We start from the raw sequence: 41,542 nt of genomic DNA, 5'->3' as shown, positions 1-41,542 counted from the left end.
GCTACGATGCTTGATGGGTGTAGCCGATCAGATCGTATCTTTTTGATTTAGTTCCATCGATTTAAGCAACAAAGCCTGTTCGCATTATAAATTGATTGGATTATATTGGATAAAGTAGGTATATATTCTTAAAATGATGGTGGCCTATTGATATATCTACCTTTCTTTTGGTATGTAATCATAGATATCAGTCGTTTCTAATATCAAAGAAGCTTAACGTGACAATTTTTCAGATAAAAATGGAAATGCTCATTGAAGGTGGTTCAATAAGGCGTCTTCTAATTGTTGGTTTGCTTTGATTTCCCGTATTACCCCATTTACTTGAGCATCAATGTCTACGAGCGTGCTAAGTCCAATAATACTGTTATCTTTCGTGTTTTGAATAATATTGATAATACTTGAATTTATAAAGTCTGAACTTATTATATTAGGATTTTGAGACGAAGGCATTTTGGGTGAATCTATAGAATCATCTCCAATAATATTGCCTTCACCAAATTGTATGATGTTAACAATACCCTGGTTGAAAACATCTCCACTTTGATTTTCACTATTTGCGCTAATGTTTTTTAAATTACCATTTTCAATTACTAAGTTGGCAATGTTTGTGTTCAAAATATCATCGCCATTTATAGTCGTAGTAATGCTTAATCCAATATTAATAATATACTCGTCCGTAATTTGGAAACCACCTCGATATTCTTCTAAAGATGAATTTGAAAGAGGAGTAAGTTCTTGCAGGCCAACATCTTTAGCATTCACATTAAAATGAGGTATTAGCATACAAAGCACTAACAAAAATTTATTGTAGTTCATAATGCAGGCCTTTCAGGTTGTTTAGTTCTTAAAGTTATTTAAAACAATGTTATATTAATTTTCACCGGAAACTGGGAGAGTAATGCTAAATACCCCTAAGGAATCTCTAGACACTCCTGTTTTTAATGGTGATCTTTGATATACGGTGAAATTATCATTGGTTATAAAGCTAGACCTTCCCATTTCCGCTTCGTTACGGACCAGTAACACAATTCCTTGGTAATATTTTTCAAACTCATCTAGTTTCATTATCATGGTTCCTCTAGAAGGGTCTCCTAGAATAACTGAGTGATTGTTTATACCTCTGATGACAACAAAATGCATATACCCATCGAAATTAACGAGAGTAATCCCAGGGACGCCGACTTCTTTAATTTTCTCCAATCCTACTTGAAAGCCGTCAGAACGTAACCCTATGGAATCCAAGTAAAACTTCATATCCAACAAAGAAAAACCTTTCTCTTTGATTTTTTCTTTATCACCTTTTTCAAACATGCTTTTGAAGATATCTTGTTCAGATGACTCTGTTGCATAATGAAAAGTGAGAAGAGAAGCCAGGGCGGCAGAGCCACAGCTGAAGTCATACTGTTGGCGAAAAACATCACCGAACACTATTTCTTTGTAGCTTTTAACAGGAACAGAGTAATGTGCTCGGTAAGGTAGCAGTTCTAATGAAATGGCTGATGCTGAATAAACGAGCATCAGCCAAATTACGTTATTTAATACTTTCATATTGTTTACTTGAGTGTCAGGTTAACGACGGTAGAGTTCTGGATTAAAACGTTGTTTCCGCTGTTCTGAATTACGTTGGATATACCCGAACTGTCTGCGAACGCTCCACTTGATAGTATATTGTTACCACTCACGGTGTTTGACGCGACATTATCTGACGAAATACCATTGATATCTGATTCTGCATAAACCAAGTCGAGTTCAACATTTTGTCCACCTCTTGATTCATTCATGATATCCAAGCTAACTTCTCCGCCAGATAATGCAATGTCATCAGCGAGTGCAGTGCAGGCAACTATCATACTCAAAGTACAGATTGCCAAACGCATCGCTTTCTCCTACTAGTCGGTTACTCACCCCCAGTAAACACACTTGCATTAGTTGTAACAGATTGTTGTACAAGTGAATTTGAACCAGCATTCTGACCAACGGTAGTAATACCAGCCGCACCACCAAGACCACCAAGGGTGTTCATGTTTTCAACTCGAACTCGAGTATCATCCGCGTTAGTTGCATAAATAACTGATGCACCTGTAACACCACCCATTAGGCTTGAGCTCGCAACAACCATATCTGTATCCATATGGACTTGATTGAAGCTATCAACATTTGTTGAGCTCGAGTCACTTTGATAGTTACTATTGTCGTTAAAGCTGTTCGAGTTTGTTGTGCTTGAATCAGCGTAGCTACGGTTATCACTCTGGTTACGGTTGTCGCTTTGATTACGATTATCGCTGTTATCGTTAAAGCTACTGTTGATACTAGAGTCACTGTTGTCGTTGTTGCTACGTCTTACAGTAGTACTAGAGTCGCTGTTGTCGTTGTGGCTTCTATTTGTGTTAGTACTTGAATCACTACTATCACTATTTAGGCTCACATCAAGATCAGCACTGGTACTGTTGTCGTTAGCGTTAGACGTACTATTGTCGTTGTGGCTTTGAGCTGTGTTAGTGCTCGAGTTTGAGTTGTCGCTGTTGTTATTAAAGCTGTCATCAACACCAAGAGTTGCACTGTTGTCAGTGTCGCTGTTGTCGTTGAAGCTATGACCAATACCTAGTGACGCACTATTATCGCTGTTGTCGTTGAAGCTATCACCAACACCGAGAGATGCGCTATTGTCACTGTTATCATTGAAGCTGCCAGATAAACCGATATCGGTATTAGCGCTGTCAGTCCATTGCATGTTGTCGTCTCCATCATCGATCTCATTCGCGATTAGAGAGCCACTAAATAAAATTGCTGACATTGCTAAAGCAAGCCCTGTTTTGTTTAGAGTCATAACGATTACTCCATTTCCTGTTATTCCTGATTAAAAATGACTGCACTTAACTTCTTGCTGCTTCCTTCAAATGTTGTGGGAAGCGATGAAATTATAAGAAAGGATCAGTGAAAGCTGTTCTCATTATTGAGAATGATTCAGGCTGGAAGGGAGTATTTAGGTGCGTCTCTTTAAGGTGTTAAAGAAAAAAATAACATAATCATAATGTTATTTTTTGTATTTACTTTAAGTACTCATCAAGTATGAAATGAAGCCAATATAAAGAAGTAATTCGTTCTATTGCACTGAGCGGAGCAGTCATCCATTTTTTATAAATGGTATTTTATCCAATTATTATCTTTATTATTTAATATTATAAATCATATCCTTATGCTAACACAGGTTGAAAAGTATGGATAAAAATATAACATGTTCATACTTTTTAAGTCTTTTTCGGTGCTGAAAAGCAATGCGATATCATTCTGAAGTGCTATATTTTCTACTTAAAATGAAGATAAATTCTCTTTGCTATCCCCAATTAATTTTCTAACGGGGGTTGGTGAAACAGGTAAGTTAATGTGGTGGGACTATGGAAAAGAAGCACTTGATACTGCTAGCTGAGAGTAATTTACAAAGTAACTTAATAAAAAAACAGCTGTCTTCCATTCATGATGTCGATGTAAAGATAATGCAACCAGATGAAGTGGTGTTCAGAAGTCACTCACTCAGTATCGATTTGATGTTTATTGATTACGATTTTATGCGTCAGCTTGAAGTACAAGGAAAGTTACCAGATTTTGATCTATTTGGGTGGTCCTTTATGCTTCACAACGTCCCTTGTGAAAAAGTACAAACGGACTTACTGCATTGGAAGTTGTTAAAAGGAATTTTGCTCCGAAGTGCATCAGTGACACATATATGTGATGGCGCGGAATACGTACTGAAAGGTGGGTTGTGGCTACCAAGAATGTACCTAGAGAAGTTAGTCCTCAATTATCGGCATGCAAATTTGTCCGAAGAACAGCAGCATGATGAGTTAACATGCAGAGAAAAACAGATTCTAGAGCTACTTGTGTACGGCATTTCAAATCAACAAATTGCTTCAAGACTTTTTTTATCTGAAAGTACAGTGAAAAGCCATATATACAAGTTGTACAAAAAACTCGATGTCCATTCTCGTCATGATGCAGTTAAGTTGGTAAGAATGAACAATGGCTTAACCGAGAGAAGTTAAGTCATAATTTGTGATGCTCTTTTTATCGGGGTCTGTTCCGTTTTCACTATCTAATCTAAGCAAGGGCACTCGTATTTGAGTGCCCGTGGTTTATCTAGATTCAATAGTTGGCGTATCAGCAGGCTACATCATGCCCGTGACAAGGCCTGCTGCCACAAAAAACACGATCATCCATAGCACCGATAGGTTGATCTTTTTGTGTAGATAAAAACCTGCAACCACTAACGCCATGTCGATGGGAGCAACAACTGCGCTGCTAAATACTGGCTGGTAAAGTGCCGCGAGTAGTAACCCTACTACCGAGGCATTTACACCGTTGATGGCGCCGGAGACCAGCGGTTTTCCTGCCAGTGCTTGCCAGTTCTTAAGAACGCCAAGTAGTAAAAGAAACCCTGGGAGGAATACGCCAAGCGTTGCGAGCAGCGCACCTAAAATTGGCGTATCCGAAAGCTCATAACCGATAAAAGTCGCAAAGGTGAACATTGGCCCTGGTACAGCTTGTGCAGCGGCGTAGCCTGTTAAAAATGCATCTTGGCTGAGCTGGTCGCCAACAATGTTTTGCAGAAGCGGCAGAACCACATGACCGCCACCAAACACTAAGCTACCAGCTTGGAAAAAATCACTAAACAGCCCAAGTAAAGGTAACGTATGAGCCACTAACGGTAAGCCGAGTAAAAGCATCGCAAATAGAGCCAATGGCGCGATAGACGGTTTAAACGGCTCGGCTGATGGCGCGGAGTCTTTCTTCAGATATCGCATTCCGACAAAACCTGCTGCGATCAACACGAACATTTGCGTCATGATGCTTGGTGCCACCAGCAACGCAATCGCAGTCGCGATGCACAAACCCGCGGTCAGTTTACTTTGGCAGAAGTTTTTGTACATGCCCCAAGTCGCATCCGCCACGACGACGACTGCGAGCAGTTTTAGGCCGTGAACGATGTTTTGGAACACTGCGGTGTCGGTGATTTGGCTGCTCACCATCGCCAGCGCCAACATGATGGCCACTGAAGGAAGCGTGAATCCGACAAATGCTGCGCATGCGCCACCTAAACCGCCACGTTTATAGCCTAAAGCAAAGCCAACTTGGCTTGAGCCCGGTCCCGGCAAAAACTGACTGAGCGCGACAATTTGCGCGTACTCGCTGTCATCAAGCCATTTCAGTTTCTCAACAAAGGTTTGGCGAAAATAACCAATATGAGCCGCAGGGCCGCCGAAGCTGAACCAACCCAGCCAGAAAAAAGTTTTGAATATGGTGAACATGTCGAGCCTGTTTATCTAAAAAGCATTGTTGCTAATTTATCGAATGCTCTAAAATGACTCAAATTGATGATTTTAATTTCATCTATGAATGAAATGGGATGAGGATGTTGGAGTGAAAGAGGACATTCAGTGGCGCAACATTGACTTGAACTTATTGGTGACGTTTTCCTACTTGTATCGCTATCGAAGCGTTAGCGTCGCGGCAGAGAAAAGTTACGTTAGCCAGTCGGCGATGAGTCATAGTTTGTCTCGTTTAAGGTTGTTGTTTGACGACCCGCTTTTTGAGCGAAAAGGGCACAAGATGGAGCCCACCGAGCACGCTCACCACATCGCGCCAACTGTGCATCACTTATTGGATTCTATCGCCAAAGACTTGCTCACTAAGTCTGCCTTCCAACCTGAAAATTACGCGGGTGTATGTCGCATCGGGTTAACGGATTATGCCGAGTTTATCTTTGCTCCTCGGCTTTATGACGAAATACGCCAGCGCGCCCCAGAGGCGCAGATCAGTTTTATTAACGTCAATCGTAGCAACTACGTGGCATTAACTGAGCATGAAAAGCTCGATGTCATTATTGGCAGCATGCCGGTGTTGGATGACAACTTTGAGAGCTTGTACTTGTACACCGAAAAGCACGTGTGCATGTGTGATAAACAGGTATTGCAAGGGGAAACACAGCTGTCTCTGGAAGCGTTCGCGAACATAGAGCAAGCTCTGGTAAGTCCCGATGGGAGCTTAAAGACACAAGTAGACCAAAAGCTCGCAGAACATGGCTTGAGCCGCAAAGTCACCGTGGCGTCGCGCAACTTTCTCACTATTCGGCATCTGTTGAAAAAGCGCGATCTCATTGCCATCGTGCCAGAAAAAATGGCGTTGGCGGAGGGCTTTTCGGACGATCTCATTACTGTTAAGCCGCCGATCGCCGTTGCGGATTTTGATATTGCTATGCTGTGGCATTCCAGCCGAAACAATGAAGACAAAGGCATTTGGCTACGCGAGTTGGTTTCTTCGACCATCACCTCTAAATGATAAACATTTGGGGCATTCATGGTGCTTAGAGTTATTTGTTGTTGAACTTCTTACTACCCGCTGAGTTATCGGCGTTATACCGAAACAGTACTGATTGAGCAAAATGAGTGTCTTTGGTTGGGGGGGGGGGGATGTTCCAGATTTAATTCATAAAAGAGATTAATGGAAAAGGTATCATTGAGTTGTACCACGTAGTTTAAGCTCTGTTTGCACGTATACATGAAGAGGTTGTAAGCGTCCATCTCGGTATTTTTCCACCAGTAAGTTCACTCCCTGAGTTCCCATCAACTCAGAGTGAATACGAATTGTAGACAACGGCGGAAAGGTAAAGCGAGCAGTAGGAATATCATTCATACTAATCAACGTAATATCCTCTGGTATCTTTAAGCCAAATTCATGGATTGCACGTACTATGCCAATCGCGATGGAGTCTGAATCAATGAATACTGCTTTCGGGAAGTCACCTTTGGCTAGCATCTCTTTCGCTAAGTTATAACCGGACAAACTAGAGCAGGCACAATAGTGTATATCTTGTTCTGCGACCACGCCTTTTAGATAGCCATAGTCCAAAAACACATTTTCACGAGTGTCAGCTGCGTCGTGCTTGTCTTGACCGCCAATATAACCGATGCGGCGGTGGCCTCGTTGTACAAAGAAATCAACTACTTGCCTACTGATTCGAATAAGGTCGACATCAACGCAATCATAAGGGCAGGTTGGATCTGAAAAGTTTATGTAGCAAATGCTATCGGCTAGACGTTTAGGTAATTTATCTACTACCTTTTGGTCGACATTTCCGACTAAAAGGACACCTGTTATCTTTTTCGTTTCAACATCAATTTCACTGTTATAGCAATTGGTTAGCGTAATACCTAATTTGTCGCATTGCGTTTCAATCCCATGACGAATTGATAAGTAGTAAGGGTCATTCACCTCTGTTTCTTGTTTGTAGTTATATAAGGCTAAAAAGTGATGTTTTTGCTTAGCTTCTTTGATGCCTTTCTTCGAGCTACTGGTGCGGTACTCCAGTTTTTCTGCAATTTCCAAAATGCGGTATTTGGTTTCTTCTTTAACGCTCAACGTTGGGTCGTTGTTCAAAACCCGCGATACGGTTGCAAGTGAGACGCCTGCTTCAATGGCGATATCTTTTAGCTTTGCCATGTAAATTTCCCGTTGGCACTGCCCAAGTGTGAGCTCAATAATCTGACTATTTTAAACAGCTACTTAGATATGCACAAACCTTTAGTAAGACAGTCCTAAACACTTTAAATCATCATATCAAGCCAAATTGTTTTCATGAAATAGACTCTATTGAGTAATAAATAAAGCCGTAAACGTAAGGATTATATTGCTGTAAAAATACTGAAAAACGCGACTGGTTTGGAAACTTGCTACTTGTGGTAACTCTAGTACTTAATAGGACTCGAGCTGTTTAGAGTTTAATCAAGCAAACGTTTTATTGTTCATGTTTATGTTTTGTGTCTCATTTTATAAACAAATCAATAGGAAAGTATTCAACTCTATTTATAATCTCCGCGCTTTTAAAAGCTGTCTAACAGTATGAAAAATTAGGAAATTATAATGAAAAAAGTATTGCCATTATTGGCTTTAGGTGCAGTGGTTGCTTCAGCATCAGTTCAAGCAAAAGGTAACTGGTATGTTGGTGCTGATTTGGTAAATTCAGATCTTAAAGTTAAAAGCTTGTCAAAAGATCTTTCTGCGACAGGTCTTAGCCTTGCTGTAGGTAAAGAGCTTCAATATTCAGAAAACTTCAAACTAGCTTTTGAAGGTGAGTACATATACTTTGGCGACTTTGAAGAAACATTTTCTTACATGGGGTGGCCGGTTAAATTTAGTGTTGATGCTTCTGCGTTCAATTTCAATGCGAAGCCTAAATACCAATTTGCAGGTACAGGCTTCTATGTTGGTGCGATTGCTGGCCTTGGTGTAATGAGTGTTTCTTATGAAGTGAAATCATCTAGCACTGTTACCGATGATGGTCGTGATGTAGGCTTTAACTACGGTGTTGAGGCTGGTTATGAGTTCGCTTCAGGTTTGGTTGTATCTGGTGGCTACCGTGCTTCTTCGGTAAGTATTGATGCCGAAAACGGTGGCAGCGAAGATTTTGATTTTGACAGCCTGTACGTTGGTGTTGATTACAAGTTTTAAGCTCGCGTAAGCAAAACATAGATACTAAAAAGGAGCCGTTAGGCTCCTTTTTTTATTAGATTATCAATCAACTCATAATGGTGATCTTGTACGCCTGCAAGGTTGCCATATTTGGGTTGGTGGCGGTCATTTTCTTTCGCGTGTTGCCAGCCAATGGTGTGACGCACAAAATGCTCTGCAAACGCGTGGGAAACTTCCAAGCAACCTGCCAGTACGGTATCAACATAACTTTGCATGATTGGGCTCTTTTCGCATGGTGGTAGTGGCTCGTCTTTTACGTAAACCCAAATGTCATGTTCTTGGTTAAAACTCGCATCTGTTTCGATTTGATCTGGCTGAAGTTGAATACGATGATAACCTCGCTCACGGCGGTCGAATTCTGCGAGCGCTTCTTCATTTACTTCGAGTAAAACGCCATTAACCTGTCCATCGCCTTGGTTCACCACTAATGGAGAGAGGCTGTAGCTGTCGTCAATCTTCCCCCAGTAGCGAACCAACCCATGTGCTATGACGGGAATGGCTTCTCCCGTTTGTCCGGTTAACTTACGCGACGCAGAATTAATCAAACTGCCATAGCCAAATATGTACATTGTCGTTGCATCCCTTAACTGATAGTTGTGCCTCTCATGTTTATACCTAACCCGCATCTGAAGCACAACTTTACCTCTTAAGTATAATCTTAATTATAAACATGTATTTTTTATACATGTTTATGGTAGCATCAATATGTAGTTGAGTTAACCAGCATCGAGAGACGCTTGAGGGCAAGATAATGCTGAATATCACCGATAAAAAAGTAGAAGAAAAAATCCCCGCATGGCTGCGATTAGGCTTTCGGCCGTTTTTTCTGTTTGGGTCGATTTACGCCATTGTTGCGATTGCGTTGTGGGTGTGGATGTTCCAAGGCGGACAGCCAAACGCATTAGCCGTGCCTGCATTGTGGTGGCACGTACATGAAATGTTGTTCGGTTTTTCGATGGCCATTGTAGTTGGCTTTGTACTGACCGCGGTACAAAACTGGACTGGCATTAATGGTACCAAGCATTACATGCTTCTGGCTTTATTTGGCTTGTGGTTAGTGCCCCGCATATTGCTTTGGACACCAGCACCGTTATGGTTAACCAGCAGTATCGAAGCGGTATTTTTACTGTTTGTCGCCTATGAGGTGGGCATTCGTGTGTATCGAGCCAAAGGTTGGCGTAATTTGTTTTTCGTTCCACTGTTTCTTTTAGCCATCTTTGCGAACTTTGCAAGCTACGCAACGATAAAAGGTATGCCGCCCTTTAGCTCTTCAGCGGTGTGGCAAGCAATGCTGTGGTGGTTTACCTTGCTGTTGTCAGTGATGGGCGGACGTGTGATTCCATTTTTTACTGCGCGTCGATTTAATTTCGAAAAAGCGCAACCATTGGCTTGGTTAGAGTGGTTCGCGAACTTGCCATTGGTAATGCTATTTGTGCTGAGCTTTTTCCCTGTGACGTTTGCAGAACTAGGTAGTCCTTTGATGCTATTTACAGGTGTTGCTCAGTTGGTGCGTTTTGTTCGCTGGAAACCTTGGTTAACCCTGAGCGAGCCTTTAGTGTGGTCGCTGCATGCTGCGTATTTGTGTTTACCACTAAGCTTAATTTTGCGAGGCGTCTGGGGAGATGCATTTGCCAGCCATAGCCTCATTCACCTGTTTGCGATAGGTGCGTTAGGCGGTTTGATTTTAGCGATGATTACACGGGTGACGATGGGACATACTGGTCGCATGATCTACAAAGGGCCAAACATGAGCCTTGCGTTTGCAGCAATTACCGCGGCAGCTTTGGTTCGCAGTTTCGCCGTGATCTTTGACCCAGTGAACATGATGCTGTGGATTGATATCAGCGGTGGATTATGGATTGTTGCGTTTGGGCTATTTGTGTGGCGCTTTGGTGTGATGCTTGTGACCCCTCGTGTGGATGGTCACCCCGGATAAGATTCTAATGTGAGTAGAGAAAAGAGGAGCCGCGTGCTCCTCTTTTGGTTTTTGTTCTTTATAGGTTTAGTGTTTATTCGTCTTCGTCGTCCGCTTTATTCGTGAGCCCCAAGCGTTTAAATAGCCACCACTCTAGACCAAAAATGACAATTAAGGCGATGCAGAACCAGGTGAATGCCATGGTGGAATCCACGCCTGGCATTCCACCAACATTGATACCGAGTAAACCTGTTAAGAAGCTGGTTGGTAGAAAAATCGTTGCTACCAAAGTAAACAGGTAACTGTTTTTATTGGTTTTCTCATCACGATGATGTTTGATCTCTTCTTGGAAAAGCGCCACTTCTCCAAGATAAAACTCAAGTGTTTCATTTATGCGCGTAATATTATTGTGTGCGAAGCGATATTGATGAGGTCTCAAAGCAATCAATTCTGATTCTGACTCCACAAGATCACGGATAGCGTACTGCTGAGGGCGAATAAAACGCTTGATAGAAATCAGTGCTTTTTGAGTCGCCATATGTTTGTACGTCGACTCATCATTCACGTCGAACTGGTTTAGTGTTTCTTCAATCGTATCAAGGTAAATGTCTATTTTACTGTTTAATCCTTCAATGATCTGATGAAGTAAACTGGCAAGACTTTTTGGGCCTTTGTGTTCCGCTAATGCTTGGCGAATCTCCATGATCGCGCGTGATGGAATTTTACGAGTTGAAATGAGTGCGCCTTGAAAGTAGAGAATTCGAATACTAAGCATATCTTCTGGTGATGCATTGCCGTTCATATTGACGCCTCGTAAAATCAACATGAAGTTCTCGTCATCCAAAGGATGGAAAGATGGTCGACTTTCGTCGGCTAATAGATGATCAACCGTAGCTCGAGGTACTTGGTTTTGCTCCAGCCAACCAAGAATATTAGGATGCAGCCGTTCGCAATGGTACCAATGCTTAGCTTGAATTTGCTCTGCCGTGGTGGATTGTTGAGTTGCTTCTGGGGTTGAGAAGTCCCAATGTTCAATCATAAAACCCATTTTCTTTTCCTTGTTTGAGCCGATACCAAAATAACCTCAAGATACTTCTTTCGCGAGAATTGCATTGCCATACAGAGGCAATGCTCTGAGTACGGTACTCTGAAGTCATTGATGCATTATTTTTCAAATGAGTATGATTGTATTTAATGCCAAATGTCTATGAATAGTTGTTCTTATTTGCAATCGAGTGGAGCGCACCAAGGTGTTGTGCTTAAACAACAAAACAAAAAGCCTGCAACTAAGCAGGCTTTATTGTGGGGGGAGGGAGGGGAGCTGTTAGCCAACTTGAGAAAGATTAACCACTTTCTGTTGTAGCTTTTTCTTTAAATAGTCCGTTAAGGCCTGTTTTTCTTCCTCGTTCATGTAAAGACCAAGCTTAGTACGGCGCCATAAAATGTCTTCATCGGTCATTGCCATTTCATGGTTCATTAAGTAATCGATCTCACGTTGGTAAACACCACCGGCTTGTGTCGAGAACGTTTGTCCTAAGTCAGCTTCACTTGTTGTACCTTCCATTAAGTTCCACGTTTGGGTACCAAACTGAGTGACATAACGAAGAATCAATGCTTCTGGCGCCCAAGTGTATTTAGCATGAATTTGTTTCGCTAATTGTTCACGACTACAGCTGAAGTTACCACCAGGAAGGGTTTGGTTGGCCGTCCAGTCTTTACCCATTTCAGGTAGGAACGGAGCAAGTTTCTTCATTGCTGCTTCACCTAACTTACGGTAGGTCGTTAACTTACCACCAAAAACAGAAAGCAGAGGTGCATGGTCGTATTCCGCATCGAGCTCTAGCGTGTAGTCTCGTGTGATTGCTTGCGGAGAGTCAGATTCATCGTCACATAAAGGACGAACACCGCTGTATGTCCAAACTACATCTTCGCGAGTCAACTGGTGGACAAAGTGTTGGTTTACGATATCAATGAGGTAATCGACTTCGTCATCTGAGATCGACACTTCACGTGGGTCACCTTTGTATTCCACATCTGTTGTACCAATGATTGAGAACTTATCTAAGTAAGGAATCATAAATACGATGCGATTGTCTTTGTTTTGAAGAATGTAGGCTTGCGGTTCGTTGTGGATACGAGGAACAACGATGTGCGAGCCTTTGATTAAGCGAATGTTACGAGGAGAGGCTTGCTCTAATCCATCATCAAAGAACTGTTTTACCCAAGGCCCCGCAGCATTGACTAACGCTTTCGCTTTACGTTCGAAACGTTGGTCTGTCATCACATCGTGAATAGTAACATGCCAGATACCACCTTCACGGTGTGCTTTTTCCACGCGGCAGTAGTTACGCACTTCAGCATGGTTTTCGCGAGCCGCAAGAACGTTCAGTAATACTAAACGTGCATCATCAACCCAACAGTCAGAGTATTCGAAACCCGTTTTCATCTCTGGTTTTAGCAAGCCAGATTTCGCAAGGTTGACGGTTTTACTGCCTTGCAGCGTCGTACGTTTACCCAAGTTATCGTAAAGGAAAAGGCCACAACGAATCATCCAAGCTGGGCGTAGGAATGGGCGATGCGGTAAACGGAAACGCATTGGTAATGCGACGTGTGGTGCTTTACGAAGAATAACCTCACGCTCTGCGAGCGCTTCCGAAACTAAACGAAACTCGTAGTGTTCAAGGTAGCGTAAACCGCCGTGTATCAGTTTAGAACTTGCTGAAGAAGTCGCAGATGCGAAGTCATGTGCTTCATATAAGCCAACACTCAAACCTCGGCCAGCTGCGTCTGCTGCAATACCAGCTCCGTTAATGCCGCCACCGATTACGATCAAGTCTAAGGTAGTGGATGAGCTAGTAGTGGAAGCATTATTTTGTATACTCATAAATTTGACCTCTTGGTGAGCGAACGAGCATTTTAGAACATAATGTAATCCTAGCTCAGGTTTCGTTTGTGATCATCTATTATTTTCGTTTGTGAGCGTTTTGTGTGATTTAGACACAAAAAAAACCTCTGTCTAATTAAGACAGAGGTCATTTGAGGGGGAGTTATACGATTGACGTTACTCGTTTTCGGAGTTTGATTCGTTAGCTTCAACCACTTCAAGTGGGATAGAAGCTTCCTTCAAAATTGACAAGATTTCTTCTGGTGGCTGCTTATTGGTAAAGATCATGTTGAGCTGTGCAATATTGCCTAGTTTCACCATAGCATTGCGCCCGAACTTGGTGTGGTCTACGGCAAGAAATACACTACGGCTATTGTCAATGATCGCTTGTTTGACCCGGACTTCGTGGTAATCAAAGTCTAATAGCGAGCCATCGAAGTCGATACCGCTAATGCCGAGAATACCAAAGTCGAGACGGAACTGTTTAACGAAATCGAGGGTAGCCTCGCCAACAATACCGCCGTCTCTGCTGCGGACTTCTCCACCCGCTAAGATAACTTTGATTTCAGGGTTAGGGAAAAGAATGGTCGCAACATTGATGTTGTTGGTGACAACACGCAACTGTTTATGGTTTTTATTGAGCGCTCGCGCAACTGCTTCTGGTGTGGTGCCGATATCGATGAATAGTGTGGCACCATCTGGAATGTGTTTGACTACCTCGTCTGCAATGACATCTTTTTCATTGAAGTTGAGCGCTTTACGCGTGTTGTAAGATGTGTTTTCAGAACTGAGAGGAATAGTGGCTCCACCGTGATAACGACGAATTTTGTTGTCATCGGCGAGTTCATTGAGATCGCGTCGGATGGTTTGTGGGCTGACATTGAATCTTTCTACTAACTCATCCGTGCTGACATAGCCTTGTTTTTTCACCAGCTCAACAATCTGCTGGTGTCGAGGTATTTGCTTCACTTACCACTCCCTTGTGCATTGGTAACGGCCAATGCTTCAAATTCGAAGCTCTATTGTGCTCGAATTTGCTCGTTGTGAGAAGTAAGCGAGTTCAGGAATCGGGGATAAAGCGCAAAAAGAGCGCACAAATGGCGCTCTTTTTTTCTTATGGAGATGAGATTAATCTTCTTCGTCGTGAAGTTCAGACCAGGTTTGTGCACATTTCACTGCACGTTTCCAACCCTTGTAACGACGATTGCGTTTTTCTTCATCATCGTGTGGCTCAAAGGTGCGATCAAGTACCGCTTTATTCTGCAACTCATCAATGCTATCCCAGTAACCAACTGCAAGGCCGGCAAGGTAGGCTGCACCAAGAGCGGTAACCTCAGTTACTTGAGGGCGGTGTACTTCTGTGTTCAATACATCGGATTGGAATTGCATGAGGAAGTTGTTCGCTACTGCACCACCATCGACGCGAAGGTTCGCAAGCTTAATACCTGAGTCAGCTTGCATCGCATCCAGTACGTCACGAGTTTGATAAGCGATGCCTTCCAATGTTGCACGGATGATATGGTTTGAATTCACACCGCGAGTAAGGCCGACAATCGTGCCACGTGCGTAGGCATCCCAGTATGGTGCACCTAAACCAGTAAATGCAGGCACGACATAAACGCCGTTTGATGTATCCACTTTTGTCGCGAAGTATTCAGAGTCTTCTGCACCGTTTAGGATTTTCAATTCATCGCGTAGCCATTGGATAGAAGCCCCACCCATGAATACGGCACCTTCAAGTGCATAAGCTGGTTCGCCTGCAGGACCACAAGCCAAAGTTGTTAGAAGACCATGTGTCGAAGTGACTTTTTCTTGGCCCGTATTCATTAGCAAGAAACAACCCGTACCGTAAGTGTTTTTCGCTTGACCCGCTTCAACACACATTTGGCCGTAAAGCGCCGCTTGTTGGTCACCTGCTATTCCAGAAATAGGAATACGAGTACCGCCTTTACCACCGATGTTGGTTTTACCGTAAATTTCCGATGAGCGCTTCACTTCTGGCATCATAGATGCTGGGATGCCAAGCTCATCTAACATTTTTTGATCCCAACATAGATCGTTGATGTTAAACAGCATGGTACGCGATGCGTTAGTGTAGTCGGTTACGTGAACGCGACCTTGAGTCATCTTCCAAACTAACCAAGTATCGACAGTACCAAACAAAAGCTTGCCTGCTTCTGCGTCTTCTCGTGCACCTTCAACATTGTCCAGAATCCATTTAACTTTGGTACCTGAGAAGTAAGGGTCAAGCACCAAACCAGTGTTGTCACGTACATAGTTTTCGAGACCGCGTGCTTTTAAATCTTCACAGATATCAGCAGTACGGCGACATTGCCATACGATCGCATTGTAAACGGGTTTACCTGTTTCTTTATTCCAGACGATGGTCGTTTCACGCTGGTTAGTAATACCGATAGCCGCTAATTGGTCGCTACGGATGCCAGACTTAGCTAGAGCTTCTACTAAGGTAGAGCTTTGTGTTGCCCAGATCTCCATTGGATCATGTTCAACCCAACCAGCTTCTGGATAAATCTGAGTAAATTCGCGTTGCGCGACGCTTACGATGTTCGCATCGTGATCAAGAATCACTGCGCGAGAGCTTGTTGTACCTTGGTCTAGGGCAACAATGTATTTTTGCTCAGTCATGGTAAGAATCCTTTTGTTTCGTTATTTATATTTTAGTAAATGTTCGAGTTACGTCAGTTTTAAGCTCTAGCTTCTTCTGTTTCTTCTTCCGTCTCACATTGGTTTGGAATCGTGCAACCGTGGCCTTGTTGTGGAAGGTAAGCTGCAATCGCTTTTGGATACAACCAACCACCAAAACACGCACCTGCAATCGGAGCAAGTAAAGGCACGATAAAGTAAGGAATGTCTTTTGCACCTGTCAGAGCGTAATCCCAACCTGCGAAGTAAGCGAACAGCTTCGGTCCAAAGTCACGAGCAGGGTTCATCGCAAAGCCTGTTAGTGGACCAAGTGAACCACCGATGACGGCAATCAAAATACCGATCAATAGAGGGTTCATTGCGCCACGTGCCGCGCCATTATTTTCATCGCCCAGAGCCAGAATCGCAAACATCAGCACAGCAGTGATAACGAATTCCACAGCAAAAGCACCAAAGAAAGAGAGGGAGGCATGCGGATAGGTTGAGAAGATACCAGCAGTTGCTAGTGCATCTTGGCTGCTGCGAACGAAGTTATGAGCGATTTCGTAGTCGGTGAAAAGGTTACTGTATAAGCTGTATACCAATGCAGCAGAACAGAATGCCCCAAGCATTTGAGCGATAATGTATGGCACCACTTTCGCCTTATCAAAACCATGGAACATAGCAAGTGCGATGGTAACGGCAGGGTTGATGTGTGCACCAGAGACGCCAGCCGTACAGTAAATAGCGATGGCGACACCGAAGCCCCATACAATACTGATTTCCCATTGTCCAAATGATGCGCCTGTTAGAACCAAGGCTGCAACACAGCCTACGCCGAAGAAAATAAGTAGTCCTGTACCGATAAACTCGGCCAAACATTCTCCGAGCAGAGAGGGGTGTTTGTTCGTTGTCATGTTAAAAGTCCTTTGATCATTTTTGCCTGTCTAGCACGATACTATTGTGCATATATAAACGTTTGCGAAAACAAACGAGCGTTAAAAATGAGCGTTTGAGCATAAATTTGTTAATCAAAGTCTTCGTTTTTGTTAAATGGCGCATCTTTTAACCGGAAAAGAACACAACGAAAATAATTTATTTGTCACGAGGCCAGTGATGAGAGCGCTCAAATTACCGATGTGAAAAAGAATGCACAACTGGTAAGAGGAGTTTTGTGAAGCTGCTACGTGCTTGGAGACTTATTGCACAGAACTTGTGTAGCAATTAACCCTAAAGGAGTAGCGGAATGTCAAATGTATCAAGGGATAGCAGTGATATAAAAAATACGCTGTCATGTTTGGACTTTTAGAAAAAATCGTCATCCCATTGGTACCAATAGGATGAGTTGATAAGAGAATAAACGCTGTTAATGTCTTGTGTTTGTGAATCATTGCTTCGGCTTGTATTCAAATAAAAATTGTTTTTTTTATTTCGTTTGATGCTAAACGTGATCGTTTTTCAGCTTTTTAGTTATTAGTTGGTTCGGAGCGAGTAGGGCAGGCGTAAATCGCCCTTTTTACGGTTAGTTTATGTTCTAATTCGAGCCTTTGTTTCAAAGGTTTCGAATTGGAATGCTCAAGTGAGAGGTTTGAACATCAGTTTCATATTAACGAATCTTGAGTAAAGTTGAACGATGATCTAATTAATGCTCATATAATTTACTGTATTTACTTATATTTAATCCATGTGCAACATTTGTCACAGAAATAAAATCCTAACTCCATACAATTCATGAACTTTCGAACGAAGATTTATTTTGTTTCGTTCGCTCCTTTTGTGTTTTTACCATCGCATACAAAATAATGAGGTTCCTATGTTTGGAATATTCAAACCTAAGGCGCACATTGATCGTCTGTCCCCTGGCAGCATCGATAGCACCTACTCTCGCCTCCGTTGGCAACTCTTTATCGGTATCTTTGTTGGCTACGCCGGTTACTATCTAGTTCGTAAAAACTTCAGTTTGGCGATGCCTTATCTTATCGAGCAAGGCTTTAGCCGCGGAGACTTAGGTGTCGCCTTGGCAGCTGTTTCCATTGCATATGGTCTCTCTAAGTTTCTAATGGGCAGCGTTTCAGACCGCTCCAACCCTCGCTATTTCCTTAGTGGCGGCCTATTGATGTCTGCATTAGTGATGTTTTGCTTTGGCTTTATGCCATGGGCGACTGGTAGCGTCACTGCGATGTTCATTTTGCTTTTCTTAAACGGTTGGTTCCAAGGGATGGGGTGGCCTGCTTGTGGCCGAACCATGGTGCACTGGTGGTCACGTAAAGAGCGTGGTGAGATCGTTTCGGTTTGGAACGTGGCGCACAACGTGGGTGGTGGCTTGATTGGTCCACTATTTATTCTTGGCCTATGGGCATTTAACGATGATTGGCGCACTGCATTTTATGTTCCTGCATTTTTCGCCACGTTGGTTGCTGTGTTTGTTTGGATGACGGTTCGCGATACCCCTCAGTCTTGTGGTCTGCCTCCGATTGAAGAGTACAAAGACGATTACCCAGATGACTATGACAAGTCCCATGAACAAGAAATGACAGCGAAGGAAATCTTCTTCAAATACGTCTTCAACAACAAACTTCTTTGGTCGATTGCAATTGCAAACGCATTTGTTTACCTAATTCGTTACGGCGTACTGGACTGGGCACCTGTTTACCTAAAAGAAGCGAAGGATTTCTCGGTAGATAAATCGTCATGGGCTTATTTCTTATACGAATGGGCTGGCATTCCAGGAACACTATTGTGTGGTTGGATCTCTGACAAATTGTTCAAAGGTCGTCGTGCACCTGCTGGTATCTTATTTATGGTTCTAGTGACAGTTGCAGTGATGGTTTATTGGTTTAACCCTGCGGGCAACCCAACAGTAGATATGATGGCGCTTATTGCAATTGGCTTCCTAATCTATGGTCCGGTTATGCTGATCGGTTTGTACGCACTTGAACTCGCTCCGAAGAAAGCCGCAGGTACTGCCGCTGGTCTTACTGGTTTGTTTGGATACCTGGGTGGGGCAGTTGCCGCAAACGCGATTTTGGGCTACACCGTAGACCACTTTGGCTGGGATGGTGGCTTTATCATCTTAGTGGGTTCTTGTATTACTTCTATCGTGTGTTTGATGTACGCCTTCTTAGGTGAACGTGCGCACCACGAGCAAAAAGAGCGCGAGAAGGAAGCGCTAGCGTAATATTTATTTAAAGAGGCAGTGGAATACTGCCTCTTCGCTTTATCAAGGAAATAACAATGAAAACAAAGTCAGTATGTCTTACTTTTTTAGCACTTAGCCTCTCTGCTGGTGCGATTGCGAAGCCGCTTGTCATTGCGCACCGTGGCGCATCGGGCTACTTGCCTGAGCACACGCTAGAAGCCAAAGCACTTGCTTACGCAATGAAACCTGACTACATAGAGCAAGATGTGGTAATGACGAAAGACGACCAGTTGGTCGTGTTGCATGACCATTATCTCGATCGCGTAACGGATGTTGCGGAGCGTTTTCCTGATCGTGCACGTAAAGATGGTCGTTATTACGCGATTGATTTCACTCTGGCGGAAATCAAATCCTTGCGAGTTACCGAAGGGTTCAACATCGATGAGAAAGGCAACAAAGTAGCGGGCTATCCAACCCGATTCCCTATGTGGAAATCTGACTTCACCGTGCCGACGTTTGCTGAAGAGATTGAGCTGATCCAAGGCTTAAACAAAACGCTGGGTTATGACATCGGTATTTACCCAGAAATTAAAGCGCCTTGGTTCCATCGTCATGAAGGTAAGGACATTTCTAAAGCAGTACTTAAAGTCTTGAAGCAGTACGGTTACGGCTCTCAAGACGACAAAGTCTACCTTCAGTGTTTTGATGCGAATGAACTTCAACGCATCAACAGTGAACTCATGCCTGCAATGGACATGGACTTAAAGCTCGTTCAGCTTATGGCTTACACTGACTGGAACGAAACTATGGTGTACAAAGGCGACAAGGCAACACCATACAGTTATGACTGGATGTTCGAAGCCGACGGAATGAAGAAAGTAGCGAGTTACGCGGAAGGAATTGGACCTTGGAAGCCGATGCTGGTGGATGATAAGTCAACCAAAGACAATATCATCATCAAGCCGTTGATGAAGGCTGCAAAAGACGCTGGCTTGCAAGTGCATCCATACACGTTCCGCGCCGATCCAGGACGCATTCCAGCGTACACTGACAGCTTTGAAGGCATGATGGATGTGTACTACAACCAAGTAAAAGTGGATGGTTTGTTTACTGATTTCCCAGATAAAGCGGTCAGCTTTTTAAATCAGTAATCACGCATTTTTCTTTAAGCTAAAAAATCCCCCAACAGTTTCCTGCTGGGGGATTTTTCTTAACTATTTATTAGTTGTTTTTATGCAGTTCGCTGTTCAGTTCAACCGCGCTCTTGTTTGCAAGACACTCGATTTGACCTGTTACAGAGTTACGACGGAATAGTAGGTCAGAAACACCAGCAAGATCGCGTGCTTTCACTACTTCTACTTCTTGGCCAGCAGAATCTAGCATACGTACTTTAGAACCAGCAGTTACGTATAGACCTGATTCGATAGTACAACGGTCACCCATTGGGAAACCAAGACCTGCGTTCGCGCCTAGTAGAGAGTTTTCGCCGATAGAAACCACAACTTTACCGCCGCCAGATAGCGTACCCATGATAGATGCGCCGCCGCCGATGTCAGAGCCGTTACCAACCACTACACCAGCAGAGATACGACCTTCAACCATGCTCACGCCAGTTGTACCTGCGTTGAAGTTGATGAAGCCTTCGTGCATTACCGTTGTGCCTTCGCCAACGTGTGCGCCAAGACGTACGCGAGAAGTGTCAGCGATACGAACGCCAGTTGGTACCACGTAGTCCACCATTTTAGGGAACTTGTCTACACAATCTACGCTTAGTGCACGACCCGCTAGGCGAGCTTCGATTTGACGCTCTGCTAGTTCAGGTAAGTCGATTGGGCCTTCGTTAGTCCATGCGATGTTGTGTAGTAGACCGAAGATGCCGTCTAGTACCGTGCCGTGCGGTTGAACTAGGCGGTTAGAGATAAGTTGAAGTTTTAGGAAACCTTCAGCAACGCTTTGTGGCTGCTCGTCAGTTGCAAGGATAACCAGTACAAGTGGTTGTGCTGATTCTGCTGCTTTTGCTGCGAAAGATGCGTTTGCCGCATCGCCGTTTGCTTCAAATGCTGCTGCCAGTTCTGCGCTTTGTGCTGCAGAGATCTCGATAGCTTGGTTGCCTTGCTCGTAACCTGCTACTGCTGCTAGTGCGTTAACAAGCGCTTCGCTTGGGTTAAGAGCTGGGTTTGGGAAAAACGCTTCGATGATTTTGCCGTCGCGGTTTTTAGTTGCCGTACCAAAGGCTAGAGAGAAGAAAGCCATAGTTGATCTCCATGTGTTGAGTCTTGTGTCTCGTCTGTTCACTGACAAGAAATAATTAAGTTGTCAGTCATCATAAAGAGAGTATTGGGGAGTTTAAAGAGGGGAAATGGAGAAAGTCCGTAGATGGATACCTTTTGTCTTTTTAGAGATATGTTTGTCTGATGAGAAATGTGTCGCAAAAGCCTTATCAGACCGATTTTGGGCAGAGACACAGTGAAGTGGGAGAAGGGAGCATCGCAAAAAATAAGGGGAGGACCGAAGTCACTCCCCCTACACTGGGTTTGTTGGATTTACTGGCTTTGGGTAGTAAAGCGATAAATCGACTTAGAGGCTTAGCTCACCGACCTCTACTGCAAGTGCAACCGTTGCACCTACCATTGGATTATTGCCCATACCGATGAAGCCCATCATTGCTACGTGTGCAGGTACTGAAGAGCTACCCGCGAATTGCGCATCGGCGTGCATGCGACCCATGGTATCGGTCATACCGTAGGATGCAGGACCTGCCGCCACATTATCCGGGTGTAGAGTACGACCAGTACCACCACCTGATGCAACTGAGAAGTAAGGCATGCCTTCACGGTTACGTTCCGCTTTGTAGATACCTGCTACAGGGTGTTGGAAGCGAGTCGGGTTGGTTGAGTTACCTGTGATGCTCACATCCACTTGTTCTTTATGCATGATAGCCAAGCCTTCACGCACATCGTCTGCACCGTAGCAAAGGATCTCACCACGTGGACCTTGGGAGAAACGGCGACGTTCTACTTCCACTAACTCACCAGTTTGGTAGTTGTATTGAGTACGTACGTAAGTGAAACCATTGATGCGTGAGATTAGGTAAGCGGCGTCTTTACCCAAACCGTTCAGGATCACTTTCAACGGATTTTTGCGTGATTTGTTGACGTTCAATGCGATTTTGATTGCGCCTTCTGCCGCTGCGAATGACTCATGACCGGCAAGGAAAGCGAAACAGCCACTTTCTTCATTCAGTAGACGAGCCGCCAATGCACCGTGACCGATACCCACTTGGCGTTGCTCTGCGACGCTGCCAGGTTTTGTGCAGGCTTGAAGGCCTTCACCGATGATGTTTGCAGCTTCTTCTGCTGTTTTTGCACCGCGGAAAATCGCCAAAGCAGTACCCAGTGTGTAGGCATCGGCAGCGCTTTCAAACGCGATAGGTTGAGTGTCCATCACCAGCGCTTTAGGGTCGATACCACGATCCATACAGTATTGGTAAGCCTCTTCCAGAGAAGAAAGTTGCATTTCGTCTAATGTGCGACGTACAGATTCAGTAATTGGAGTGTTCATAATCTCTTTCCTCTTGGTGGCAATTATTTTTGGCGTGGGTTGATGGTAGATACGGCTTCGTCAAAACGACCGTAAGTCCCCGTTGCTTTGTCTGCGGCTTCTGCTGCAGATACGCCTTCGTTGATGGCTTTCATCATCTTGCCTAGGTTGAGATATTGGTAACCAATCACTTCTTTGTTTTCGTCTAGTGCGAGTTTTGTTACGTAGCCTTCAGCCAATTCCATGTAACGCACGCCTTTTGCTTTGGTTGAGTAGCTAGTACCCACTTGGCTGCGTTGAGTTTGACCGAGGTCTTCCAGTGCCGCACCAATTTCCAAGCCACCTTCAGAGAAAGCAGATTGAGTACGACCGTAAACAAATTGAAGGAAGATTTCGCGCATCGCGACGTTGATAGCATCACATACCAAGTCGGTATTCAGTGCTTCCAGAATGGTTTTGCCTGTTAGAATTTCTGCGGCCATCGCGGCTGATTGAGTCATGCCTGAACAGCCGATCGTTTCGATCAAAGCTTCTTCGATGATGCCGTTTTTGATGTTAAGAGTCAGTTTTGCTGCACCTTGTTGAGGAGCACAAGCGCCAACGCCGTGGCTAAGACCAGAAATCGCGATAACGTCTTTTGGATTGATCATTGCGCCTTCAACAGGGATCGGTGCAGATGCATGAAGATCGCCGCGTTGAATCGGGCACATTGATTGGATTTCGTGTGAATATTGCATAATGTTTTCCCAGTGTATTTTTATTTTTTGAGAAAACAGGAGCGGGGTTGGAGAAGAGTTGAATTGCTCACTACAGAACTCTTGCTTTAACAACATTGGTAAAGCATTTCCAACAGGGCTGACCTGTTTTCGTTTCTGTAGGAGTCATTAGCTGTAAAAGCGGTTCGAATCTTTCGATTCCGGTGGCACCCCATCACCGAACCCATTTAGACTAGATCTAAGTCACACTAATCTGCAACATGAAATTTAGAGCAATTTGGGATATTAAATCGGTTCTTTATATTCTCAGAGATATATGGAGATAAACGGAAGGAATAAAAAAACGCCGCATAATGCGACGTTTTTTCTAAACAAATGAGAGGCTTATGCAGCGTCTTCTTGGTCGCTATCTTCTTCAACAGCTTCAAGCTTCTTTGCTTTTTTTGGTGCAGGTTTACGTTTTGCACCAAGAGCGTAAAGCACTTCTTCTTTGTTTTGCGCAAGGAACATTGCAAGATCTTCTTGCTTACCTTCGTCTTCTAGAAGTTCACTTTTACCCAGCAGTGAGAATAACTCGTCTGCCATATCCAGCATTTTGTCGTATGCGTCAGCTTCCGCTTTAGAGGTAAAAGTCATTTTCTCTTCTCCATTGCGTTCTACCACGTACTTGACGATTACAGCCATGGTTGGTCCCCTAATTTGGTGTATTGATACTGGCTTTTTATACAGTTTTTGACCAATCAAGTCTAGCGACAAGCCTCAGAATGAGAGACACGTACAACTAACTGACTAGCATTTAAACTATCTTGGTTTCACTTTGCGGATTTGTCCGCCAAAGGAAGGTTTGCTGGTCGCTCCCAATCTTGGCAAAATTCGATAAACGTTTTGAGCAATGGGCTTTGATATTTCTCTTTATGAACCAGTAACCAGAAGCGACGTTTCATATCTAAAGGCATGTCGAGCAGTTTTACGCGGCCGTCACGAATAGCAGGTTCTGCAGACAAACGTGACAAGCAGCCCAAGCCTAACCCTGCCGATACTGAGTTGATCAACGCTTCGGTGGTATTGAGCTGAAAAGCTTCATGCCAATGTTCCAAGCGCGGCGCGATAACGCGCATAAAAAATTCGCGTGAACCGGACCCTGCCTCTCGCAATATCCATTCACTGTTTTCTAGCTCGGTTAAGTTTACTGGCCCTTCGTGCGCGGCTGGGTAATCGGGCGCGCAAATCACGCACATTTCATCTTCGCTAAACTGGGTAGACTGCAATTCAGGGTGAAGTGTTTTGCCCTCAATGAGGGCTATGTCTAACTCGTAATCGGTCAGCATGTCGCAGATTTGTGCGGAGTTAGAAATGAACAGGCTTTGAGAACGATGGTTCGTTTGCTGACGAAATTCGCTAAGCAAATAGGGCGCGACTTGGTTGCCAATGGTGTCGCTGGCACCAATGCGAAGTTGGCCCGATAGCGCTTGGTCACCATCGAAAATGCTCTCGATGTCTTTGGCTCGGTTGAGTAACTCATCCGCCAGTGGTAGCAGTTTTTGACCTTCTTGGTTCAAAATCAGTCGGTTATTAACACGATCAAACAAGTGATGGCCGATCTGTTTTTCTAATTCTGAGAGTGCCATGCTCACTGCGGCTTTCGATAAAAAGAGACTATCAGAAGCTGCTGTGAGCGTTTTGTGCTGCGTGATCGTCGTAAACACTTTCAGTTGTTTAAGAGAAATGTGACTTGCCATACTCCACCGTTAAGTAATTCTGAACGTTTGTTTTAAATAATTAGATATATCGGAACGAAGTGCAAGCGTATTATACGTCCCATCAAGAGTGAGTCTGGTTGAGGTCTTCATGATTCAAAGAACAAAAGCAAAAGTAATGGGAGCGCCAACTCCAATGGCGGGTTTGGCTCTTGGTATTGCAAGCTTGGGCTGGAGTTGGGAAAACTTCGCCGAATTACATGGCTACGGACAGTGGATTAGTGCGGGTATCGCGAGCATATTGTTGGCTATATTGGCAACCAAGTTTTTGCTACATAATCATCTATTGAGACAAGATCTTGCTCATCCGGTTGTGGGCAGCGTGGTTCCGACATTTGCGATGGGCACTATGGTGGTATCGAACTCTCTCGGCCATTTTTACCCATTAGCTGGCGATGCGCTTTGGCTGATTGCGGTGGTTTTGCACATCGTATTCTTGGTGAGCTTTGTTTACCATCGCGCCAAAGATTTTGAATTGCACCACATGGTTCCTAGTTGGTTTGTACCGCCTGTGGGTATCATCGTTGCGGATGTGTCTTTCTCTGGCAACCCGATGTTAGCACCAGTGGCACAAGGTGCATTGATGTTTGGTATGGTGGCGTACGCGATCATGTTGCCGATGATGATTTACCGTTTCATGTTTACCCATGAAATTCCGGATGCAGCGAAACCAACAATGGCAATCATGGCGGCACCAGCAAGTCTATCATTGGCAGGGTACTTAACGGTCACTGCGACACCATCACCAGTGATCATCGCTATGCTATTTGGTATCGCGGTATTGATGACAGCCATCATTTACCTCGCATTCTTTAAATTGCTTAGACTGCCATTTAGCCCAGGCTATGCGGCGTTCACTTTCCCGATGGTGATCGGTGCGACGGCGCTGTTTAAAATGGCGAATTGGATGGAGTTGCAAGGATTGGCTGCGCACTATGTTCAACAAGTGCGAGGCTTAGCTGGTCTTGAGTTGATTGTGGCAACATTTGTTGTCTCTTATGTGGCCTTACAATACATCAACAACTTGTTGATTCAGCCACGCTTGATGCACGCTCATCACGCTTAAATAGCAGATAGGAAAAAGCCTCTTGGTCTTACAACCAAGAGGCTTTTTTATTTCAATCGGCGTCGATGTTGGACACTAGCCTTTTTTGTAAAATCGCGACATCTCATCCAGAGAATGACGAATGATATCGACAGGAACTTTCTGTTCTTTCTCGACCTTTAACTGGCGATTCAGTTGCTGAGAGTGCCCGCCAGGGTTGACCACAAGCATCAGTTCTTTGCCGACCAATGCATAGTTGTAGTAGCTGCCTGCAATATACCAATCGCGAGAGGCTGAGCTATCAAACAAGTTATGACCAACGCTGTATGAACTCGTTGTGCCTTGAACGTCAAACAGCGTATTCATCATGGTTGGCACGACGTCAAAATGGGTCGTGCGGTAATCAACTTGCTCTGGCTGACGATTTGGCATGTACACGTAAAGAGGCACATGTACTTGAACGTCACTGTAGTTACCCGTGTGGCCCCAATAGTTCATCTTATGGTCATTAAACTCTTCACCATGATCTGATGAAATCACCACAATGGTATTGTCTAAGTCGACGTTTTTCAGCACATCACCAATCAAGCTATCGATGTAGTACAACGAGTTCTTGTATCGATTGTGGTAAAGCGAAGCGTCAAAATCGTTGTTGAGCAAAATGTGGTCAACGCGTTCCCAGTATGGTTTGAATTTCGCAAATTCAGGTTCAGGAAACACCGTGCCGTGGGCGGCATCGTAGAACAGAAAACCAAAGTACGGCTTGTCGCTGTCCTGCTTTTGGAACTCGATGAACTTGTCTGTTATCTGCTGATCGCGCTCGACAGCTGTTTCCCCAGTTTGTTTCAGGGTCAAGTCCGACACTTTTTTGAATACCGTGCGAGAAAGTGGCGGGCTGGTGAGCGGTGCCGAGCCAAAAATGCCCATGCGGTAGCCTTCTGCTTGCAACGTATCCATAAACACAGGAGAGCGTTGGCTTGCGTAAAAGCTTTCCCAGTAGGTTGCTGGCAAGCTGTAAAACAGGCTGAAAATACCCGCTTGAGTTGAGTTGCCGCCGCTCATATGTTGTGTGAAATTCACTGTTTTTTCGGCGAACTTGCTGACATTTGGCATGACTTCCGGCGTCGCATCACTGTAGCGCCACGCGTCAACCAAGATAAACAAAACATTGGGCTGTTTCTCTTTGCTTTGCACTTGAATCGGCGCAAGCGGGTAGTTGAGTGAGCTACGTTCAATGTTGGTTAACTCTACGCGGTTCTTCGATGCAATGCTCTCATCCACTAGGTCGTGTTTGTAAATAAATTTACGAGCCGTCAGCGGGTAGTAAAGTGGCCAGTTATTCGAAAACTGACTGACTTCATCGTCGTAAAGTGCGTTTTTGTACGCATGAATCATCTGCGTGCTAAGCAATACAGCAAACCAAACGCTGATCAAAACGAACTTAGCTCGGCTTTCTGACAGTTGATTACTTACCCAAACGGTACAAGCGAGCCCGATCACCAGAATGGCAATTTCACTGATGAAGATTAGCCAACTCATCCACGAAATATCGAAGACATCACCGCCACCTTCGAAAAACATACGGATTAATAGGGCGTTGATGTGAAGTTTGTATTGCTGAAAAACGAGGATATCGACTTTAAACATGATCAATAGACAGATCGCGATAGCGATCACGATACCTTTGAATGCTCGAGTCGGTAGAAAAGAGAGCAATAAACTCAACAACATAAATGGAAGAGCGATCAAGCCCAGCCAGCCATATTGAGTCGAAACCAAATAGTAACCTTGCAACAAGGTTAGCGGTTCATTTTGATTGTTAGACAACACAAAAGGATAACAAGCGATCGACAGGTACACTGCAAAGCAAGCAAAAAAAGCAATCAGCCAAGCGCTGTTGGAAGACAGTTTGCGAAACATACTTTTTGTTTGTTTATAAATTATGGGTAGAGGGAGTATAAAACAGTGTTTTTTATTATGGAATAGTTGCGACGAATGTCACATTTTGTATGGAAGTGTCAGACTTGATTGACATGTGAAAATTCAGAAGATCCATACTCTATTTGAGTGATATATAACCTTTTGTTTTTTCCGAACGCGAGATCACTGCGGGTTTAAATGCGGCTGTGCTAAGCTTGCTAGCAGTTTCCATTGGCATTCGGTGCTCCTACTTTGTTTACTGTTTATCACTCCAACCAAGTTGACGTTCTTAAATCACTCCTTGTCGAACTGATTCGAATCAGTCCGCTGGAAAACCCGTTCGAAAAAGAACAAATTCTGGTTCAAAGTCCGGGCATGTCCCAGTGGCTAAAAATGGAATTGGCCAAAGAGTTTGGTGTTGCCGCGAACATTGATTTTCCGCTTCCAGCTACCTTCATTTGGGAAATGTTTACGCAGGTGCTGCCAGACGTGCCAAAACGCAGTGCGTTTAACAAAGAAGCGATGACTTGGAAGTTGATGCATCTGCTGCCGGGGCTTCTCAACCAAGACGTGTTTTCGCCGTTAGCGCAGTACCTCAAAGATGACAGTGATCACTCTAAGCTGTATCAACTGGCTGAGAAAATTGCCGATATTTTCGATGGTTACTTGGTGTATCGTCCGGAGTGGATCGCAAGTTGGGAAGCAGGGCAGAGTGTGCCAGAGCTGGAAGATGAGCATCCGTGGCAGCCGATCTTATGGCAAGCGTTGTATGATCACACTGTGTCATTAGGACAGTCTCCATATCACCGTGCCAACCTTTATGAGCACTTTATCGACACGTTAGAGAGTTTTAACGGCAATTTTGACCATTTACCCAAGCGTTTGTTTGTTTTTGGCATTTCTTCGTTGCCGCCTCGCTATATGGATGCGCTAAAAGCAATTGGTGAACACATCGACGTGCATCTGATGTTCACCAACCCGTGTCGTTATTACTGGGGTGAAGTTCGAGATCGCAAATATCTGGCTCGTTTGGCGGCGAAACATCGTCAGCACGTTGTGTGGCAGGACGATCACTCGGAAGTGCAAGGTGAAACTGAGCAACTGAAAGGATCACTGGAAGATAATGTGATCGATGAGCTGCACACCGATGTGGTCGGAAACAGTCTGTTGGCATCCATGGGTAAACTCGGGCGCGACAATATGTATCTGTTGTCTCAGCTGGAATCTCATGAAATCGAAGCCTTTGTTGATGTTGAGCGCGACAGTCTGCTCCATCAATTGCAAGCGGATATTCTCAATCTTGAAGAACATCAAGATGATCAACAGATTGAAAACAGTCATCACAAACAAGTGGTTAGCTTGGGTGATAAATCACTGAGCCTACACGCTTGTCACAGCCCGATGCGCGAAGTGGAAGTGCTGCATGATCAACTGTTGGCGATGTTCGATGCTGACCCAACGTTAAAACCGCGCGATATTATCGTGATGGTCGCGGACATCAACGCTTACAGCCCTGCGATTCAGGCGGTCTTTGGTAACGCGCCGGGTGAGCGTTTTATTCCCTATTCGATTTCTGACCGAACCGCCGATCAAGAGAGCCCAATTCTGGCCGCATTTATGCAGTTGGTGAACTTACCCAATACGCGCTGTTTGGCATCAGAACTACTCGAACTTCTGGAAACTCCGGCGATATTAAAGCGTTTTGAACTCAGCGAAGATGATTTTTTACAAGCCAAACAATGGGTTGAGGAATCGGGGATTCGCTGGGGATTGGATGCCAATACCGGACGCGAATTTGAACTGCCGGAAACCCGTCAAAACACATGGCAATTTGGTATTCAACGCATGTTGCTTGGCTACGCGATGCCAGAATCCGCAGGTTTGTTTGAAACCGAGCAAGGCAGTTTGTCTCCGTACAACGAAGTGCAAGGCATGGGCGCAGAGCTGGCGGGCAAGTTGGCACACTTTATCCAACAAATTAGCACTTATCGAAGCAAACTTTCTCATGTTCAGACTATTGATGGTTGGCGAGAGACTTTGGTTTCACTGCTGGATGACTTCTTCTCAGTTGAGTTAGAAGGCGAAATGGCGCTCAAATCCATTCGCGATACGCTCAGCCAACTCAAAGAGCAATTAGCTGATGCCGCATTTGATGATGCGTTATCTCCGTCGATCATCAGCCAATACCTTCAAAACAAATTATCTGGCACACGAGTCAGCCAGCGCTTCCTTGCTGGTCAAGTGAACTTTTGTACCCTGATGCCGATGCGCTCTATTCCGTTTAGAACCGTTTGTCTACTGGGGATGAATGACGGCGTGTACCCACGCTCCATGCCGCCAGAAGGCTTTGACTTGATGACAGGAAGAACCAAACCGGGCGACCGTTCGCGCCGAGATGATGACCGTTATCTATTCCTCGAAGCGATGTTGTCTGCACAGCAAACGCTCTACATCAGTTATGTTGGCCGTTCAATCCAAGACAATACCGAGCGAGTGCCTTCGGTTCTGGTTTCTGAGCTGATGGAATACTGCCACCAAAACTATTGTTTAAGTGGTGATGAAGCGTTGCCTGTTGATGAGTCTGGCGACAACTTATTAAATGCGTTGGTGAATACCCACGCCATGGTGCCGTTTAGCCCAAGTGCGTTCCAAGGCATGCACGCCAGCTACGCGAAAGAGTGGATTCCAGCGGCATTGACTCAAAGCAGTCAATCGCAAGGCTATGTCCGTCGTGATTTTAATCGGGCATTAGACGACTATCTGTTGGGAGCGACGTTCCCGCTTGAGCTCGACTTAGTCGAGTTGCAACGTTTCTGGCGTTTACCAGTGCAGTATTTTTTCAATCGTCGTTTAAAAGTAATCTTTGAACCGCCGCTACCGGTGATGGAAGACGACGAACCTTTTGTTTTAGGTGGTTTGGAAAGCTATCAAATGCGTGATGAGCTGTTAGAAATCTTGCTTGAAACGACATTGATGCAGCCAGAGAAAAAAACAGAGGTGCTTAAACACTTTATGAGTCAACAGCGCGCGCAAGGCAAACTGCCGGTGGGGGCGTTTGGTGATATCGAATTTGAAACCAACCGAGTTCAGGCGGAAGAGCTGGTGGATAAACTGGCGTTTTTATCTGGTGCGCCTCAAGACGATTTGGAAATCGACCTGACGTTTGATTCCTTGTTTGAGCGAAATGAAGGCGAAGAGAAAAACGTTCGCCTAACAGGTTGGCTAACTCAATGCTACCAATCCGGTTTGATTCGCTATCGAAGCGGTAAGATTCGCTCGCAGGATTACGTTGCTGCGTGGATCGATCACCTTGCCATGTCGGCGTCGGGTCATGCTAAGAAAACCCACATCATTGGTTACGATCGTAAAGAAGGCGCGCTGCATTTGATCTACCCAGAAATTGCCGATGCTCAGTATGCCAAACAGCTACTGACTGAATTAGTTCGCTTATTCTTCGAAGGCATGACTAAGCCTTTGCCTTATTTCCCGAAAACGGCGTTGGCTTGTGTTGAAGCGGGCTTTAGTCGCGGTCAGTGGGTAGATGACGAAGAGAAATCTTTGAAGAAAATGGCTGACGCATTCAATGATGGCTTCATGAGCCCGGGCGAAGGCAATAATGCGTACATCTCTCGAATTTGGCCTGCTTGGAATGATGAGTTGGCCTCAGAAGTTCGTTTGCTGACAGCATTAGTTTTGCAAGGTGCGCGCTTAGCGGTTCAAGACGCTGATGACGTAAAAGCGTAATAAAGACAGTTGGATAAAGAGAAGGAAGAGTAGGGTGGCCGCCAGAAAATCATTATTTTTTGTAGGGCGTTCGCTGTACGGCCACAAGGTCAGAGGGACCATGATACTTTTGTTTAATTCATTTGAGTTGTGCCGTCAAAAGGTTTGGCTTATCTCGTGGGGCGCATACTAACGGTACGTCTTATGGATAACCGTGAGAAAGATCTCACAAAGCTCTAAATTATCCAACTTGTTAAACATATTAATAGAATTTTTAACTATAGATCACATTTATTAGGTGATACGTCCTAGTAAATAATCCGGAGAGATTCAGCGTTATGGATCAAATGTCAGGTGCAGAGTGTCCTCTACATACATTAGACCGCACAGAGCAACCTCAACCAACGCCACTAGAACCGATGACGTTTCCTCTGCATGGTGCGAGGTTAATCGAGGCATCAGCAGGTACAGGTAAAACCTTCACTATTGCAGGTTTATATCTGCGCCTTTTGCTTGGTCACGGCAGCGCGGAAACTCGACATCGCGTACCGCTTACGGTCGACCAAATTCTGGTTGTAACCTTTACCGAAGCGGCAACTGCGGAATTGCGCGATCGTATCAGGGCAAGAATCCATGATGCGCGAATCGCGTTTGCGCGTGGACAGAGTTCCGACCCGGTGATCCAACCTTTGCTTAATGAGTTTGACGATCACAAGCAAGCCGCAGAAATTTTATTGCAGGCAGAGCGTCAGATGGACGAGGCGGCGGTCTACACCATTCACGGTTTTTGCCAACGTATGCTAACGCAAAATGCGTTTGAATCTGGCAGCCGATTTAATAACGAGTTTGTGACCGATGAAAGTCACCTAAAAGCGCAAGTTGTAGCCGATTACTGGCGCCGCAATTTCTACCCGTTGCCATTTACCTTGGCTGGGGAAATTCGCCAGCTATGGAGCTCTCCATCTGCGTTGTTGTCTGACATCAGCAATTACTTAACCGGTGCGCCGTTAATCCTTTCTGTTCCTGCAATGAAAGGCAGTTTGGCTGATCTTCATACTGAAAATCTGAAAAAAATTGATGAATTAAAAGCACAGTGGCGAGAAAGCCAAGATGACTTCTTCACGCTGATTTCAGATTCAGATATTAACAAACGCAGCTACACCAAAAAGTCTCTGCCGACGTGGTTGGAGGCGGTGAATGCTTGGGCGGCAACGGAAACCACAGGTTACGATTATCCAGACAAGCTGGAGAAATTCGCGCAAAACGTCTTGTTGGAAAAAACACCGAAAGGCAGTGCACCGCAGCATGCGGTATTTGAAGCCATTGAAACATTTCTTGCCAATCCAATCAGCTTAAAAGCGCCACTGCTTGCTCATGCGGTTGAGCATTGTCGTGTGATGCTGGCCAACGCGAAAAATCAAAAACAGTGGCTCTCTTTCGATGATTTGCTGACGCAACTTTCTGCTTCTATCGATACGGACGAAAGCGAGCTTTTAGCGGCGCGTATTCGTACTTTGTATCCTGTCGCAATGATTGACGAGTTCCAAGATACCGACCCGCTTCAATACAGTATTTTCAGCCGTATTTATCTGAACAACCCGGAATGTGGTTTGTTTATGATCGGGGACCCCAAGCAGGCGATTTATGGCTTTCGTGGCGCAGACATTTTCACTTATATCAAAGCGCGTAACCAAGTAAGTGCCCACTACACGTTAGGAACCAACTGGCGTTCTAGCGCAGATATGGTGCAGGCGGTAAACCAAGTATTTGCTTTACCAGACAGTCCATTTATCTATGATTCGGACATCCCGTTCTTACCCGTTAAGTACAGTCCTAATGCCGAAAAACGCATTTGGACTATGGGTGGCCAAAAGCAACCGGCGCTGACTTATTGGTTGCAAGAAGCGGACGATAAACCGCTACTAAAAGGCGAGTATTTGACTCGAATGGCAGAGGCGACCGCAAGCCAAATCCAAACCATTTTGACGCAGGCTCAACAGGGGCAAGCGTGTCTGGTGAATGGCGAAAAACAGAAAGCGGTTCAAGCGGGCGATATCGCGGTATTGGTTCGAACAGGTAGCGAAGGTCGAATGATCAAACAAGCGTTGGCTGATCAAGGCATTGCCAGCGTGTACCTGTCTAACCGAGACAGTGTGTTTACCAGTTCGGTGGCGCAGGATTTACAGCGTTTGCTGCAAGCGGTGCTGACTCCAGAAAATGACCGTGCGCTGCGTGCAAGTCTTGCTTCTGAGCTGTTTGCCCTCGACGCAGCAAGTTTGGATGCACTTAATAACGATGAAATTGTGTGGGAAAACGCCGTAAATGAATTCAAAGAATATCGCAAACTTTGGGTTCAACGTGGTGTGCTGCCGATGTTGCGCGCGGTGATCAGCAAACGCCATATTGCCGAGCGATTACTAGAAGAAGGTGCGAGTTCACAGGGTAAGAATGGTGAGCGAGTACTTACCGATTTAATGCACATCGGTGAACTGCTTCAACAAGCCAGTAATGAACTGGATAGCGACCACGGTCTGCTGCGTTGGCTCGCTCAGTCCATCAGTGATGCGGAAAATGGTTTGGGTGGCAGTGATGACCAAATCCAACGTTTAGAATCGGAACGTAACTTAGTGCAGATCGTAACTATTCACAAATCAAAAGGCTTGGAGTATGACCTCGTATTTCTGCCGTTTGTGTTCAGCTATCGAGAAGCCAGCGAAGCCAAATATTACGATGCAGCCAATGACCGCACGGTACTGGATATCACTGGCAACGATGCGTCCATGAAGCAAGCGGATAAAGAGCGTTTGGCGGAAGACTTACGCTTGATATACGTGGCACTAACGCGTGCTGTGTATGCGTGTTTTATTGGAGCCTCGCCTTTGCGCAATGGTCGTTCGACCAAAGAGCCAACTGGCGTACACCGCAGTGCGATTGGCTATTTGATTCAGAATGGTCAAGAAGGTGGCATTAACGATTTGCAACAAGGTTTAACAAAGCAACAAGACGAGCTTGATTGTGTCGTTGTGGCCGATCCGCCGCAGCAACTCGAAGAGAAGTACGTAGCGCCACAAGAAGAAATACACGATCTTAGCGCGAAAGAGCTGCAAAACCCTATCGATAGAAACTGGCGCATCACCAGTTATTCTGGCTTGGTCAAGCAAGGCTCTCATCACGCCGAGCATGATGCCACGATTGAGATTACGGGTTTTGATATCGACTCATCTGAAGAGCAAGACGAAGCGGATTTGGTGGAGCCAGAGCGCTCTATTTTTACCTTCCCTCGTGGTGCGCGTCCGGGTACGTTCCTGCACAGCTTGTTTGAGGAAGTTGAATTTACTCAGCCAGCCACTACGGAAGAGAATACACAAATCATCCTTGGCTTGATGGAAAGCGAACAGCTCGATGAAGAGTGGCTACCTATTTTACAGCAATTGATTGATACCGTACTCGCAACGCCGTTGGATGGTAAGTCTTTGCTGCTGAATCAAAAAGCACCGTCGCAACGTTTGGTGGAGATGGAATTTTTGCTGCCGATTGAAGTTTTGTCTGCACCGGCGTTAAACCGAGTCATTCAACGTCACGATCCGTTGTCGGCGAAAGCGGGGGATTTAGGTTTCCAAACCGTGCAAGGCATGCTCAAAGGTTTTATCGACTTGGTGTTTGAACATCAAGGTAAATACTACGTGCTTGACTGGAAATCGAATCATCTTGGCGACGATGTGACGCACTATCATGGTGAGGCTCTGAAATCGGCGATGGCAGATCACCGCTACGATTTGCAGTACCAGATTTATGCGTTAGCCCTGCATCGTTTCCTACGCAGCCGATTGGCCAATTATGATTATGAACAGCACTTTGGTGGCGTGTATTACTTGTTCTTGCGCGGCATGGATGGGCAGAGTGACCACGGCATTTTTGCCGCGAAACCAACTTTCGAGTTCTTACAAGAGATGGATCGTTTGATTGATGGTCAAGTACTTGAAACGCGCTCAACTCAAGCCGGGCAGATGGAGCTACTTTAATGACGACAAATCACAATCTTCATTCTGACCAAGATGGCCTATTGGTAGTGTTGGAACGCTTGGCGCACAAAGGTGCTATTCGTCAGCTCGACTACCAATTCGCCTGTTTTATTGATTCTCAAACGCATGATGAACAGTCGGACAGCCAAGCACTGGCGTTTATCGCTGGTGTTGTCAGTAGTGAGCTTGGTAAAGGACATATCTGTCTGTCTCTGTGCGATGCACAAGGGCAAACTACGGATTTAGCCAGTAAGCTAGGGCTGTTTGGTGAGTCGGCATTGGCGCTTAACACACAGTTGCAAGGCATAGACTGGATTCAAGTATTACAAAATTCCAGCGTGGTCGGCGCGCAAGGAGAAGCCTTGCCTTTAATGTTCGATGGTGAGCGTCTGTATCTGCATCGCTATTGGCATTATGAAGTGACACTGGCGGAAAAGCTCAATCAGCTGGGCGCCGCAGTTAACTTGCAACCACAAGAGTTTGCGCGATTATCGGAGTTGCTCAACCATCTGTTCGCACGCCAATACCATTTTCTGTTTAACGCGTTGGGCAAAGCAGTAGAAGCGGGAAGCAGCAACCAAGTGTTGCGTCAACAATTGGTGTGTGATCACCTTGATGTGGTCGCAAGCGAATCGTTGGATTGGCACGCGATTGATTCCGTGCTTAGCAATGCGCGCAAGGTTCAAGATTTGCAAACACTGGATGAACTCGTGCCACTCTCAGCTTGTGTGAACTGGCAAAAAGTCGCGGCGGCGGTTGCGTTAACTCGTCGATTTGCTGTGATTTCTGGTGGCCCTGGTACGGGTAAAACGACGACAGTAACCAAATTGCTTGCTGCTTTGATTGAACAGGCGACGCAAGAGAAAAATCTAACCATCAAGCTGGTGGCCCCGACGGGGAAAGCGGCGGCGCGATTAACCGAGTCCATTGGTAAAGCGGTGCAAGAACTGCCAGTTTCTCCGGAGCTAAAAACCAAAATTCCGACTGAATCGAGCACTTTACATCGGTTGCTGGGCGCGATTCCTAATAGTGCAGAATTTCGTCACAACAAGCAAAATCCACTGCATTTGGATATTTTAGTTATCGACGAAGCGTCGATGGTCGATTTACCAATGATGTACAAAGTGGTCGATGCCTTACCGAAACATGCGCGGCTGATTTTGTTAGGTGATAAAGATCAACTTGCCTCAGTTGAAGCTGGGGCTGTGTTGGGTGATATCTGTTCGTTCCATGCATTGGGTTATGGCAAAGAGCAGGCGTCAGCCATCGCAAAACTGACGGGTTTCGATACTTTAGCCCATACGGGTAACAGTGCATCTAGCATTGCCGATAGTTTATGTATGCTGCAAAAGAGCTACCGATTTGACGCTCGCTCAGGCATTGGTCAGTTGGCAAAAGCGGTTAACTCAGGTTCTGCTGCGAGCGTAGATAACGTCTGGGCGCGTGACTTTTCTGACATCGAACATTTCGCGCTAAGTAGTCAACATTACAACCAAATGATGCAGACGTTGGTGCAGGAATACGGTCGTTACCTCAAACGCATTGGACAACAGGAAACCGATCCTAAAACCGGAGAGCTAGAGTCGCTAACGCACAAAGCCAAAGCAGTGTTAGATACCTTCAACCAATGCCGATTGCTGTGCGCGATCCGTGAAGGTGACTTCGGTGTGGCTGGGCTAAACCAACGCATCGAGAAAGCGCTCGCGGCGCGCAAGTTCATTCAAGTTCAGGATGAAATTTGGTATCACGGCAGACCCGTCATGGTTACGCGTAATGATCACGGTTTAGGTTTGTATAACGGTGATATTGGTATTTGCATGCGAGATGACAGTGAAGAAGAACCGCGTTTGAAAGTCTTTTTCGAGTTACCTGACGGCAGTGTGAAATCGGTCTTGCCAAGCCGAGTACCTGAACATGAAACGGCTTACGCTATGACCATCCATAAATCGCAAGGCAGTGAATTTGATTACACCCTGATGATTTTGCCACCAGACTTTAGCACGATATTAACCCGTGAGTTGATTTACACAGGCATTACCCGCGCGAAAAAGCGTTTAGCTCTTTACGCCGAACTTAATGTTCTGAAGCGAGGCATTAAGGTGAAAACCACTCGTGCGAGTGGGTTAGTACAGCGGCTTACTAACTAAAACAAGAAGACCGAGCTTATGGCTCGGTCTTCTTTTATGCATGTTTTGCAAACGCGTTGGTAAAAGACACGCTGCGTATTTTGTATTGCTGTTGATAAGCAAGAATAAAATCTCGGATAGCGTCATTTACGGGGAAAACACAGTGGACGTCTAGGCCTTCTAAAAACTGATTGTCAGCCATATCCCAGAAGCTTTGAAGCGAATTACAAATGATTGTTCTCATAACAGTGCTCGTCTCGGCTTATTTAAAGTCAGATTAACAACTGTCCTTGGTGTGCAATACGGAGCTAACTAGTTTTTCAATTGCCCAGTATTTTAGGGTGAAGGCTACATTACATCACCTAGATCCATTCGTATTGGTTAAAAACCAATCACTAGCGAGCAGAGTATAGCCAACCAAATGTATATTTAAAAGATAAAATTGGAACAAAAATCAAGCAATGGTTTGCGCATTTCTAAGTTGGGTTTACATGATGACCCGCTAGTCCGGAGTAGGGTTTATGTGTGGCCTTACTCCTCAACAAACTCGTTCCTAAACAAGCTCGATGTGCAGGGTTGAGCGTTAATGAACTAAATCCTGCCCTTTGAGGTTAGTTGGTATAGTGGAACGTTAAGTTTCGCTCCCTGATTTAAGGTTAAGCTATAAATCTAACGCTAAGATTTTGGACTTACGCTGGAAGTTATATAACCCTTGTTTGGCTCCAGGCAAATAGTCGACACTGACTTCGTAAAAACCTTGCTCTCTGAACCAATGCAAACTGTGTGTCGTGAGGACAAAAATCTGATCAATGGTTTCGGATTTAGAACGATGTTTCATGTAGTTGAGCAGTAACAAACCTCGGTTTCCATCACGATAGTCAGGGTGAATCGCTACGCAAGCCATCTCAGCTTTACGCTCTTCTGGGTATGGATAAAGGGCAGCACAGCCAATAATCAAGCCGTCTTTTTCGATGATGGTAAATTTTCCAATCTCTTGCTCTAGCTGTTCTCGAGAGCGCCTAACCAGTACACCTTGTTCTTCTAACGGGCGAATGAGGTCTAAGATACCGCCAATATCGTCAATATTAGCTTGCCTCACTTGTTCAGCACTCGCCATAACAACTTGGGTACCGATACCGTCGAAAGAGAACAACTCCTGAATTAAGGCGCCATCTACTTTATAACTGATCAAGTGGCTACGAGGTACTCCGGCACGGCAAGCGGCAATAGAGCCTTTAAGAAAGCGCAGTGTCCCAGTGTTGTAATCTAGGTCAGGAGACGTATTTTCAGAAAGCGTTTTGATGACATGTTCCGCCTCTATTGGTAGCAACTCGGCGACAGCATTACCGTTGTCATCAATGACACCTTGTTCGGAGCAAAAACCAATCAGCTTATCCGCACCCAGCTTTATCGCTAGTTGGGTGGCGACTTCTTCCGATAATAAATTGAAGCACTCGCCAGTCACAGAGCTAGCAATGGGACCTAGCAGAACAATTGAACCTTGATCAAGAGTGCGGTTGATAGCATCGGTGTCAATGCGGCGAATACGTCCACTATGGCAATAGTCCACACCATCATCAACGCCGAGTGGTTGGGCAATGATGTAGTTTCCGCTAACGACATTGAGCTGGGTACCAGCCATCGGAGTGTTGTTGAGGCTCATTGATAGGCGCGCAGTAATCGCAAGCTGAAGTTGTCCGGCAGCTTGCATAACAACAGATAAAGCCGATTCATCCGTAATGCGGATATTTTTGTGGTAAGGCGTAGTGAGGTCTTGTTTTTCTAGCAGCTGATTAATTTGAGGACGTGCACCATACACCACAACGACTTTGATTCCGAGGCTGTGCATGAGTGCGATATCATTTATAATATTGCCAAAATTTTTGTGTGCGACGGCTTCTCCGCCCAGCATGATCACCATGGTTTTTCCGCGGTGAGCATTGACATAAGGTGTTGATTGACGGAATCCTTTTACGAGAGCAGTACTACGAATTTTCACTACAGCCATTCCTTTGTTTAATTATGTCAAAATAATGCCTTTTTATTCACTTGGTGGCAAGGTGAAATTTTGGAATAAAGCACAAACATATTGAGGTAGGTTCTTGGTCCCGTTAAGAGGGAAGGTTACAATGGTGGCGTCTTTCCTCAATACGTGAACCTCATGTCTTCTGCTGTTAATAAGAATGCTGCGATCACTGCTTCAAATCTGTCAAAAACGTCATCTAAATCAATGCTTCGTAAGTGGCTAGAGCGTTCTCTCATGCTTATAGCGATAGTTGGAACCGTTGTCGTGTGCATGCTGTATAGTGATTTGATTACTCGAACCATTAATCCGCCCATTCCCAAATCGACAATTTATGGTCGCTGGGTTGAGCAAGATGTTGCGCCTTATGCTCGTGAAGAATTTGTGTTGAGTGAGCGCGGTGTTACCGTAAATGGTTCTACAGTGGCGACCAGTTTTAAATTCGATGGGGATTCGTTTTCGTATCGAGTGGGTTCAAATGAGCGGCACTTCAATTTTGTGGGTAAGCAGCATGCAGAAATGAAGCTGGATGCTAATGCACATTATCTACCTGTATTCCGTTTAGAGGGGCGTGCAAGGATTGTGGTAAGATAGTCGTTTTTATTATTGTCTCTTAAGCTGGCAGTTTTTGCGTCTGTGAGTCACATGGATGATCACAACTTCATCTCTCAATCAGTAAATTTTACTTCCAAACATAATCCGGACAATTCCGTAATTCTTCCGCTGTTATCATGTTGCATTAACTGAATGAATTTACAACGAGTAAACGGATTGGCTTAGCGTTGAAACATTTTGTCGTTGCTTTTCAATTGCACCGTATGCATTTGTTTGCCATCCTTTTGCTATTCTCTTTTACGGAAAAGACACGTGTTAAAAAAACTCCTTCCTATTATCTCTTTGAGCCTACTCTTTGGCTGTGCTCAACAAAATGATCGTGCTCAGCAATATCTTGATGGTGAGTTTCCTCAGATCCTCAATCAAGTGGATGTGGTTGAGTCTAACAAACCACGCGATTTTACTGAATTTAACAAGCAAGCTGAGCAAGTGGTGATAAAGTCACCATCCATGGCGAAGATATACCAACCGCTATATCAACGATTAAGTGAGTGGGCGCAACAGAGCGGAGATACCAGTGCGTTGAGTGCGTTTGGCATTCAAGCCGCGCAATTGGGTGGTGGTGATAAAAAAGGTAATGTGTTGTTTACCGGATACTTCTCTCCCGTGATGGAACTGCGTCATACACCAAACGACATTTTTAAGTACCCAGTTTATGGCAAGCCAAACTGCTCATCAGATTGTCCGACTCGCGCGGAGATCTACAATGGAGCACTAGATGGACAAGGTTTAGTGCTAGGTTATGCGCCTAATCGTATTGACCCGTTTATGATGGAAGTGCAGGGCAGTGGCTATGTGCATTTTGAAGATGATGATACGTTGGAGTACTTCGCGTACGCAGGGAAAAATAATAAAGCTTACGTCAGCATTGGCCGAATTTTGATTGAACGTGGTGAAGTGCCGCGTGAAAAAATGTCTCTCAAAGCGATTAAAGAGTGGGTAATGGACAAC

The 41,542-nt window shown here is 44.9% G+C and carries 32 protein-coding genes and 1 riboswitch (1 of these 33 running past the window's edge); of the genes, 12 read left to right on the top strand and 20 right to left on the bottom strand.

All coding sequences use genetic code 11. The features are described 5' to 3' along the window. Positions 1 to 249: 249 nt before the first annotated feature. From R8O10_RS14015 to R8O10_RS14000, 4 genes are read right to left on the bottom strand one after another with little or no spacing between them, the layout of a single operon-like run. Entirely contained in the window at positions 250 to 816 is a 567-nt protein-coding gene (locus tag R8O10_RS14015; protein WP_064376472.1) for a hypothetical protein, read from the bottom strand. A 54-nt stretch (positions 817 to 870) separates the two neighbouring features. After that, the gene (locus tag R8O10_RS14010; RefSeq protein WP_033905563.1) at positions 871 to 1,548 is read right to left on the bottom strand and encodes a C39 family peptidase; all 678 of its coding nucleotides are present in this window, start codon (positions 1,546 to 1,548) and stop codon (positions 871 to 873) included. Between the two features lie 5 nt (positions 1,549 to 1,553). Further along, positions 1,554 to 1,877 carry a hypothetical protein gene (locus R8O10_RS14005; RefSeq protein WP_005380167.1) on the bottom strand — a complete coding sequence of 108 codons (324 nt, stop codon included), beginning with the start codon at positions 1,875 to 1,877 and terminating at the stop codon, positions 1,554 to 1,556. A gap of 20 nt (positions 1,878 to 1,897) precedes the next feature. Further along, positions 1,898 to 2,827 (bottom strand): hypothetical protein, encoded by a 930-nt coding sequence (locus R8O10_RS14000; protein ID WP_005391691.1) that lies wholly within the window; start codon positions 2,825 to 2,827, stop codon positions 1,898 to 1,900. A 568-nt stretch (positions 2,828 to 3,395) separates the two neighbouring features. On the opposite strand from R8O10_RS14000, the gene R8O10_RS13995 reads away from it, so the two are divergent. Continuing rightward, positions 3,396 to 4,040: a helix-turn-helix transcriptional regulator gene (locus R8O10_RS13995; RefSeq protein ID WP_005380169.1), complete on the top strand. Its 645-nt coding sequence runs from the start codon at positions 3,396 to 3,398 to the stop codon at positions 4,038 to 4,040. A 123-nt stretch (positions 4,041 to 4,163) separates the two neighbouring features. On the opposite strand, the gene chrA is transcribed toward R8O10_RS13995, so the two are convergent. Beyond that, complete coding sequence (chrA, locus tag R8O10_RS13990) at positions 4,164 to 5,303, bottom strand: chromate efflux transporter (RefSeq protein WP_318084317.1); 1,140 nt, start codon at positions 5,301 to 5,303, stop codon at positions 4,164 to 4,166. Positions 5,304 to 5,415: 112 nt separating this feature from the next. Here chrA and R8O10_RS13985 point away from each other — a divergent pair, with 112 nt between their 5' ends. After that, positions 5,416 to 6,333 carry a LysR family transcriptional regulator gene (locus tag R8O10_RS13985; protein ID WP_053349839.1) on the top strand — a complete coding sequence of 306 codons (918 nt, stop codon included), beginning with the start codon at positions 5,416 to 5,418 and terminating at the stop codon, positions 6,331 to 6,333. A gap of 174 nt (positions 6,334 to 6,507) precedes the next feature. On the opposite strand, the gene ebgR is transcribed toward R8O10_RS13985, so the two are convergent. Beyond that, a complete protein-coding gene (gene ebgR, locus R8O10_RS13980; RefSeq protein WP_318191489.1) occupies positions 6,508 to 7,494 on the bottom strand; it encodes a transcriptional regulator EbgR in 987 nt (328 codons plus the stop codon). A 420-nt stretch (positions 7,495 to 7,914) separates the two neighbouring features. Here ebgR and R8O10_RS13975 point away from each other — a divergent pair, with 420 nt between their 5' ends. Further along, entirely contained in the window at positions 7,915 to 8,502 is a 588-nt protein-coding gene (locus R8O10_RS13975) for an outer membrane beta-barrel protein (RefSeq protein ID WP_017820436.1), read from the top strand. A gap of 38 nt (positions 8,503 to 8,540) precedes the next feature. On the opposite strand, the gene R8O10_RS13970 is transcribed toward R8O10_RS13975, so the two are convergent. Then, positions 8,541 to 9,092, bottom strand: a complete 552-nt coding sequence (locus R8O10_RS13970; protein ID WP_025768214.1) for a gamma-glutamylcyclotransferase family protein — start codon at positions 9,090 to 9,092, stop codon at positions 8,541 to 8,543. A 182-nt stretch (positions 9,093 to 9,274) separates the two neighbouring features. On the opposite strand from R8O10_RS13970, the gene R8O10_RS13965 reads away from it, so the two are divergent. Next, positions 9,275 to 10,459, top strand: coding sequence for an NnrS family protein (locus R8O10_RS13965; RefSeq protein ID WP_318191488.1), 1,185 nt, complete (start codon positions 9,275 to 9,277; stop codon positions 10,457 to 10,459). Positions 10,460 to 10,532: 73 nt separating this feature from the next. On the opposite strand, the gene R8O10_RS13960 is transcribed toward R8O10_RS13965, so the two are convergent. From R8O10_RS13960 to R8O10_RS13940, 5 genes are all read right to left on the bottom strand, one after another. Continuing rightward, positions 10,533 to 11,486, bottom strand: coding sequence for a CorA family divalent cation transporter (locus R8O10_RS13960; protein WP_318191487.1), 954 nt, complete (start codon positions 11,484 to 11,486; stop codon positions 10,533 to 10,535). A 276-nt stretch (positions 11,487 to 11,762) separates the two neighbouring features. After that, entirely contained in the window at positions 11,763 to 13,322 is a 1,560-nt protein-coding gene (glpD, locus tag R8O10_RS13955; RefSeq protein ID WP_005391703.1) for a glycerol-3-phosphate dehydrogenase, read from the bottom strand. A 177-nt stretch (positions 13,323 to 13,499) separates the two neighbouring features. Then, a complete protein-coding gene (locus R8O10_RS13950) occupies positions 13,500 to 14,291 on the bottom strand; it encodes a DeoR/GlpR family transcriptional regulator (protein ID WP_005380192.1) in 792 nt (263 codons plus the stop codon). Positions 14,292 to 14,450: 159 nt separating this feature from the next. Continuing rightward, on the bottom strand, positions 14,451 to 15,968 hold the full coding sequence (gene glpK / locus R8O10_RS13945) for a glycerol kinase GlpK (RefSeq protein ID WP_005380193.1): 1,518 nt from the start codon (positions 15,966 to 15,968) through the stop codon (positions 14,451 to 14,453). A 59-nt stretch (positions 15,969 to 16,027) separates the two neighbouring features. Next, positions 16,028 to 16,882: an MIP/aquaporin family protein gene (locus R8O10_RS13940; protein ID WP_005380195.1), complete on the bottom strand. Its 855-nt coding sequence runs from the start codon at positions 16,880 to 16,882 to the stop codon at positions 16,028 to 16,030. Between the two features lie 896 nt (positions 16,883 to 17,778). Between R8O10_RS13940 and glpT the strand changes: the two genes are divergently transcribed. Both glpT and glpQ read left to right on the top strand, forming a co-directional pair. Then, a complete protein-coding gene (glpT, locus tag R8O10_RS13935; protein WP_005380199.1) occupies positions 17,779 to 19,143 on the top strand; it encodes a glycerol-3-phosphate transporter in 1,365 nt (454 codons plus the stop codon). A gap of 56 nt (positions 19,144 to 19,199) precedes the next feature. Next, on the top strand, positions 19,200 to 20,255 hold the full coding sequence (gene glpQ / locus R8O10_RS13930; RefSeq protein ID WP_005380201.1) for a glycerophosphodiester phosphodiesterase: 1,056 nt from the start codon (positions 19,200 to 19,202) through the stop codon (positions 20,253 to 20,255). A gap of 70 nt (positions 20,256 to 20,325) precedes the next feature. On the opposite strand, the gene dapD is transcribed toward glpQ, so the two are convergent. The 5 genes from dapD to R8O10_RS13905 form a co-directional block, all read right to left on the bottom strand. After that, the gene (gene dapD / locus R8O10_RS13925; protein WP_318191486.1) at positions 20,326 to 21,357 is read right to left on the bottom strand and encodes a 2,3,4,5-tetrahydropyridine-2,6-dicarboxylate N-succinyltransferase; all 1,032 of its coding nucleotides are present in this window, start codon (positions 21,355 to 21,357) and stop codon (positions 20,326 to 20,328) included. Positions 21,358 to 21,681: 324 nt separating this feature from the next. Next, positions 21,682 to 22,665: a GGGtGRT protein gene (locus R8O10_RS13920; RefSeq protein ID WP_053349836.1), complete on the bottom strand. Its 984-nt coding sequence runs from the start codon at positions 22,663 to 22,665 to the stop codon at positions 21,682 to 21,684. Positions 22,666 to 22,688: 23 nt separating this feature from the next. After that, positions 22,689 to 23,381 (bottom strand): iron-sulfur cluster assembly scaffold protein, encoded by a 693-nt coding sequence (locus tag R8O10_RS13915; RefSeq protein ID WP_053349867.1) that lies wholly within the window; start codon positions 23,379 to 23,381, stop codon positions 22,689 to 22,691. Between the two features lie 131 nt (positions 23,382 to 23,512). After that, positions 23,513 to 23,588, bottom strand: a riboswitch (Fluoride riboswitch). A 156-nt stretch (positions 23,589 to 23,744) separates the two neighbouring features. Beyond that, positions 23,745 to 24,044 carry a YebG family protein gene (locus tag R8O10_RS13910; RefSeq protein ID WP_054700491.1) on the bottom strand — a complete coding sequence of 100 codons (300 nt, stop codon included), beginning with the start codon at positions 24,042 to 24,044 and terminating at the stop codon, positions 23,745 to 23,747. A gap of 128 nt (positions 24,045 to 24,172) precedes the next feature. Beyond that, positions 24,173 to 25,099: a LysR substrate-binding domain-containing protein gene (locus tag R8O10_RS13905; protein WP_005380210.1), complete on the bottom strand. Its 927-nt coding sequence runs from the start codon at positions 25,097 to 25,099 to the stop codon at positions 24,173 to 24,175. A 109-nt stretch (positions 25,100 to 25,208) separates the two neighbouring features. On the opposite strand from R8O10_RS13905, the gene R8O10_RS13900 reads away from it, so the two are divergent. Beyond that, the gene (locus R8O10_RS13900; protein WP_017636010.1) at positions 25,209 to 26,183 is read left to right on the top strand and encodes a TDT family transporter; all 975 of its coding nucleotides are present in this window, start codon (positions 25,209 to 25,211) and stop codon (positions 26,181 to 26,183) included. 75 nt (positions 26,184 to 26,258) lie between these two features. Here the strand turns inward: R8O10_RS13900 and R8O10_RS13895 are convergent, their stop codons facing one another. Continuing rightward, entirely contained in the window at positions 26,259 to 28,082 is a 1,824-nt protein-coding gene (locus R8O10_RS13895; protein WP_262640589.1) for a DUF3413 domain-containing protein, read from the bottom strand. A 252-nt stretch (positions 28,083 to 28,334) separates the two neighbouring features. Here R8O10_RS13895 and recC point away from each other — a divergent pair, with 252 nt between their 5' ends. From recC to recD, 3 genes are all read left to right on the top strand, one after another. Further along, complete coding sequence (recC, locus tag R8O10_RS13890; RefSeq protein WP_115386264.1) at positions 28,335 to 31,826, top strand: exodeoxyribonuclease V subunit gamma; 3,492 nt, start codon at positions 28,335 to 28,337, stop codon at positions 31,824 to 31,826. A gap of 326 nt (positions 31,827 to 32,152) precedes the next feature. Then, entirely contained in the window at positions 32,153 to 35,827 is a 3,675-nt protein-coding gene (gene recB, locus R8O10_RS13885) for an exodeoxyribonuclease V subunit beta (protein ID WP_318191490.1), read from the top strand. After that, entirely contained in the window at positions 35,827 to 37,974 is a 2,148-nt protein-coding gene (gene recD / locus R8O10_RS13880) for an exodeoxyribonuclease V subunit alpha (protein ID WP_318191485.1), read from the top strand. Before recB ends, recD begins: the two co-directional genes overlap by 1 nt. Before the next feature lie 34 nt (positions 37,975 to 38,008). Here the strand turns inward: recD and R8O10_RS13875 are convergent, their stop codons facing one another. Together R8O10_RS13875 and argA are read right to left on the bottom strand one after the other, a co-directional pair. After that, a complete protein-coding gene (locus tag R8O10_RS13875) occupies positions 38,009 to 38,197 on the bottom strand; it encodes a hypothetical protein (RefSeq protein ID WP_005380230.1) in 189 nt (62 codons plus the stop codon). Between the two features lie 417 nt (positions 38,198 to 38,614). Continuing rightward, the gene (gene argA / locus R8O10_RS13870) at positions 38,615 to 39,952 is read right to left on the bottom strand and encodes an amino-acid N-acetyltransferase (protein ID WP_012841478.1); all 1,338 of its coding nucleotides are present in this window, start codon (positions 39,950 to 39,952) and stop codon (positions 38,615 to 38,617) included. Positions 39,953 to 40,114: 162 nt separating this feature from the next. Here argA and R8O10_RS13865 point away from each other — a divergent pair, with 162 nt between their 5' ends. Together R8O10_RS13865 and mltA are read left to right on the top strand one after the other, a co-directional pair. After that, complete coding sequence (locus tag R8O10_RS13865) at positions 40,115 to 40,570, top strand: DUF2850 domain-containing protein (RefSeq protein ID WP_318191484.1); 456 nt, start codon at positions 40,115 to 40,117, stop codon at positions 40,568 to 40,570. A gap of 273 nt (positions 40,571 to 40,843) precedes the next feature. Further along, positions 40,844 to 41,542 carry the 5' portion of a murein transglycosylase A gene (gene mltA / locus R8O10_RS13860; RefSeq protein WP_318191483.1) on the top strand. The gene runs 405 nt beyond the window's last position, so 699 of the gene's 1,104 nt are visible here — the first part of the coding sequence; the start codon lies at positions 40,844 to 40,846; the stop codon falls past the right edge of the window.

This window comes from Vibrio sp. 1727 (assembly GCF_033344415.1).
GTDB classification, from domain to species: Bacteria; Pseudomonadota; Gammaproteobacteria; order Enterobacterales; family Vibrionaceae; genus Vibrio; species Vibrio alginolyticus.
This window is presented reverse-complemented; position numbering and strand designations above follow the sequence as displayed.

What these genes read in the sequence shown, in the direction of transcription:
- R8O10_RS14015 (WP_064376472.1), bottom strand. Translation starts at nt 816, where the DNA reads ATGAACTACAATAAATTTTTGTTAGTGCTTTGTATGCTAATACCTCAT.
- R8O10_RS14010 (WP_033905563.1), bottom strand. Translation starts at nt 1,548, where the DNA reads ATGAAAGTATTAAATAACGTAATTTGGCTGATGCTCGTTTATTCAGCA.
- R8O10_RS14005 (WP_005380167.1), bottom strand. Translation starts at nt 1,877, where the DNA reads ATGCGTTTGGCAATCTGTACTTTGAGTATGATAGTTGCCTGCACTGCA.
- R8O10_RS14000 (WP_005391691.1), bottom strand. Translation starts at nt 2,827, where the DNA reads ATGACTCTAAACAAAACAGGGCTTGCTTTAGCAATGTCAGCAATTTTA.
- R8O10_RS13995 (WP_005380169.1), top strand. Translation starts at nt 3,396, where the DNA reads ATGGAAAAGAAGCACTTGATACTGCTAGCTGAGAGTAATTTACAAAGT.
- chrA (WP_318084317.1), bottom strand. Translation starts at nt 5,303, where the DNA reads ATGTTCACCATATTCAAAACTTTTTTCTGGCTGGGTTGGTTCAGCTTC.
- ebgR (WP_318191489.1), bottom strand. Translation starts at nt 7,494, where the DNA reads ATGGCAAAGCTAAAAGATATCGCCATTGAAGCAGGCGTCTCACTTGCA.
- R8O10_RS13975 (WP_017820436.1), top strand. Translation starts at nt 7,915, where the DNA reads ATGAAAAAAGTATTGCCATTATTGGCTTTAGGTGCAGTGGTTGCTTCA.
- R8O10_RS13970 (WP_025768214.1), bottom strand. Translation starts at nt 9,092, where the DNA reads ATGTACATATTTGGCTATGGCAGTTTGATTAATTCTGCGTCGCGTAAG.
- R8O10_RS13965 (WP_318191488.1), top strand. Translation starts at nt 9,275, where the DNA reads ATGCTGAATATCACCGATAAAAAAGTAGAAGAAAAAATCCCCGCATGG.
- R8O10_RS13960 (WP_318191487.1), bottom strand. Translation starts at nt 11,486, where the DNA reads ATGGGTTTTATGATTGAACATTGGGACTTCTCAACCCCAGAAGCAACT.
- glpD (WP_005391703.1), bottom strand. Translation starts at nt 13,322, where the DNA reads ATGAGTATACAAAATAATGCTTCCACTACTAGCTCATCCACTACCTTA.
- glpK (WP_005380193.1), bottom strand. Translation starts at nt 15,968, where the DNA reads ATGACTGAGCAAAAATACATTGTTGCCCTAGACCAAGGTACAACAAGC.
- R8O10_RS13940 (WP_005380195.1), bottom strand. Translation starts at nt 16,882, where the DNA reads ATGACAACGAACAAACACCCCTCTCTGCTCGGAGAATGTTTGGCCGAG.
- glpT (WP_005380199.1), top strand. Translation starts at nt 17,779, where the DNA reads ATGTTTGGAATATTCAAACCTAAGGCGCACATTGATCGTCTGTCCCCT.
- glpQ (WP_005380201.1), top strand. Translation starts at nt 19,200, where the DNA reads ATGAAAACAAAGTCAGTATGTCTTACTTTTTTAGCACTTAGCCTCTCT.
- dapD (WP_318191486.1), bottom strand. Translation starts at nt 21,357, where the DNA reads ATGGCTTTCTTCTCTCTAGCCTTTGGTACGGCAACTAAAAACCGCGAC.
- R8O10_RS13920 (WP_053349836.1), bottom strand. Translation starts at nt 22,665, where the DNA reads ATGAACACTCCAATTACTGAATCTGTACGTCGCACATTAGACGAAATG.
- R8O10_RS13915 (WP_053349867.1), bottom strand. Translation starts at nt 23,381, where the DNA reads ATGCAATATTCACACGAAATCCAATCAATGTGCCCGATTCAACGCGGC.
- R8O10_RS13910 (WP_054700491.1), bottom strand. Translation starts at nt 24,044, where the DNA reads ATGGCTGTAATCGTCAAGTACGTGGTAGAACGCAATGGAGAAGAGAAA.
- R8O10_RS13905 (WP_005380210.1), bottom strand. Translation starts at nt 25,099, where the DNA reads ATGGCAAGTCACATTTCTCTTAAACAACTGAAAGTGTTTACGACGATC.
- R8O10_RS13900 (WP_017636010.1), top strand. Translation starts at nt 25,209, where the DNA reads ATGATTCAAAGAACAAAAGCAAAAGTAATGGGAGCGCCAACTCCAATG.
- R8O10_RS13895 (WP_262640589.1), bottom strand. Translation starts at nt 28,082, where the DNA reads ATGTTTCGCAAACTGTCTTCCAACAGCGCTTGGCTGATTGCTTTTTTT.
- recB (WP_318191490.1), top strand. Translation starts at nt 32,153, where the DNA reads ATGTCAGGTGCAGAGTGTCCTCTACATACATTAGACCGCACAGAGCAA.
- recD (WP_318191485.1), top strand. Translation starts at nt 35,827, where the DNA reads ATGACGACAAATCACAATCTTCATTCTGACCAAGATGGCCTATTGGTA.
- R8O10_RS13875 (WP_005380230.1), bottom strand. Translation starts at nt 38,197, where the DNA reads ATGAGAACAATCATTTGTAATTCGCTTCAAAGCTTCTGGGATATGGCT.
- R8O10_RS13865 (WP_318191484.1), top strand. Translation starts at nt 40,115, where the DNA reads ATGTCTTCTGCTGTTAATAAGAATGCTGCGATCACTGCTTCAAATCTG.